At 47.9% G+C, this 57,671-nt stretch carries 56 protein-coding genes and 6 pseudogenes (2 of these 62 running past the window's edge); 23 read left to right on the top strand and 39 right to left on the bottom strand.

From position 1 onward, the window contains the following. The 5 genes from E1963_RS04855 to E1963_RS04835 all read right to left on the bottom strand — a co-directional run. Positions 1 to 643, bottom strand: partial view of an ABC transporter permease subunit gene (locus E1963_RS04855; protein ID WP_132275888.1) — the 5' portion only. The gene continues 224 nt to the left of window position 1, outside the view; 643 of the gene's 867 nt are visible here — the first part of the coding sequence; it begins with the start codon at positions 641 to 643; the stop codon falls past the left edge of the window. Next, on the bottom strand, positions 627 to 1,589 hold the full coding sequence (locus tag E1963_RS04850) for an ABC transporter ATP-binding protein (RefSeq protein ID WP_132275886.1): 963 nt from the start codon (positions 1,587 to 1,589) through the stop codon (positions 627 to 629). Before E1963_RS04850 ends, E1963_RS04855 begins: the two co-directional genes overlap by 17 nt. A gap of 150 nt (positions 1,590 to 1,739) precedes the next feature. Continuing rightward, positions 1,740 to 2,081, bottom strand: coding sequence for a sporulation initiation factor Spo0A C-terminal domain-containing protein (locus E1963_RS04845; protein ID WP_132275884.1), 342 nt, complete (start codon positions 2,079 to 2,081; stop codon positions 1,740 to 1,742). 331 nt (positions 2,082 to 2,412) lie between these two features. Continuing rightward, complete coding sequence (locus E1963_RS04840; RefSeq protein ID WP_132275882.1) at positions 2,413 to 3,825, bottom strand: amidophosphoribosyltransferase; 1,413 nt, start codon at positions 3,823 to 3,825, stop codon at positions 2,413 to 2,415. A 109-nt stretch (positions 3,826 to 3,934) separates the two neighbouring features. Then, the gene (locus E1963_RS04835) at positions 3,935 to 5,059 is read right to left on the bottom strand and encodes a DUF362 domain-containing protein (protein WP_132275880.1); all 1,125 of its coding nucleotides are present in this window, start codon (positions 5,057 to 5,059) and stop codon (positions 3,935 to 3,937) included. A 169-nt stretch (positions 5,060 to 5,228) separates the two neighbouring features. On the opposite strand from E1963_RS04835, the gene E1963_RS04830 reads away from it, so the two are divergent. After that, positions 5,229 to 5,891 (top strand): hypothetical protein, encoded by a 663-nt coding sequence (locus E1963_RS04830; protein ID WP_167482113.1) that lies wholly within the window; start codon positions 5,229 to 5,231, stop codon positions 5,889 to 5,891. A gap of 245 nt (positions 5,892 to 6,136) precedes the next feature. On the opposite strand, the gene E1963_RS04825 is transcribed toward E1963_RS04830, so the two are convergent. The 6 genes from E1963_RS04825 to E1963_RS04805 form a co-directional block, all read right to left on the bottom strand. Next, complete coding sequence (locus E1963_RS04825; RefSeq protein WP_243117572.1) at positions 6,137 to 7,174, bottom strand: lysylphosphatidylglycerol synthase transmembrane domain-containing protein; 1,038 nt, start codon at positions 7,172 to 7,174, stop codon at positions 6,137 to 6,139. After that, positions 7,164 to 7,898 (bottom strand): polysaccharide deacetylase family protein, encoded by a 735-nt coding sequence (locus tag E1963_RS04820; RefSeq protein ID WP_243117571.1) that lies wholly within the window; start codon positions 7,896 to 7,898, stop codon positions 7,164 to 7,166. The genes E1963_RS04825 and E1963_RS04820 overlap by 11 nt, the downstream gene beginning before the upstream one ends. Continuing rightward, positions 7,847 to 8,929 (bottom strand): MGDG synthase family glycosyltransferase, encoded by a 1,083-nt coding sequence (locus E1963_RS04815; protein WP_132275876.1) that lies wholly within the window; start codon positions 8,927 to 8,929, stop codon positions 7,847 to 7,849. Before E1963_RS04815 ends, E1963_RS04820 begins: the two co-directional genes overlap by 52 nt. 691 nt (positions 8,930 to 9,620) lie before the next feature. After that, on the bottom strand, positions 9,621 to 9,824 hold the full coding sequence (locus E1963_RS19410; RefSeq protein WP_145964161.1) for a hypothetical protein: 204 nt from the start codon (positions 9,822 to 9,824) through the stop codon (positions 9,621 to 9,623). Positions 9,825 to 9,878: 54 nt separating this feature from the next. Continuing rightward, a complete protein-coding gene (gene galT, locus E1963_RS04810) occupies positions 9,879 to 11,366 on the bottom strand; it encodes a UDP-glucose--hexose-1-phosphate uridylyltransferase (protein WP_132275874.1) in 1,488 nt (495 codons plus the stop codon). A 49-nt stretch (positions 11,367 to 11,415) separates the two neighbouring features. Continuing rightward, positions 11,416 to 12,579, bottom strand: a complete 1,164-nt coding sequence (locus tag E1963_RS04805; RefSeq protein WP_132275872.1) for a galactokinase — start codon at positions 12,577 to 12,579, stop codon at positions 11,416 to 11,418. A gap of 144 nt (positions 12,580 to 12,723) precedes the next feature. On the opposite strand from E1963_RS04805, the gene E1963_RS04800 reads away from it, so the two are divergent. Then, positions 12,724 to 13,617, top strand: a complete 894-nt coding sequence (locus E1963_RS04800; protein WP_132275870.1) for a helix-turn-helix transcriptional regulator — start codon at positions 12,724 to 12,726, stop codon at positions 13,615 to 13,617. Here E1963_RS04800 and E1963_RS04795 read toward each other — a convergent pair. Then, positions 13,606 to 14,484, bottom strand: a complete 879-nt coding sequence (locus E1963_RS04795; protein WP_132275868.1) for a DegV family protein — start codon at positions 14,482 to 14,484, stop codon at positions 13,606 to 13,608. The genes E1963_RS04800 and E1963_RS04795 overlap by 12 nt on opposite strands. Positions 14,485 to 14,628: 144 nt before the next feature. Here E1963_RS04795 and E1963_RS04790 point away from each other — a divergent pair, with 144 nt between their 5' ends. After that, positions 14,629 to 15,246 (top strand): TetR/AcrR family transcriptional regulator, encoded by a 618-nt coding sequence (locus E1963_RS04790; protein WP_132275866.1) that lies wholly within the window; start codon positions 14,629 to 14,631, stop codon positions 15,244 to 15,246. Here the strand turns inward: E1963_RS04790 and E1963_RS04785 are convergent. The 10 genes from E1963_RS04785 to E1963_RS04740 form a co-directional block, all read right to left on the bottom strand. Then, the gene (locus E1963_RS04785; RefSeq protein WP_167482112.1) at positions 15,209 to 16,486 is read right to left on the bottom strand and encodes a bifunctional diguanylate cyclase/phosphodiesterase; all 1,278 of its coding nucleotides are present in this window, start codon (positions 16,484 to 16,486) and stop codon (positions 15,209 to 15,211) included. The genes E1963_RS04790 and E1963_RS04785 overlap by 38 nt on opposite strands. Before the next feature lie 208 nt (positions 16,487 to 16,694). Continuing rightward, a complete protein-coding gene (locus tag E1963_RS04780) occupies positions 16,695 to 17,072 on the bottom strand; it encodes a MerR family transcriptional regulator (protein WP_132275862.1) in 378 nt (125 codons plus the stop codon). After that, positions 17,062 to 17,907 (bottom strand): ATP-dependent sacrificial sulfur transferase LarE, encoded by an 846-nt coding sequence (gene larE, locus E1963_RS04775; RefSeq protein ID WP_132275860.1) that lies wholly within the window; start codon positions 17,905 to 17,907, stop codon positions 17,062 to 17,064. The genes E1963_RS04780 and larE overlap by 11 nt, the downstream gene beginning before the upstream one ends. Further along, positions 17,891 to 19,246, bottom strand: a complete 1,356-nt coding sequence (gene larC, locus E1963_RS04770; protein WP_132276114.1) for a nickel pincer cofactor biosynthesis protein LarC — start codon at positions 19,244 to 19,246, stop codon at positions 17,891 to 17,893. Before larC ends, larE begins: the two co-directional genes overlap by 17 nt. Beyond that, positions 19,227 to 19,991: a nickel pincer cofactor biosynthesis protein LarB gene (larB, locus tag E1963_RS04765; RefSeq protein WP_132275858.1), complete on the bottom strand. Its 765-nt coding sequence runs from the start codon at positions 19,989 to 19,991 to the stop codon at positions 19,227 to 19,229. The genes larC and larB overlap by 20 nt, the downstream gene beginning before the upstream one ends. 3 nt (positions 19,992 to 19,994) lie before the next feature. After that, positions 19,995 to 20,747: an energy-coupling factor ABC transporter ATP-binding protein gene (locus tag E1963_RS04760; protein WP_132275856.1), complete on the bottom strand. Its 753-nt coding sequence runs from the start codon at positions 20,745 to 20,747 to the stop codon at positions 19,995 to 19,997. A 20-nt stretch (positions 20,748 to 20,767) separates the two neighbouring features. Further along, complete coding sequence (cbiQ, locus tag E1963_RS04755) at positions 20,768 to 21,571, bottom strand: cobalt ECF transporter T component CbiQ (RefSeq protein WP_132275854.1); 804 nt, start codon at positions 21,569 to 21,571, stop codon at positions 20,768 to 20,770. Continuing rightward, on the bottom strand, positions 21,564 to 22,571 hold the full coding sequence (locus E1963_RS04750; protein WP_132275852.1) for an energy-coupling factor ABC transporter permease: 1,008 nt from the start codon (positions 22,569 to 22,571) through the stop codon (positions 21,564 to 21,566). Before E1963_RS04750 ends, cbiQ begins: the two co-directional genes overlap by 8 nt. Positions 22,572 to 22,778: 207 nt before the next feature. Beyond that, positions 22,779 to 23,204, bottom strand: a complete 426-nt coding sequence (locus tag E1963_RS04745; protein ID WP_132275850.1) for a DUF3842 family protein — start codon at positions 23,202 to 23,204, stop codon at positions 22,779 to 22,781. Between the two features lie 121 nt (positions 23,205 to 23,325). Beyond that, the gene (locus E1963_RS04740; RefSeq protein WP_132275848.1) at positions 23,326 to 24,465 is read right to left on the bottom strand and encodes an aldo/keto reductase; all 1,140 of its coding nucleotides are present in this window, start codon (positions 24,463 to 24,465) and stop codon (positions 23,326 to 23,328) included. 203 nt (positions 24,466 to 24,668) lie between these two features. Between E1963_RS04740 and E1963_RS04735 the strand changes: the two genes are divergently transcribed. Next, a complete protein-coding gene (locus tag E1963_RS04735; RefSeq protein ID WP_132275846.1) occupies positions 24,669 to 25,979 on the top strand; it encodes a M18 family aminopeptidase in 1,311 nt (436 codons plus the stop codon). A 152-nt stretch (positions 25,980 to 26,131) separates the two neighbouring features. On the opposite strand, the pseudogene E1963_RS23040 reads toward E1963_RS04735, so the two are convergent. The 3 pseudogenes from E1963_RS23040 to E1963_RS04720 all read right to left on the bottom strand — a co-directional run. Then, positions 26,132 to 26,359: pseudogene (locus E1963_RS23040) on the bottom strand (ABC transporter permease); the annotation flags it as partial. Continuing rightward, a pseudogene (locus E1963_RS04725) lies at positions 26,346 to 26,699 on the bottom strand (ATP-binding cassette domain-containing protein); the annotation flags it as partial. The pseudogenes E1963_RS04725 and E1963_RS23040, both read right to left, overlap by 14 nt. Continuing rightward, positions 26,699 to 27,344, bottom strand: a pseudogene (locus tag E1963_RS04720) (MerR family transcriptional regulator); the annotation flags it as partial. The pseudogenes E1963_RS04725 and E1963_RS04720, both read right to left, overlap by 1 nt. A gap of 152 nt (positions 27,345 to 27,496) precedes the next feature. Between E1963_RS04720 and E1963_RS04715 the strand changes: the two are divergent. Beyond that, on the top strand, positions 27,497 to 28,528 hold the full coding sequence (locus E1963_RS04715; protein ID WP_132275842.1) for an ArsR/SmtB family transcription factor: 1,032 nt from the start codon (positions 27,497 to 27,499) through the stop codon (positions 28,526 to 28,528). 305 nt (positions 28,529 to 28,833) lie between these two features. On the opposite strand, the gene E1963_RS04705 is transcribed toward E1963_RS04715, so the two are convergent. The 3 genes from E1963_RS04705 to E1963_RS04695 all read right to left on the bottom strand — a co-directional run bounded on the left by E1963_RS04705 (position 28,834) and on the right by E1963_RS04695 (position 31,370). Further along, positions 28,834 to 30,027, bottom strand: coding sequence for a site-specific integrase (locus tag E1963_RS04705; RefSeq protein WP_132275839.1), 1,194 nt, complete (start codon positions 30,025 to 30,027; stop codon positions 28,834 to 28,836). A gap of 78 nt (positions 30,028 to 30,105) precedes the next feature. Continuing rightward, positions 30,106 to 30,309, bottom strand: a complete 204-nt coding sequence (locus tag E1963_RS04700; RefSeq protein WP_002610247.1) for an excisionase — start codon at positions 30,307 to 30,309, stop codon at positions 30,106 to 30,108. After that, complete coding sequence (locus E1963_RS04695; protein WP_279230694.1) at positions 30,309 to 31,370, bottom strand: replication initiation factor domain-containing protein; 1,062 nt, start codon at positions 31,368 to 31,370, stop codon at positions 30,309 to 30,311. Before E1963_RS04695 ends, E1963_RS04700 begins: the two co-directional genes overlap by 1 nt. 556 nt (positions 31,371 to 31,926) lie before the next feature. Here E1963_RS04695 and E1963_RS23475 point away from each other — a divergent pair. From E1963_RS23475 to E1963_RS04670, 4 genes are all read left to right on the top strand, one after another. Then, complete coding sequence (locus E1963_RS23475; RefSeq protein ID WP_479686844.1) at positions 31,927 to 32,076, top strand: helix-turn-helix domain-containing protein; 150 nt, start codon at positions 31,927 to 31,929, stop codon at positions 32,074 to 32,076. Positions 32,077 to 32,751: 675 nt separating this feature from the next. After that, a complete protein-coding gene (locus tag E1963_RS04680; RefSeq protein WP_010776655.1) occupies positions 32,752 to 33,237 on the top strand; it encodes a hypothetical protein in 486 nt (161 codons plus the stop codon). A gap of 282 nt (positions 33,238 to 33,519) precedes the next feature. Then, positions 33,520 to 35,166 (top strand): ABC transporter ATP-binding protein, encoded by a 1,647-nt coding sequence (locus E1963_RS04675; protein WP_132275836.1) that lies wholly within the window; start codon positions 33,520 to 33,522, stop codon positions 35,164 to 35,166. A 41-nt stretch (positions 35,167 to 35,207) separates the two neighbouring features. Beyond that, positions 35,208 to 35,438 carry a hypothetical protein gene (locus E1963_RS04670; protein ID WP_132275833.1) on the top strand — a complete coding sequence of 77 codons (231 nt, stop codon included), beginning with the start codon at positions 35,208 to 35,210 and terminating at the stop codon, positions 35,436 to 35,438. 270 nt (positions 35,439 to 35,708) lie between these two features. On the opposite strand, the gene E1963_RS04665 is transcribed toward E1963_RS04670, so the two are convergent. Further along, complete coding sequence (locus E1963_RS04665) at positions 35,709 to 35,918, bottom strand: hypothetical protein (protein WP_132275830.1); 210 nt, start codon at positions 35,916 to 35,918, stop codon at positions 35,709 to 35,711. A gap of 73 nt (positions 35,919 to 35,991) precedes the next feature. On the opposite strand from E1963_RS04665, the gene E1963_RS04660 reads away from it, so the two are divergent. Continuing rightward, entirely contained in the window at positions 35,992 to 36,459 is a 468-nt protein-coding gene (locus E1963_RS04660) for an NADH-quinone oxidoreductase subunit NuoE family protein (protein WP_243117570.1), read from the top strand. Positions 36,460 to 36,485: 26 nt separating this feature from the next. Here the strand turns inward: E1963_RS04660 and E1963_RS04655 are convergent, their stop codons facing one another. The 5 genes from E1963_RS04655 to E1963_RS04635 all read right to left on the bottom strand — a co-directional run bounded on the left by E1963_RS04655 (position 36,486) and on the right by E1963_RS04635 (position 41,619). After that, on the bottom strand, positions 36,486 to 37,241 hold the full coding sequence (locus tag E1963_RS04655) for a glycyl-radical enzyme activating protein (protein ID WP_132275827.1): 756 nt from the start codon (positions 37,239 to 37,241) through the stop codon (positions 36,486 to 36,488). 14 nt (positions 37,242 to 37,255) lie between these two features. Further along, positions 37,256 to 39,625, bottom strand: coding sequence for a glycyl radical protein (locus E1963_RS04650; protein WP_132275824.1), 2,370 nt, complete (start codon positions 39,623 to 39,625; stop codon positions 37,256 to 37,258). A 31-nt stretch (positions 39,626 to 39,656) separates the two neighbouring features. Then, complete coding sequence (locus E1963_RS04645; RefSeq protein WP_132275821.1) at positions 39,657 to 40,337, bottom strand: HAD family hydrolase; 681 nt, start codon at positions 40,335 to 40,337, stop codon at positions 39,657 to 39,659. Between the two features lie 28 nt (positions 40,338 to 40,365). Beyond that, the gene (locus tag E1963_RS04640) at positions 40,366 to 40,881 is read right to left on the bottom strand and encodes a GNAT family N-acetyltransferase (protein WP_132275818.1); all 516 of its coding nucleotides are present in this window, start codon (positions 40,879 to 40,881) and stop codon (positions 40,366 to 40,368) included. A 105-nt stretch (positions 40,882 to 40,986) separates the two neighbouring features. Further along, positions 40,987 to 41,619 carry a MerR family transcriptional regulator gene (locus tag E1963_RS04635; RefSeq protein ID WP_132275815.1) on the bottom strand — a complete coding sequence of 211 codons (633 nt, stop codon included), beginning with the start codon at positions 41,617 to 41,619 and terminating at the stop codon, positions 40,987 to 40,989. 82 nt (positions 41,620 to 41,701) lie between these two features. On the opposite strand from E1963_RS04635, the gene E1963_RS20445 reads away from it, so the two are divergent. Together E1963_RS20445 and E1963_RS20440 are read left to right on the top strand one after the other, a co-directional pair. Then, a complete protein-coding gene (locus tag E1963_RS20445; protein WP_243117569.1) occupies positions 41,702 to 42,013 on the top strand; it encodes a hypothetical protein in 312 nt (103 codons plus the stop codon). Between the two features lie 8 nt (positions 42,014 to 42,021). Next, positions 42,022 to 42,306, top strand: coding sequence for a GNAT family N-acetyltransferase (locus E1963_RS20440; RefSeq protein WP_243117568.1), 285 nt, complete (start codon positions 42,022 to 42,024; stop codon positions 42,304 to 42,306). A gap of 262 nt (positions 42,307 to 42,568) precedes the next feature. On the opposite strand, the gene E1963_RS20435 is transcribed toward E1963_RS20440, so the two are convergent. From E1963_RS20435 to E1963_RS04610, 5 genes are all read right to left on the bottom strand, one after another. Beyond that, complete coding sequence (locus E1963_RS20435; protein ID WP_243117591.1) at positions 42,569 to 42,637, bottom strand: putative holin-like toxin; 69 nt, start codon at positions 42,635 to 42,637, stop codon at positions 42,569 to 42,571. A 23-nt stretch (positions 42,638 to 42,660) separates the two neighbouring features. Next, a complete protein-coding gene (locus E1963_RS19590; protein ID WP_167482111.1) occupies positions 42,661 to 42,831 on the bottom strand; it encodes a hypothetical protein in 171 nt (56 codons plus the stop codon). After that, positions 42,821 to 43,555: a LytR/AlgR family response regulator transcription factor gene (locus E1963_RS04620; protein WP_132275809.1), complete on the bottom strand. Its 735-nt coding sequence runs from the start codon at positions 43,553 to 43,555 to the stop codon at positions 42,821 to 42,823. The genes E1963_RS19590 and E1963_RS04620 overlap by 11 nt, the downstream gene beginning before the upstream one ends. A gap of 2 nt (positions 43,556 to 43,557) precedes the next feature. Next, positions 43,558 to 45,240 (bottom strand): LytS/YhcK type 5TM receptor domain-containing protein, encoded by a 1,683-nt coding sequence (locus E1963_RS04615; protein WP_243117567.1) that lies wholly within the window; start codon positions 45,238 to 45,240, stop codon positions 43,558 to 43,560. 170 nt (positions 45,241 to 45,410) lie between these two features. Beyond that, complete coding sequence (locus tag E1963_RS04610) at positions 45,411 to 46,664, bottom strand: dicarboxylate/amino acid:cation symporter (protein ID WP_414655367.1); 1,254 nt, start codon at positions 46,662 to 46,664, stop codon at positions 45,411 to 45,413. Positions 46,665 to 46,779: 115 nt separating this feature from the next. Here E1963_RS04610 and E1963_RS04600 point away from each other — a divergent pair, with 115 nt between their 5' ends. The 11 genes and pseudogenes from E1963_RS04600 to tnpC all read left to right on the top strand — a co-directional run. Then, positions 46,780 to 47,331 (top strand): NAD(P)-dependent oxidoreductase, encoded by a 552-nt coding sequence (locus E1963_RS04600; RefSeq protein WP_243117566.1) that lies wholly within the window; start codon positions 46,780 to 46,782, stop codon positions 47,329 to 47,331. A gap of 123 nt (positions 47,332 to 47,454) precedes the next feature. Further along, the gene (locus tag E1963_RS04595) at positions 47,455 to 48,336 is read left to right on the top strand and encodes a SpaA isopeptide-forming pilin-related protein (RefSeq protein ID WP_330570692.1); all 882 of its coding nucleotides are present in this window, start codon (positions 47,455 to 47,457) and stop codon (positions 48,334 to 48,336) included. A 227-nt stretch (positions 48,337 to 48,563) separates the two neighbouring features. Further along, positions 48,564 to 48,965 carry an HNH endonuclease gene (locus tag E1963_RS04590; RefSeq protein WP_243117592.1) on the top strand — a complete coding sequence of 134 codons (402 nt, stop codon included), beginning with the start codon at positions 48,564 to 48,566 and terminating at the stop codon, positions 48,963 to 48,965. A 279-nt stretch (positions 48,966 to 49,244) separates the two neighbouring features. Further along, a complete protein-coding gene (gene ltrA / locus E1963_RS04585; RefSeq protein ID WP_132275797.1) occupies positions 49,245 to 51,059 on the top strand; it encodes a group II intron reverse transcriptase/maturase in 1,815 nt (604 codons plus the stop codon). 79 nt (positions 51,060 to 51,138) lie between these two features. Further along, positions 51,139 to 51,928 (top strand): annotated as a pseudogene (locus E1963_RS04580) (conjugal transfer protein). A gap of 119 nt (positions 51,929 to 52,047) precedes the next feature. Next, positions 52,048 to 52,653, top strand: a complete 606-nt coding sequence (locus E1963_RS04575; protein WP_132275794.1) for a recombinase family protein — start codon at positions 52,048 to 52,050, stop codon at positions 52,651 to 52,653. A gap of 349 nt (positions 52,654 to 53,002) precedes the next feature. Continuing rightward, positions 53,003 to 55,252 (top strand): immunoglobulin-like domain-containing protein, encoded by a 2,250-nt coding sequence (locus tag E1963_RS20115; protein ID WP_201271990.1) that lies wholly within the window; start codon positions 53,003 to 53,005, stop codon positions 55,250 to 55,252. Between the two features lie 17 nt (positions 55,253 to 55,269). Next, positions 55,270 to 55,494, top strand: a complete 225-nt coding sequence (locus tag E1963_RS04565; protein WP_132275791.1) for a hypothetical protein — start codon at positions 55,270 to 55,272, stop codon at positions 55,492 to 55,494. A 278-nt stretch (positions 55,495 to 55,772) separates the two neighbouring features. After that, positions 55,773 to 56,069: an IS66 family insertion sequence element accessory protein TnpA gene (gene tnpA, locus E1963_RS04555; RefSeq protein WP_132275789.1), complete on the top strand. Its 297-nt coding sequence runs from the start codon at positions 55,773 to 55,775 to the stop codon at positions 56,067 to 56,069. A 108-nt stretch (positions 56,070 to 56,177) separates the two neighbouring features. Beyond that, positions 56,178 to 56,345 (top strand): annotated as a pseudogene (gene tnpB, locus E1963_RS21235) (IS66 family insertion sequence element accessory protein TnpB); the annotation flags it as partial. A 68-nt stretch (positions 56,346 to 56,413) separates the two neighbouring features. Then, a pseudogene (gene tnpC / locus E1963_RS04545) lies at positions 56,414 to 57,671 on the top strand (IS66 family transposase) (its annotated part continues 209 nt past the right edge of the window); the annotation flags it as partial.

The following is a 57,671-nucleotide window of genomic DNA, read 5'->3' as shown; positions in this document are numbered from 1 at the left end:
CAAGCATCGCTGCAATCAGCCAGTTCTTCGTCATCTGATAGATGCCGAGCACAAGGACGGCAGCCAGGATAATGATGCCGGCCGCATTGCCCGCCGCGCTGCCCGGCAGGAAATCTGCGATGCCGCTCCACAGATAGGAAAGCAGCAGTACGCCGAAGGTAGATATGGCCGCGATAATCGGACTTTCCGTCAGCGACGAAAGGAACATCCCGACCGCGATGTATACGCAGCCTATGAGGAAGAATGCAAGGATGGACAGATAATCCACCACAAGATATGCTGTTCCCTGTGTCATGATAATCAGAGGGAATATAAGATATATCACACATGGCACCGCAAAGATGGATACCATAGCCAGATATTTACCAAGCACAACCTTCCACAGGCTGACCGGAGCGGTGAGCAGCATCTGGTCCGTCTTATTCTTCCTGTCTTCCGCAAAGCTTCTCATCGTAAGAATCGGGACCGCGATCATGAATACGAAATGAATGCTGGACAGCACATATGAGAAATACGGATATCCGTAATTCAGGTTGAATGCCATGAAATAGACTCCCGTAAACGCTACCAAAAATGCAATGAACACATATCCCACCATCGTGTGGAAATAAGACTTAAGCTCTCTTCTATATATTGCTCTCATCCGTCTCGGCCTCCTTCCCTTCCTGTGTCAGTTCAAGGAACACTTCTTCAAGTGTGGATTTGACAAGCCTCAGTTCCTGAAGAGGGACCCTTTCTTCCGCAAATGCAAGAAACAGCTTTTCCCTGATGTCTTCCTTATCCCTGCCCTGGATCCGCACGGTGATGACACCTTCGCCTTCTGCGCTGTATTCTGCAGTCTCGATACACTCCAGGCTTCCGAGAATATTCCGTATCCGGTCTTCCGGTTTCCGTACCTGAATCTGGATGTACGCGGTCTTATTCATAAGATTTTCCAGATTATCCGGCGTATCGCTCGCCACGAGCCGCCCTTTCGATATGATCATGATATAATCGCACACCTCACGGATTTCGGCCAGGATATGTGAACTCAGGATTACCGTATGCCTTTTGGCAAGGCTCCGGATCAGCTCCCGTATCTCGATAATCTGCTTCGGGTCGAGCCCTACCGTCGGTTCATCCAGTATGATAATCTCCGGAAAGCCAAGTATCGCCTGGGCAAGCCCCACCCTCTGCCTGTAGCCCTTGGACAAGTTGTGGATAAGCCTGTTCTCTGATTCTTCGAGCTTTGTCAGCTCCATCACTTCCGCAATCTGCTCCTCCAATTTATCCTTCGGTATCTTCTTTAGTTCCCCTGCAAAGCAGAGATATTCCCGGACCGTCATCTCCATATAAAGCGGAGGCTGTTCCGGCAGATAGCCGATATGCTTCTTCGCCTCCTCTGGCTCTTTGAGGATGTCATGACCATTGATCAGCACCTCACCTTCCGTGGCACCTATGTAGCCTGTCATGATATTCATAGTGGTCGATTTCCCGGCCCCGTTCGGACCGAGGAACCCGTATATCTGCCCCTCCTCCACCTGGAAGCTCAGGCCGTCAACCGCCAGATGCCTTCCATATCTTTTCACAAGATTTTTCACTTCTATCAAAGTCTTCCCTCCCGGCAACAAAATTTTCTCTATCGTAAGATATCTTCTTGAAATCTATGTGGTAAATATATGATTTTTCTGTGAAAAAAACAGTACCGGCATGCTCTGGAAACGCATGAGCGCTCCACTGGCACACCGGTATCGCCGTACTTACTCGGATAACTGTTTTTTCACATACAATGCAAGACATGATATGAGCCTGGAGTTCTTCGGCCTGTTCTTGCCGTCGATGAATATCTCCGCCAGAAGCTGTGGACTCCCGTGCCTGAACATTACATCAGCAGCTGTCCGAATATTACGTTCCACACAGGAAATAGACGTATGATATTGTTCCGCTATTCTGGGATAGATGTTCTTAGATATGTATAATAGATTTTCCTCTTCCTCAATTGCTATCGCGATAGCAAGTGTCAGATAATAATATCCTAAATATGTACTGTTCACCCCCAACTGATATAAAATGTACTTGATTTTTTCCTGCAACTGCAACATTTACTACACCACCTTTACTTCCTAATATTATCACTGGTAAATATACCCATCAAGAAAATTGACACGACAAAATTTGTCACAAATTGTAATATTCAGGCCTCAGAATAAGTCACATTGTATTTATGTCCCTATATTCAAAAATCCCAAAAAAAGACAGGAAAATTTAATTATTTTCCTGTCTGTGCCACTTCTATAATTCTACCTTCTTTCAAGGAAACGTCTCTCAATATTTGACATCACGTTTACCTTATATAAAAGGGATTCTTTTTTCAACATCGTGTCTGCAAATGCATGGATGGTGTCTCTAAACAGCTTGTACTGCTGTTCCAGTTTACTCCTTGCCGTCAAAGCAGTAAGTGCAGAGCTTACATGGCTCTATACCGATAGATGCCGTCAGGTCGTCAAGCCTGTGGTAACGCAGCGTGGTAAAGTTCTGCTGCCTGCGGATCGCCTCTACCATCTCTGCATATTTACAGCTGCATGGATCGGCATATTCATCCAGCACTTCCTGCGGGCAGTCGTCTCCTTCCCTATCCTTGATCACACTTCTCGTAATCAGCTCCATCTCTGTCTTTGAACGAGAAAAGTTCAGATATTTACAGCCATATAACAGCGGCGGACATGCAGGACGTACGTGCACTTCCTTCGCTCCGCTGTGGTACAGGAACTCTGTCGTCTCGCGAAGCTGCGTTCCTCTCACTATCGAGTCATCAATGAGGAGCAGCTTCTTGTTCTCTATCAGAGCCTGGACCGGTATGAGCTTCATCCTCGCGATCAGATTGCGCTGGCTCTGGTTCTGCGGCATGAAAGACCTCGGCCACGTAGGCGTATATTTGATGAATGGCCTGGCGTACGGTATCCCTGATTCATTGGCATAGCCGATTGCGTGCGCGATGCCTGAATCCGGTACCCCTGCCACCACATCCGGATGGACAGACCCTCCGTCACGCTTCGCAAGCATGCTGCCGCATTTGTAACGCATTTCCTCGACATTGACCCCTTCGTAGGCTGAAGTCGGATATCCGTAGTATACCCAGAGGAACGAACAGATCTTCATCTCCTCCTGGGGCGCCCCTACCGTCTCCACCCCCTCGGGCGTGATAAATACGATTTCTGCCGGTCCCAGCTCTTTGTAATCTGTATACCCCAGGTTGATATATGCGAAGCTTTCAAACGACACACAGAACGCATCCGTCTTATGGCCTACCACGAGAGGCGTTCTTCCAAAACGGTCCCTGGCGGCATACAGGCCGTCCTTTGTCATCAGGAGCAGTGTCATGGAACCGTCTATAATCTCCTGCACATACCGGATGCCCTCCACGATGGAAGATTTTTTGCAGATCAGCGAAGCTATCAGCTCTGTTGCATTGACCTTTCCTCCGCTCATCTCCTGGAAATGCGTATGCCCGTCCTCGTACACCAGCTTAAGAAGCCTGTCCAGGTTGTTGATCTTACCTACCGTCGTAATCGCAAAACTGCCCAGATGAGACTGTATCAGGAGAGGCTGGGGTTCAAAATCAGAGATACAGCCGATTCCGAGGTTTCCCTCCATCTCATCCACATCCCGTTCAAACTTCGTACGGAATGGGGAATTCTCTATGTTATGTATCGCACGGTTGAATCCGTTCTCCCCATAAGTCGCCATCCCGCCTCTTCTCGTACCGAGATGGGAATGATAATCCACACCATAAAAAAGCTCCAATGTACAATCAGTCTTGGATGCCACGCCAAAAAAACCACCCATTATATAATTCTCCTTTTCTGTAAACGAAATCAGTAATCCTGTTCAACCTTCTATAGTGTAGCATGAACACTAAAAAAATAGCAACCGCCTTTCTTACATCTGTGAAAGCTTATATCTCGATCAGCTCGTATTCTTCCCGGCCGAGCCCGATCTTCACGGCATGGGCCACACCCGTCCTCCAGTTCGTATCCGGGTGCGTCATATGGAAATGGTCATGATGGCCTGGCGTATCCTGGCATCCTTTGCAGTTCTCATGCAGCAAACTGCCGTTCTGGAGCACAGGCTGGCTGTTGCACAAGTCGGCGCAGGCGACATCAAGAGCCACAGGGTCGTAGGAAGCCAGCATCCCCACGTTAGGGATGATAGGCACATCATTCTCCGAATGACAGTCGCAGTTTGGCGACACGTCACAGATAAGCGAGATATGGAAGCACGGCCTGCCCTGACAGACTGCCTTGCTGTACTCTGCAATCTTGCAGTTCAGGACATCATTGGAATTGCTCTCGGTAGGATGTACGGCATCCTTTGGGCAGGCGCCGATACAGCGTCCGCATCCTACGCACTTGTCCATGTCTATGTATGCCTTGCCATCCGTGATAACCGGGGCGTCGTGGGCACAGATCCTCTGGCAGGCCCTGCAGCCGATACAGTAGTCCTGATCCACGGCCGGCTTTCCCTGATTGTGCATCTCCATCTTCCCCGCACGTGAGCCGCAGCCCATGCCGATATTCTTCAGCGCTCCCCCGAACCCGGTGCTCTCATGCCCCTTGAAATGGGTGAGCGTGATAAAGATATCCGCATCCATGACTGCCTGACCTATCTTCGCCTCTTTGACATATTCGCCGTCTATCGGTACGAGTGCCTCGTCCGTGCCTTTCAGCCCATCCGCAATCATGACATGGCAGCCGGTGGAAAACGGCGAGAATCCGTTGGCATATGCCGTATCTATGTGATCCAGGGCATTCTTTCTGCTGCCGACATAGAGCGTATTGCAGTCGGTCAGGAAAGGCTTGCCCCCCTGCTCCTTCACAATATCCGCCACCACTTTCGCATAGTTCGGACGCAGGAATGCAAGATTGCCATATTCTCCAAAGTGTATCTTGATTGCCGCGTACTTATCTTCAAAATCAATCTCTTTCATTCCTGCGGAAATACAGAGGCGCCTAAGCTTCTGTAGCAGGTTTTCATTTGCCGTGGCTTTGAAGTCCGTAAAAAATACTTTTGATTTATCCATGTTCTCCTCCTTCTATATCCCATCTGACCTGTTGTTCCTGTCTGATATTTCCATTTTACATGAATCTGAATTATATGTAAAGAAGCGCTGATTCCCACCCCGGCTCCTATGGTATAATATTATTACTATACAAAAGGGGGATTATCAGAGATGAAAAAAATGATTCTGTATGTACTATGTATTGCCACATGTGTGTGCCTGTCAGGATGTAAGAGCAGCCAGCCGAAAGCGGAAAGCGATAAGCCGGACAAAGAGGAGAAGAAGACGGAAGAAGAGGCGCAGGAAGATGCTCCTCCTGTCACCAGACGCCTCCGAGTGCGAAGTTAACGCAGGTCAGACGAAGACTATTCCATTGCACGGTACATTAGACTATGCCGAACATAAGCTGATGTCAGTATACGGCAATGTGTTTGTAGATCATACCGGAGCGGAGACCATCGATATCTGCGATTATGATCTCGGAGGAAGTCCTAATGTCGAAGGAGACACTTCGTCATTCATACCTATGTACGCCAATGACAGCATCGATGTTAAGTATGCAGGAGCAGACGCGCAGGGGCTCGTATTTTCTGTTGAAAACAAGAGAGACCGGGCAATCCAAGTCTTCATGGACAGCCTTGTCATCGAGGGACAGCCGGATGATATTGTCCTGACTGCCTCAGCCGTACCCGCTCATGCAACCGGGGTGTATTTCCTGGACATCTACACTTATAATCCAGATTACCTTCCTGACGATATCACTGCTTTTGACGGAGTTATGTTCACACAGATCGCGACCGGCGGCAATGGCGACAGGTTCCAGGTAACGCTCTCACCGGGATCAGGTGAATAATGCACTCAAAAGCAACGGGGAAAGCTCATCCGCACATGAGCCTTTCCCCGTCTTATATTAAAAGATAATATGAATTTCATAATTGTGTTAGGCGAAGTCCGGCAGCCATACTGCTTCATAAGTACAACCGCCGTCTTCTTTAATTGATATGCTTATTATACTACATGATTGTGAATCGAATGTGTCGAAAGGTGGAAATGTTTATAAATTTTCTTAAGAAAGCAGGAAGCTCCTGTTCTATCCTATTATCTTCTCTTTTTCACAGCGTAGATCAGCATGAGCATCAGCCCGCTCCATGCAAGCAGGAAGTAGAAGCTGATGCCGCGGCTCAGCAGTACGGCTGCCGTCATAGAGTTGCCGCTGTATATGCTGCCGAAGAGATGGATGAAAGCAAACTCGCTTACCCCCATCGCTCCCGGAAGCGGAAGCAATGCTCCCGTCATGTAGACGAGCACCTGCAGGGCAAAGAGGTGGAGGAACGCAACGCCATGGTATCCAAGCGCCAGATATACCATATATGGGACACCAAACCAGCACACGATCTGAATCGTGCTGATGAGAAGCATCTTAACAATGACTTTTTTATGCCGTTTCATCATGTGGGCACACGCGTGGAACTCCTCAAATCCTGCTTCTGTCTTTACAATCCATTCCTGCTTTTTCTCTTCCTTTACAAACGGAAGCTTCGGTATGAGCCGCCCGGCCAGCCCTGACAGCTTCTTCCCCATTTTCTGTGAGAATATGACCGTGAGCAGGAACAGCACGAAGACTGCATTCATGAAAAGTCCGGCTGCGGCAAGAACCTTTACTGCTAACGGCATCTCAATTCCCATGGAGGGTACCAGTATGGCCGCCAGAATTTCAAATAGAAACACTACCGACTGGAACGCCGCCAGTTCCATAAGCAGCGCAAGTGAACCGTGGGACAGCTCTATGTTATCCTTCTTCATCATATACAGCTGCATCGGCTGCCCTCCCGTGGAGGATGGTGTAATCGAACTGAAAAAGAATCCGGTATAAGCGTACTTCATACCCTGGACGAAAGACACAGAGTGTCCCATCGCCCGAAGCAGGATCTTAAGATTCAGCCCCTCGGCAACGTGGAAGGTTCCGGCCATCAAAAGGCCCAGTACAATAGATGGGAATGAAGCTGACGCGGCTATCTCTACTATCTGTCCGACATCCTTCCCTCTCGTCAGGCAGAAGATAAGAAGAAAGAGACACAAAAGAAATACGAATATCTGCTTTCCTGTCTTCTGAATTGTCATCGTATTATTCATCATCGTCCACCCTCTTAAATCGATATCCCTTTTCCAGCAGCATCGGTATCGCCATCCTCAGTGCTTCTACTGTCCTCGCGGGAGCCCCTGCCTCCCCTCTTCCGTCATGCAGGCAGATGACCGCCCCTGGAAATACCCTGTGCATAAGCTTTGTACAGATTGTGTCCGGCGTCTCCTTATCCGACCAGTCATGTGCCATGACATCCCAGAAAAGAAGGCGAAGGTTCAGCCTCCTTATCCAGCCGAGCGTGAACAGGTTGAGATGTCCCCAAGGCGGACGGTAATATGCCACGTCACAGCCGAGCTTTTTCAATGTGAACATCGATTCCGCCAGATCCGAGTACGTAAACTTATTCCCCCGGAACAATGCATTATCATGGTGCACCGAATGTATCCCTATGAGATGCCCTTCCCCCCTCATCCGCACGATAAGTTCTGGATATTGCTCTGCGAACCCGGCCACAGTGAAGAAGGAAGCATTGATGCCATATTCATCCAGCAGGTCCAGAAGAGCTTCTGTGTCTTTGCCGCCCGGCCCGTCATCAAAAGTCAGGTAAAGGACCTTCCCTCTCCCTGCCTTCTTCCTCTTTGACGTCTGCAGATATCTAAGCGAAAAGGATGGAACCACGCTGTAACAGAGAACGATAAGCAAAGCTGCAGCCGCCAGTATCCACATCATGCAATCATCCTTTCTTTCACAGTCTGCAACGCTTCTTCCACGCTGCACTCTATAATCTCCTGCTTCACCTTGTGCATATTGCCTTTCATCTGCCGCCACTGCCGGCTGTCAGAGAGGAACTCTTTCAATACATTCGTAAAATCCGCAGACTTATCCCAGATGACCCTGGCAATTCCATGCTCCTCTGCGTATTTTGCATTGTTCACTTCCTGCTCCAGAAACGGGTGGATGACAAATAGCGGTACTTCACAGTGGATAAGTTCAAATAACGTAATCCCTCCTGCTTTCGTGATAACCAGGTCTGCCGCTTTTACATAGGCGCTGATATGTTCCGTATATCCGAGCACCTCTATGTCTTCGTATCTTCCGTGCCACTCTTCATAGGCTTTCCGGTTCTTTCCTGTTATGATTGCCGCTGATACGCCTGGGGCGTGATGCAGCATGTCGATAAGCTCATCCAGATTCGGTATGATGCCGAGCCCTCCTCCCATGATCAGCACCTTCCTCACCATATCGCTTTTGTTTTCTTTTGCTTTTAGAAACTGCTGCCTGACTGGTATCCCTGTCACAAACACATTGTCAGGTTCCGTACCTCTCTGTACGAGATTTGCCTTCACCTCCTGCGTCGGCACAAGATAGGCTTCTGTCTGCGCAGTGATCCACTCCGGATGTATGCTGATGTCAGTGATGCAGGTGACAAGCGGGATGTGGCATCCCGTCTTTTCAATATAGGAAGCAATGGACTTTGCACAGAGCGGAAGCGTACAAACAATCAAATCCGGTTCATACTCATCCATCAGCCTCTGCAGCTTTTTGTAGGCTGTGATTCCTGTCGGCTTGATGTCAACCTTTATCTTTCCAGAAAATTTATATACCATGTTATATATCCCATAACAGCGCTCAACAAGCATATTGAATAATTTAAATATATAGCGGCTTGCACAGGGATAAAAATAAGTGAGCAGATCCAGCTCCATAACCTTCGCATCCTTATCCTGCTTCTTAATCTCTTCACCGATTGCCTTCGCCGCCATCTGATGGCCCATTCCAAACTGGCCGCTTAATATCAATACGTTCATTTCTCCATCCCCTTTCCGATTACTTATATCTTAATCTGCAAATCTAAAGAACTCCTAAATAGAATTCTAAATATAAAGCAAAGAATGGATGTAGTTTCCCTTAAGTATCCGGCTGCACGCCGCGTCAGCAGGCTGCGACTAGTCCACGGCCTCCTAACTTTGCGGCAGAGTCGCTGATAGCAGCTCCTCTCCCACAAACCAAGGATTCCGGGACGGATTCTCCGCCTCTACCGCTTGCACCTGTGCATCTCCCACCCGGCTCCCCGCCCGCTATCTACTTCACTGACAAGGGCGAGAGCGGCTGTGTGGCATAATCACAAAATGGCAATTCAAAACTCTATGACCTCGTCCGAAGCTTTTGGCTTATTTGCAAGGAAACGGAATGAGGCGTACTGGACGTACGCCGATTGACGTTAACGCCGCAAATAAGCAAAAAACTACGGTGCGAGGCGTGTGTGCCCTTGTAAACTGACGCTATGTGCAGCATAGAGAACAAATTGGTCATTGTTAAGCATTTGCAGCGAGGCGTACACGCCGTTGCTGCAAGAAGAGCCGGAATCAGGCAGGGATTGTCATCTCATAAACATCCCCGTACCTGATTCCGGCTCTTCTTCATTAAGTTCACTTCCAATCAAAGAATTCCACTTGCTTAGCCTTATATCAATATATTAACACAACCAAAGCACTTCCATCAGCCAGCAACGCCACACAGCCACTCCCGCCCGTGGCAGTAAAATAGATAGCCGATGGGGAGGTATGGGGCAGATGCGAAGGTGTAAGCGGGAGGGACGTAAGAATCATCACCAGATTCCTTGGCTTGTGGGGTGAGAGCCGCTATCGGCGAACATTCCACAGGCTTAGGAATCTGTGTGATAGTCGCAGTTCCCGGACGCATCGCAGCAGATGCCCCATACCTCCCTAGCGGCGCCCTGCTTCACTAACACCACATTTATAACGCCTGGATGAACCTGAGGAACGCTTTTCGCCCTTCTTCCGTGCATTTATATACGCCTGCATCTTCAAGTACCTTAGTGAAGGTTATCCCGACTTCTTTCTTCAGGATATCCATCACATTCTCTTTCGTGATGTCATACTTGCCTTTGAAGGCCGCCGCCCAGGCCGCATGTTTGGCTATCTTCTCGTTGCTGGAGATGTCCCTGCCTTCTGTGATGTATTCTGCCAGAAGCTCCATCTCGTCTTTCAGCCTGGAAGGAAGGACGGCAAGGCCCATCACTTCGATAAGCCCGATATTTTCTTTCTTAATATTGTGGTACTGGGCATGGGGGTGATATACGCCAAGGGTGTGCTCTTCTGTCGTAATGTTATTGCGCAGGGCAAGATCAAGCTCAAACACCTCTCCTGTCTTTCTGGCAATCGGTGTAATCGTATTGTGCGGCTCTCCGTCTGACTCTGCAAGGATAAATGCCTCTTCGTCAGTATAACCCCTCCAGACCTTAAGCACATGGTCCGCCAGCTCGATAAGACGCATTTCGTCTCTGCTTCTGATACGCAGTACGGACAGCGGCCATTTGACGATGCCGGCCTCCACGTCCTCAAATTCCGGAATCTCCACTGGTATCTCCACCGGGGCCTTGGCCATCGCAAATGTATAATTTCCTCCCTGGAAATGGTCATGGCTTAAGATAGAGCCTCCTACGATTGGAAGGTCTGCATTGGAACCGAGAAAGTAATGTGGAAACAGTTTCACAAAATCAAACAGCTTCACAAAAGTATCCTTTTCTATCTTCATCGGCGTATGCTCGCCGTTCAGCACGATACAGTGCTCATTGTAATAGACGTACGGTGAATATTGGAACCCCCATCTGCTGCCATTGACCGTGACCGGAATGATCCGGTGGTTCTCCCTTGCCGGATGGTCCAGGCGGCCTGCATATCCTTCATTCTCCATGCAGAGCAGGCACTTCGGATAGCCGGACGCTCCTGCATTTCTCGCCGCCGCGATGGCCTTCGGGTCCTTTTCCGGTTTGGACAGGTTTATCGTTATGTCCATCTCGCCGTATGGGGAGTCCACTTTCCATTTCATGTCCTTTTTCACCCTGTACGTGCGTATATAGTCGCTGTCCTGGCTGAGCCTGTAGAAATAGTCCGTAGCTTCCCGCGGGCAATCGGCATACTTCTTCCAGAACGTCTCCTGCACCTGCGCGGGCCGCGGAAGCAGGCAATTCATCAGTTTCGTGTCAAACAGGTCACGGCACGTGATACTGTCTTCAATGATACCTCGGGCAAACGCCTCATCGAGAAGTTCCTTCAGCACATCTTCGAGGACAATACCCGACAGGCTGCAATCTACGTCCTCATAATTATCTTCACGGAACAAGTCAAGCAGCAGATTCGTCGCATAGCTGCGCTCGCACTCCGGTGTCAGCCCTGTCTCTATCCCATATTCCACGAGCTTCTTAATATTTTCATATAACATCTTTCCGTCTCCTTTTCCCAATATGTACAGCTTCTTTCTTGCATGGCGGTTATAAGCGGTGTGCTCCGTCGCCAATGTCTACCACATAGAATTCTGCCTCGTGTCCTGTCTTTTCCCTGTATGCCTTTCCAATCGTCTGTATGAACGTATCCACCGTGTCCTTTCTTACGATGCTGACCGTACAGCCTCCGAAGCCGCCTCCGGTGATGCGTGAGCCTATGACGCCCGGCAGTTCCCAGGCCAGCTCCACGAGGAGGTCGATCTCCTCACAGGACACCTCATAATCGTCCCGCTGCGATATATGTGACGCGTTCATCAGACGGCCGAACAATTCTATGTCATTGTTCCTAAGGGCCTCTACCGCCCGTATCGTCCTGCGGTTTTCATATACGGCATGCTTTGCCCGTCTCCTGCAGACTTCGTTTCCTATCGCGGACTTATGTTCCTCAAATTCATGTTCTGTCAGATCCCCGAGCGTCTTGATGTCAATGACTCTGCGAAGCTCCATGAGCGCTTCTTCACTTTCTCTCCTTCTGTCGTTATAGGCAGAATCTACAAGGCTGTGCTTCACCTTGCTGTTCGTGATGACAATATGTGCGTCCGCCAGCGCCACCGGCGCATACTCATATTCGAGCGTCTCCGTATCCAGGAATACTGCATTATCCTTTTTCCCCATGGCACTTGCAAACTGATCCATGATACCGCAGTTGCAGCCGTTAAAATTATTTTCCGAATACTGTCCTATGAGCGCCACTTCGGTCATGGACACATCAATTCCATAGATGTCCTTCAGCATCAGGCCCGTAAGCACTTCCAGAGATGCGGAAGAAGAAAGGCCTGAACCGTTCGGAATATCCCCGTAGATGAGTATGTCAAGTCCATGCGGCAGCTTATAGCCGCGCTTTTCAAATGCCCACATGACGCCTTTCGGATAGTTCGTCCAGCCCGCAACTTCATTCGGGATTAGCTCATCCAGCCCTGTCTCAACAATTCCCATCTGGTCAAAATTCAAGGAATAAAACCGAAGCTTCCTGTCTTCTCTCGTTCTTGCGATGCCATAGGTCCCGATTGTAAGCGCACACGGAAATACGTGGCCCCCGTTATAATCCGTGTGCTCTCCTATGAGATTCACGCGCCCCGGGGCAAAATACGCCCGGATATCCCCTCCGCTCCCGTACAGTTCTCTGAATTTTTCTGTCAGTCTTTCTTTCATATACATCCCTGTCCTCTCTCATCGGCATATCTCTGCCTGCACAAATTGCCCGTTGCCATATCCTGGCCTTTATTATATAATTTTAATGAGTAATGATAGAGAAAACAACAACTATAATCGAAAAAACTATAAGGATATTGAGATATGCAGTTAAAGACCAGACCTGATCAGATGGAGATAAAAGAACACGGCGACTACGGATTCCCTGTACATGTAAGCGAGGAAGCCATCAACCGGTTTGATTCGAATTCTTTTTTGTGGCACTGGCACCCTGAAATCGAACTGACATGGATCATGAAAGGACAGATAGAGTATCACGTTAACGACACGTGCTATATTCTTACGGAAGGGAACGGGCTCTTTGCAAACAGCAACGTGCTCCACTCCGGTTACATGAAGGACGGGCAGGACTGCGAATACCTCTCCGTCACTTTCAGCCCGAGATTCATCTATGGCTATGAAAACAGCTCCCTGCATACGAAATATGTAGACTTTATCACCGCCAACCCGGACTGGCCTTCCCTTGAGCTCAGCAGCGAGACTGGCTGGCAGCGAAGGATACTCCGGCAGGTCCAGCATATCTATGACATGTCAAAAATGCCGCCGGCAGATTATGAGCTGCAGGTCCACATCGCGCTCTGTTCCATCTGGCAGCATATTTACAGCTATTACAGCACCGTGCCTGCAGACATACGCCAGACATCCGAAGCGCTTGAACGGCTGAAAGATATCCTTTCTTACATACACGGACACTATAATGAGAATATCTCGCTTGAAGACATTGCCCACAGCGTCGGCATATGCAAAAGCGAATGCTGCCGATTCTTCAAGAAGCACATGCATATGACATTGTTTGAATATGTGCTGTACTATCGCATACAGCAGAGCCTCCCCCTGTTGAAGATGGGGGAGAGCGTCACCAGGTCCGCAAGTGCATGCGGCTTCGCGAACCCTTGCTATTACGGGAAGATATTCCGCAGATACATGCATTGTTCACCTAGACAGTACAGGAAAGCCCGGCTGGATTCAACGGTCTGAGCGGTGCTTCCTGTAGACGCCGACTCCGAGCCCTCCTGGCCCTATATGGCAGCCGATGCTCAGAGTCAGCGGTATATGCATCACTTCCAGCTCAGGAAATGCCCTGGCAAGTTCCTCTTTCCAGTTCTCCAGGTCCTCCCGTTCCATGTAAGTATCTGCGATGCCCGCACAGAGGCAGCCGTCTTCATACAGGTCATGGAACCGTCCTGATATCTCGCTTTTCAGCGCTCTGCACATCGTCTTGAACGCAGATTTCATTCCCCTCGTCTTGGCATATGCATCCAGCTTCCCTCCCTGTATCGTAAGTACCGGCTTTATATTCAGCACCGTACCTATCGCCGCTCCTGCCGGCGTCACCCTTCCGCCTTTCCGCAGATATTCAAGGGTATCTACTGCTATATAGATGCTTGCATCCAGAGCTTCCTTCTCAAGGATGCCCTTAATTTCCGCACCGCTTTTCCCCTGCTCTGCAAGGATGCGGGCATCAAGGGCCGCCTGTGCCTGGGTAATCGATATCCGATGGTTGTCCACGACATGGACACGTCCGCCATATTCTCCGGCAAAGGCCGCCGCACATGCATAAGAATGGCTGAGCCCGCTGGACATCGGGATGTATACGATCTCATCATATCCTTCCAGCAGCCTGTCCCACCTGTCCATCACATCCCCTGGCGAGGGCTGGGAAGATGTAACAGCCGCTCCCTGGGACAGCTTCTCATAAAACTGCTCCTGTGTTATATCGACCCCTTCATAATATGTATTCCCATCTATAACAACCGGCATCGGAATGATCGAGATGCCGTACCTTTTTTCATCTTCCTGCAACAACCCGCAGTTACTGTCTGTCATTACTGCAACGCCTGGCATATGTTCTCCTTTCTGACTAACTAACACGTTGACCGTTATTATTACACGTGTTAAGATTATAGCAAACTGAGGAATGAAGGACAATTTACAGATATATGCTTCTGTCAGTTATTTATACAGATTGGAGAAATTGTAAAAAAGATTATGGAAGACAGACGTGTACGGAAAACAAAGAAAAACCTAAAAGGAACCTTGATAAATATGCTGGCAGACATGCCGTTCGAGCAGGTATCCATCACCGAACTGTGCCGCAGGGCGGATACGAGCAGAATTACCTTCTACTCCCATTATAACGACAAGTATGCGCTGGTAGATGACATCTTCCAGGATATGATCCGTATCGGAACCGGCACCTATATACGCAGGCAGGCGGAAAACAATCCCCGCAGGGATCTTGTAATCGGATACTGCAATGTGCTGGACGTCATACTGGAGCTTTACTACGCCAATTATGACTTTTTCCGGCATACCCTCCCGGAAGAGAACCCTTATCTCGCGTTCTCCTTCTACAACTATGTGCTGGAGACCGTGGAGATGCACACAGACAAAGAGGCACGCATCCTGAACTTCCGGCTGAAGTACACTGCAAAAAAAATCGCAGGATTCCTCTGCTACGGAATCCTGGGATTCATCAACGAATGTCATTCAGAAAAAGAGACTGTGGAAGAGATACGGGCCGAGGCCAAAGAAATACTAAAAGGGATACTCAGATCGGACGTGCTTGTCAGCCGCGAAAGTGCTTCAGTTCCGCCCCCGGCATAGGATGCGCATAGCAGAAGCCCTGAATCTTGTCCACTCCCATTCCGATAAGCATTCCGGACTGCTCTGCCGTCTCAACCCCCTCCGCGGTCACTTTCATCCCCATCTCATGGAAAAGCCTGATAAGACCGTGTACGATATCATAGCCCTTATCTGCTTTCTCCATAATGCTTACAAGGCTTTTGTCCAGCTTGATGGACTCAAAACGATATTCGGCCACGGAAGCGAAATTCGAGTACCCGATGCCGAAGTCGTCCAGATAAAAATGGAATCCGTATTCTTCCAGCTGATGTATCATCTTCTTTGCATGCTCCGCATCCTCCGATATTACCCTCTCTGTAATCTCAAATTTAATCGTATCAGGCCTTATCTCCCACGCTTCCAGAAGCCTCTGGATCCGAATGGGGAGGTCTGGCTCTTCAAACTGTTCCATCGACATGTTCACGGAGAATGTTCCTATCGGAAGATCTGGATTCTGTTTTATAAAGCGGCACACCTCGCCAAGCACCTGCCAGAAGATATTGCTCACGATACCGATTCCTTCCGCCACAGGGATAAACTCATCCGGAGAAAGAAATCCCCCCGCCCCGTCCCGGAGCCTGACGAGCGCTTCCGCGGAATGGCAGCAGCCCTTATCCGGGCAGTATACCGGGTAAGCCTCTTCCAGCCATGATGCCATGGCATAGAGGTATTCATTGCCGGTCTGGTGCCCGTAACGCTGGTTGATGACGCCGAAGTCCCTCGGGACTATGAGCAGTATCTGAAATTTCTGCTTCCCTGCGATACGATGCGCAATCTCAGCAAAAAAGGCGTCCCTGTTCCCGGCCCCGGTCACGCTGTCAATCTCCCTTCTCTGGCTGAAAAAGCTGATAAAGAGAACCACGTCGACAAAAGCGACGATAATACCATTCAGCAGGAGCCTCTGATCCATCAGCTGCATCACGACAAGCATAATGACCACGGGAGGCAGCACCTTAAGCGCATGCTTCATCTCCTTGCCCACGCTGGAGCGGTGTTTGAAATAACAGACATACACAAAAAACATCTCTATCAGCATGACGGCGTAGCCCGCACCATTCAAAGCGCCCCGGTGATAGCCGCCCCGTCCGTCAAACCAGAACAATACGCCGTCCTCCAGATTCAGAAAGATAAGGACAGTATAGAGGCAGACAAGGGCAGTAAGCATCCTCCTGGCTCGCACGATGCAGTACTGGTCGTATACATGCTCCAACATATTTAGCATGATAGAACATCCGGACAGGATTAGACATGCGCCGAACATCTTCAGCGAACGGGTAATCCCCTTCTTATATATCGCAAGGCTTAATAACAGGATGAGAACAAGCAGCAGGCGATGAATTCCGTGAGCAGCGACCAGTATGAACTAATGAATGGCAGTTCAACCAATATATGTCATGTTCTGCCGGAATCTGACGGCTGCATCAGACGGACTATGCTTCTGGCAGGTCTGCCTCCTTCATCAGCCCCTGGTCATACCGCTCGATCTTGCCGTTCAGCCGTTCCAGAGCTGCCCGCATATCATCCATCCTCTCGATCAGACGGTTCCTCTGCTCGGCAAGGATCTCTCTTCGGGCGTCTATCGTTTCATCCCCCTGCCGGAACAACGCTACATATTCGATAAGCGCCTCTATCTGGACCCCTGCTTTGCGCATGCACTTGATGAGCTGTATCCATTGGCACGAAGCATCGTCATAGTCCCTCACGCCGCTTTTATTGCGGGGCACCTTCGGTATAAGCCCGATTCGTTCGTAATAGCGCAGCGTATCTGCCGACAGGCCGTAACGTTCGCTTACCTCTTTAATCGTCATAATGCTCTCCTCCCTGTTTCTGCAGCCCTTCGTCCATGCTGCCTGAACGGAATCCCTCAAGATCCACTGTGATATATCTGAAGCCAAGATGCCTGAGCCGCACTGCGGCTTCTTCCCTGCGCCTTGCAAGCTCAGGTATATCTGCTGCATCGACTTCGATTCTGGCAATACTGCCGTGAAGCCGAAGACGTACATTATAAAAGCCCATCTTCCGGATCAGCGCTTCCCCTTCTTCTATCATCCGAAGCCGATCGTAGGTAATATGCGTACCATAAGGGAACCTTGTCGCCAGGCACGGGCTCGACGGGCGTTCTGCCACGGATACGCCGTAATGCGCGGCTAGTTCCCTGACCTCCCGCTTCGTTATGCCGCATTGCGCCAGCGGGCTTAAGATGCCCAGCTCCTTCAGCGCCTTGAGCCCGGGACGGTATTCATGGAGATCGTCCTCATTCGTACCCTCCAGGATGTGGCGGATACCCAGCTCCTCTGCAAGTACGGTTATCTTATGGAAGATGCTCTTTTTGCAGCGGTAGCACCTGTCAACCGGATTGTTGCTGATTCCCGCCTCGTCAAGTTCGTCAATCTCCAGCACGTGGTGGATTGCTCCCGTCTCCTGCGCCACCTCTTTGGCCGCCGCAAGGTCGCTTCTTGGATGCAGCCTTGTCATCACGGTTACGGCGTGTACGTCTGTGCCTCGCCCTGCGGCTGCATCGCACGCCACTTTTAGCAGAAGGCCGGAATCCACGCCGCCGGAAAATGCGACGATGACGTCTTCATCCGCCCACTCCTCCAGCAGCTTTTCAAGCCGGATATATTTTTCATTCTCCACTGTCATTACACTCCCTCGCAATCAGCGCATACACGTCCTGGTATGACCTGCCGGACGCTCTGCTTAGCGCCGCCACGCTCTCGTACTCCGGATACTTCCTGACGCCGGAGCCGACCGCGCACACTTTGACCCTGGCTTCGCCCATGCTCGTCCGGACGGTCTCCACTGTTCTGGTAAGCACGCTGCGCTCCATTCTCTGTCTGCGTATTCCGATGGTTGTCGTCTCTTCAAACACAATCTGTTCCAGCTTTGTGATATCTTCTTCCGTGCATAGGATATTGAGCTGGTATGCCGGGCGGTTCTTCTTCATATAGACCGGCGTATAGTTCACGTCTCTGGCTCCTTCTTCCATGAGCCGCTCCATCACATATCCGAGCGCTTCTCCGGTGCAGTCGTCTATGTTCGTCTCCAGTTTCCAGATACAGTCCGCATCATTGGATGTGCCTGCTTCCTCTATCAGCATCGCCCTCAGGATGCCCGGGCGGTCATACTCACGTTTACCCGCGCCCATCCCGATCTTCTTGACCGTAAAGGAGGCCGGTAGCCTCTCCGATGTCCGTACGGCAGCGGCTATGGCTGCTCCCGTGGGGGTCACGAACTCTCCCTGGCTCTGTGTCAGGCAAAGCTTCAGGCCGTATGCCTCCACGATATTGGCCACCGCCGGGACCGGTACGGGGAGCACACCGTGCTGGCAGCGGATCGTGCCGCATCCTTCGTAAAGCACCGGCACGATGCACTCCTGGACGCCAAGATCATCCAGGCATACGGCAGCAGATATGATATCTACGATAGAGTCTACAGCCCCGACCTCATGAAAATGTACCTGATCTGCTGGCACTCCGTGTGCCTTCGCCTCTGCATCCGCCAGAATCCGGAATATCTTTTCCGCCAGCGCTTTTGCACCGTCCGTCATATGGGCATGGCCGATGATATGCAAGATCTCTTCAAGCCCCCGGCGGACATGTGCATGGCTTAGTCCGGCACCGGGGCCATGCGCCTGCGGGTGCAGATGTCCGTGGCCTTCCCCGCGTGCATGTCCGCGTGCATGTCCGTGTGCATGTCCGTGTGTTTCTTCATGTACATGTTCATGACCGTGCAGATAGCACATGTCGTGGTCGTGATTCTCATATGCATCCTCCAGGATGACATCAAAGTCGCAGACGTCAAGCCCCGCTTTCTCTACTCTGCTGACCTTCGACCGGAAGCCTCCGACCGGCAGGCTTTCCAGCACCTGTTCCAACACTTCCTCATCTGCTCCGAGATCAAGCAGCGCAGCCACCGTCATGTCGCCGCTGATGCCTGAACAGCATTCCAGATATAATGTCTTACTCGTTTGGCTGCTCATCATGCCGTACCCCCAGTCTGTTGATCTGCGCCGCAATATAACCGGCGCCGTAACCATTGTCTATATTTACCACCGCGATTCCGTTCGCACAGGAATTGATCATCGTCAACAGGGCTGACAGCCCCTTGAAATTGGCCCCGTAGCCGACGGAAGTCGGCACTGCTATTACCGGCTTATCTACAAGCCCTCCTATGACGCTTGCCAGCGCACCTTCCATCCCCGCTGCCGCTACGATACAGTTCGCACTCTGTATCGCCTCCAGGCTGGCAAGCAGACGGTGAAGCCCGCTGACGCCTACATCATAGATGCGCTCTACCCTTCCCCCGAAATATTCGGCCGCCTGTGCCGCCTCTTCCGCCACCGGAATATCCGCGGTCCCGGCCGTACAGACTGCAATCTTCCCTCTTCGCCGCTTCCCTTCCTTCTCTGCTTTCAGGATATGGGAGACCGGATCATACGTAATTTCCGGTATACGCCCTCTTACAAGCTCGTATTGCGCTTCGGAAGCTCTCGTCCCGAATACCTCTCCGTTTTCTTTATACAGCGTTTCATAAATATCGAGCAGATGTTCATCTGCCTTGCCGCTGCAGAACACGACTTCCGGGAATCCGGACCGTATTTCCCTGTGCGTGTCAAGTCTGGCATAGCCCATATCTACAAACGGCTTGCGGCGGAAATAGCCTTCCGCCTCCTCCACCGTCATGTCTTTCGCCCTGACCTTCTCCAGTATCTCATGCGTATCCATCAATCAGACTCCTTTCATAAAGCGGAAAGAAAGAGGCAGTTCCAGCCCGTGTGCCACAAGCAGCTCCTCATCTCTCAGTATCTCTTCTGTCTTTCCGTCCCGGATGACCGCTCCTTCGGTCAGAAGGACAGTCCGCTTGCACGTGTCATAGATGAAGTCCAGATCGTGGGAGGCGGTCAGCCTCGTTCCGGGCAGACGGTTCAATATATGTATCAGATTCCTCCGGTTCCCCGGGTCAAGTGCAGCCGACGGCTCATCCATAAGCAGCAGCTCTGCCCCCATAGAAAGTACCGAAGCGATGGCGGCCAGCTTCTTCTGCCCGCCGGACAGACGGTAGATATGCCGGTCCTTCAGCTCCTCGATGCCGGTCTGCCTGAGTGCACCAAGCGTCCGCTCTTCCACTTCTGTCTCGCTCATCCCATAATTCCTCGGGGCAAAGGCCACGTCCTCGTATACCGTGTTCATGAACAGCTGGCTGTCCGAATCCTGGAACACATATCCAGCCTTCCTGCGTATAGAGGACAGGTTCTCCTTAGTCACATCCATGCCGCACACCTGTACCGTTCCGCCGTAGCCGGGCAGCAGCCCTACGAGTATCTTCAGCAGCGTAGACTTCCCTGCTCCGTTCGCGCCGATGATACCGACAGATTCACCGTCTTCCACAGAAAAGGAGGCATCTTTCAGGACAGGCGCCGACTGGCCCCTGTCCCTGCTCCCATACCGGAAGGTAAGCCCATCTATCACAATCTTATTCACATCTCTTCCTTCTTTCCTATTTACATTCCAAGCATGCGGCCCACAGCCTCAAATAACGGGAATATGCGCAGGCCGGTCAGGGCTGCGCACCAGCATACGGCATACCGTATGCTCTTCCCACAGTCTCTGTCCATCCGCTTAAGACTGTATTCTCCTGTAAAACCTCTCAGCGCCATACTCTCATACACGGCCTGCGCCCTGTCCATGCTCCTCAGAAGCATCTGGCCGGCCAGCGTCCCCCATACTTTATAGCGGATTCCCTTCTCGTGCGGCGCCCGCAGAGAATACGCCTCCGTAACCCTCTGCGCCTCCTTCAGCATCAGAATGATGTACCGATAAATCAGCATGACAAGTGTCACGAGGATCTTCGGCACATGCAGCATACGAAGTGCACAGCATATATTATCTATCGACGTGGTGGCAATGAGCAGATAAGAAGCGGACACGGCGAACATCGCTTTGAGCACGAGTGTCAGCATCGAGACGGCTCCCCCCGTCACCGGAATTCCTGCTATATGGAACAGCACATTCCGATCAAAAAACGGATTCGAGATTCCAACAAGGCATACGACAAGGAGCACTGGCCGAAGCTGTACGAGCGCGCGCCGGACCGGCAGTTCTCCGTGAATCATAAGAACGACCGGGTAGAGGCACATTCCGGCCAGGCCCGTCAGGTCATACTTGTCAAAGGACACGGTAAGCGCTACATACCAGAGGGTCACGATGACCTTGGCAAGCGGATGAAGGCGGCACAGTCCCGTATCCCGTTCCGCCATCTCATCCAGATAATGTATGTCATGTATCGCCTGATTTATCTTACTCATGCTTCTCTTTCTTTCTGAAGAACCGGAACGCATAGCACGCCAGCACACATATCAGTATGACGGCAGCCCCGCCGACGATACCTGACACAGATGTACCCGCCGCAGAGTCCGTATGGCGGAACATATAATCGGGCAGAAAGGCAGTGGCGCTCTGTATCTTTTCCGCCAGTACATGCACCTGCCCGGATGCCGCTAATTCCGTGGAGCCCGTTATTTTCTCAATGGACCATTCCAGGCCGTCTGGATATGCAGAAGCAAGCAGCGATATGCCACCGGCGGTAACTGCCGCGGCAGCCGTAAGCGCAAGCATGGTCTTCTTGAAGCTGAGCCTCCCTTCCCGGCCTGCCCTTAAGCCCCTCTCACCTGTCCAGATAAGTTCCGGCCTTGCCTCATACACAAATATAAGAACTGCAGCCGTGATCGCCCCTTCCGCAAGCCCGATGGCAAGATGAATCGGCTGCATGGCTGCCGCAAACACAGAAAAAGGAAGTTCGGTAACACCGGACGCCAGTGTCTCAAGCGTCACGGAAAATGCACCGAGCTGGAGGGTCACGACACACGCTGCCACAGAAGCGAAGATAATCTTCCCCCGGCTGATCCCGTTCTTCATCATCTGCTTCCATATGAGGAAGCCCCCTATGAAGCAGCCGTAAAACGCCATGTTCCATATGTTGCATCCAAGCGCCAGAAGCCCGCCGTCCGCAAACAGCAGGCACTGTATGAGCAGGACTCCTATCATAGTCAGAAATCCGGCATAGGGCCCAAGTATAGCGGTCAGAAGAACACCTCCGCACAGATGACCTGAGGAACCTGTACCCGGAATTGTAAAGTTGATCATCTGGGCGGCGAATACGAAGGCTCCCATCACGCCCATTGCCGGTATTTTCTTCGGGTCATCCTCCAGCCTCACCTTTTTGACGGAAAAGCCCGCCGCCGCTGCGGAACAGGCATACATCGTACCTGCTGCCGCAGGTCCTATCAATGCATCTGCCATATGCATAATCTGTTTCCTCCTTATTATAAGTCTAAAAAAAGCCATGCAAATATAAGCTTCCTTGGGAAGCGTCATACCTTCATGGCATTTTTCTCCATTATGTAATCTTTCTCCTGCGGAATCTTTGTTCCGCCTTCTTACCTGGCCAGCGCCCTGACCGTACAGATGCTGTCCGGCCTGGCCGGACGCCGCGGACACTTGGTGTCCGCCTCCCTATATGCTCTGTCCAATCATATCGACGGCGGCGTCCACGAGTTCGCTGAGCGTATGGCCGCCGGCGCCTGCCACATAGAACCCGCACGAATTAACCGGAATCAGCAGCTTACTGGCATCGCTCCTGGCCACCGACTCCGCCATCACTGCCGTCACTTCTCCGAGAAGCGCGTCTGCCGCCAGTATCCCGATAGGCCCTACTATGTAATCCGCTTTCCTTGCATTCACCACGACCGGGTTCTCGCCTGTGGCAGCCTTATCCGCGCCTGCTTTCAGCATGGCTGAGGTCGCGGCGCTGTTCGTGCCCACGGCAACAATCTCCGCCTGCACCTTCCCCTGCTTCTTCCAACGCTCTATGAACAGGCTGCCCATGCGTCCGCCTTGTCCGTCTATGACTACGATAACCGTCCCTTTGTCATTCTCCATATCGTTACTTCCTTAATATCTTCCCAGACTTGCTCTAACTGGCAAGGCTGCTACTCTGAGTATACTAAAGTTCCGGTTCAGATGTCAATTTATACGTTGCCATTCATGCTTAGTCTTCCACTTATAATCCGGCGGGTTCATTCAGCCTTCTCGTAAAGTCGCTCATCGCACCCGCAATCTCAAGCTGCTGCGGACAGACTGCCTCGCAGCTTTTGCACCCGATACAGGCGGAAGGGCGCTTTTCCTCCGGTATGGCATCCACCGCCATATGAGTGATCAGTCCGTTCACAAAACGTGTCTCATTGTAGAGCGACAGCAGCGTAGGAATATCCAGCCCCTTCGGGCAGTGGGCGGTGCAGTAGCGGCAGGCTGTGCATGGCAGGATGTCCAGCATGCTGTCTGTCACTTCCATCAACACCTTCCACTCTTCATCACTCAGCGGCTTTTCTTCTGCATATGTAGCAATATTGGCTTTCAGCTGTGCCATATTGGACATGCCGGAGAGGACCATCGTCACTCCCGGCACGGACTGCAGGAACCGGAACGCCCAGGCCGGCACTCCCTCATCCGGACGGAGCGTATTCAGCCTTCCGGCATTTTCCTGCGGAAGTTCTGCCAGCTTCCCGCCGCGCAGCGGTTCCATCACCCAGATTGGAATATCATATTCATTCAGCAGGTCCACTTTGGCCTTGGCGTCCTGAAGCTTCCAGTCCAGATAATTGAGCTGTATCTGGCAGAATTCCATCTCGCCTCCGTATGCGTCCAGGAAACGCTTCATCGTGTCATAACGTCCATGAGCAGAAAAGCCTAGATGCCGGATTCTTCCGGCTTCCTTCTGTTTTAAAAGATAGTCCATGATGCCGTATTTCTCATCGAGATACGGATCGATATTCTTCTCATACACATTGTGGAACAGATAAAAGTCAAAATATTCCACCCCGCATTTCTCAAGCTGTTCTTCAAATATCGCCTCCACCTTATCCATATTTGCCAGATCATATCCCGGAAACTTCGTAGCGAGATAGTAGCTGTCACGCGGGTACTTAGACAGAATCCTGCCCGTGACCGTCTCCGACTCTCCGTCATGGTATCCATAAGCCGTGTCAAAGTAGTTCACTCCCTTTTCTATGGCATATGAGAACATCTCGGCTGCCCGTTCTTCATCTATCCGCGCATCCGGGGCGTCTCCCATGACCGGTAGGCGCATCGTGCCAAGCCCGAGGGCCGAAAGCTTCAGATTCTGAAATTCCTTATATATCATGGTGATTCCTCCTTTATTTATCTGTTACGTTAAGCATACTCCCTGGAGTGCGCTCCAAGTCAACTATTTTTTCACTATCCGCCGTAAAATGAAATAGTAAATTCATGTTTCACCATCGGCCTTTTTTCTCCCCTTGCCCATATCCTTCCTTTATTATAAAATGGTTGTAGCTCTAGAATCATCGATAAAATGGAGGATTTTATATGGATATGCAGATAACAGAGGAACTGTTTACATTTATAGAGAAAAGCCCGAGCCCTTACCATGCCGTACGAACTGCCGTGGAAATGCTCACGGCCATAGGGTATAAGCGGCTCGAGGAACATCAGGCATGGGAATTGGATAGAGGAGGACGCTACTATGTCACACGAAACCTGTCTTCTGTCATCGCGTTCCGGATTCCGGAAGAGATACGCGGGGGATTCCATATCGTAGCCAGCCACAGCGACTCGCCCTCTTTCAAGATCAAGGAGAACCCGGAAATCGCATCCGAGCAGAAATATATCCGGCTTAACGTAGAGAAATACGGCGGCATGCTGATGTCCGCCTGGCTTGACCGCCCTCTGTCAGCTGCCGGGCGCCTGCTCGTGCGGAATGGCGGCGGCGTTGCGACCCGTCTGGTCAATGTGGACCGGGACCTTCTTCTTATACCGAATCTCGCAATCCACATGAACCGCGAAGCGAACGAAGGCTACAAGTATAATCCGCAGACAGATCTGCTGCCCTTGTATGACGACTTTTCATCAAAAGATTCTTTTATGCAGCTTATGGCAGAGACGGCAGGTGTCCAGGCAGCCGATATCCTTGGCAGCGACCTGTTCCTGTACAACCGTATGCCGGGTACTGTCTGGGGTGCCGCAAACGCATTCATCTCCTGCGGAAGGCTTGACGACCTGCAGTGCGCATTTGCCACGCTGAAAGGTTTTACAGCCTCCAAAGAGACTTCGTCCGTCCCTGTCTTCTGTATGCTCGATAACGAAGAAGTCGGTAGCACGAGCAAGCAGGGGGCCGCCTCCACATTTATCAGAGATACGCTCAGACGTATCTGCATAGCTCTAGGCAATAGCGAGGAGACCTATCATACGATGATGGCTTCCAGCTTCATGGTATCGGCGGACAATGCCCATGCGGTGCACCCGAACCAGCCGGGCAGGACCGACGAGACGAACCGGCCTTATATGAACGAGGGCATCGTCATAAAGTACAGCGCCAACCAGAAATATACGACAGACGCCGTGTCTGCCGCTATATTCAAGTCTGTCTGCCAAAAGGCGGGGGTCCCGTACCAGACCTTCCTGAACCGATCCGATATGGCAGGAGGCTCCACCCTCGGCAATATCGCCAACACGCAGACGGCTATGAACACCGTGGATATCGGGCTGGCACAGCTGGCGATGCATTCTCCATATGAGACAGCCGGTGCCAGAGACACCGGTTATCTGCTCCGCGCATCCAGGACTTTTTATGAAAGCCTGATACGATGTAAGGAAGACGGCAGCTACCATATTGGCTGATCATCCACACGTAAGCACTATACCCATTGAAAGCATTTCACGGAAATGGTAATGCATACAAGGGCAAAAACCGACATTATGACAGCCGGGGCGAGTACACGATCGACCTCTAATCCCAAAGTTGCAGCTTTCAACAGCTTTATCCCCTGTGTCAGCTGCAGTCCCATCACTCCTCCCGCACATATGGAGATGGTGGCAAGCGCACCAAAGGACTGTTCCGTGAACGTATATTCCGCCCCGTCAAAGGCCGGCTTGTCCCCATATATAATCCCAAGGATAATGAGCACTGCCAGCGGAACGCAGATAGCAAATATGAACATATCCATACCCCGAAGCGACAATTTCAACTCTGTTTTTAACATTGTCCTAAAAGTTTTCATCTGCCTGCACCTCCTCTTCCGTGTACCAAAGGTAAGCGTCCTCGAATTTTTCATAAGGGCTTCCTTCTATTGCTTCTGAAACCGTGCCATAAAACACGATACTTCCCTTCTTTAGTATACAGATCTGATCGCACAAGGCTTCTACTTCGTCCATGAAATGGGAGGTCAGAAAAATAGTCATCCCCTTTCCCTTCAATCCTTCCAGGATCTTCCAGACTTCCCTGCGCGCTTTTGCGTCCAGTCCGGTTGTCAGTTCATCCAGAAATACGACTTCCGGATCCGGCATAAGTGCAAGGACAATAAACAGACGCTGCCGCTGCCCTCCGGGCAAGTCACGGACACCGTGATGATGTCCGCATCCTCTTTCGGCGTATCCAGAGCTTCTTTGATATCGATATCCGGGTCAGCAGATACTTGCTGCAGCATATTCCGGATTGCCTCCAGCGAATAATTCGCGCACCGTAAGAATCGGCTGATCTTCAGGCGGCTGATATCTTGATCCGTATACACCCGGTACCCATTCTGCCTGCGCTTGACCGTCAGCAGGCCGTTCATCTCCCAGTTCCGTAACGTATCCATTGAAACATGTAAGTATTCGGATACTTCTTTTCAAGCAGCGGCTGCCTGCTTCATTTCCGCCGGACAGGAGCTGCTTTACGATTTCTATCGCCTCTTCTGCGTTAGCCCGCTCTTGTCTCACTTGTATGATATATTCGTGGGACAGTGCAAGCGCCCTATCAAAGTCCCCGTCCGCGGATATCTTTATCATCTGAATGATTTTCTTGCGCAGGCCATTCTGCAGCACCTCTATCTGAAAAGCGAGCTGGGCAAGCCTGAGCTGTTCGATATGAAAATCTGTAAAAATCCGGTACCCTTTTGGCTGGCGCTCCGGCCTTGGAATGAGATGTAATTCCTCATACAGCCTGACCGTGTTCGGATGTATTCCTATGATTGATGCAACCTCAGCAGTCCTGTAAGTCTTCATTGTCAGACACCTCCTGTTGAAACATTACCACAAAACAGAAGTCTGGTGTTATATTGGAGGGTATACGTGTGTTTTCCCTTGTTGTAATAATGGGTCTGCGGTATAATATAAAATGACTATTATAATAATAAGAAATCGGATGGTGAAGCCTTATGAAGCTAACGATAAAGAATCAACTTGACCCGCTGTTTGAGATACTTTCTCTCCTTTTCCTCTGCCACTCGGACACTTGGAAAGAAAAGATGATATATGCGCTTGATGACTATGGCGTCAGCGGTGAGCTCTTTTACAGAGAACATCTGAAGACATTTGATAAGTATGTGGAAACTTTTCAAAAGCACAAAGTGCAGAAACCGGAAGAAGACGCTTTGTTTGAAAGCTTTTCCGAGGATACATTTATGATTATCTTTGTGCTCGCAATCGAAAAGCGCTCCTGCATAGATCATCCCGAGAATCTGGATCTTCTGGAACTGCGCAGCCTTCTGGCTTACTTTATCACAGATTCCGGAGAGCATCCCCGCCTTCCGGATATAAAGGAGCTCCCGCAGCTGCCCGATGAAACATCGCTCATAGACTTCATAGACGGGGCTGATCTCGAGAGCGAAGAGAAATGGTACATGCTTAATCTTCTGAGAAAGGCTGACTACTGGCTTACCAGTCTGTACAAAGCTGTGGAAAGCAATAAAGACGCATACGCAAAAGCGCTGGCAGCCGTGGAAGAACCTCTGCGTCTACAGTTGGAACAGCTGGCTTCTTACCATGCGCCCGATTTCTTCAAGATTGCAGATGCCTGTGCAGACAAGCCGGCCCTGTATCCCTCTCTCGCAATGCCGCTGATTCAGATGGTTCTCTACACGTATGGTTACTTCGGGCTTTCCATCGAAACGCTTATCGCAGACGAAGCATCCGGACGTCTGACAAAGGACGCTGTCATCCGGCAGGTGAAATCCATCAGCGATAAAAGCAAGCTGGATATACTGTGCGCCCTTAAAGAGTCGCCCATGTACAACCTGAAGCTGTCAGAGCACCTCGGGCTCTCTCCGTCCACGGTATCTCATCATACGAACACGCTTCTCTCCTGCGGTTTCGTGACAGTCGAGAAAAAGGAAGGCAAAGTATACTATTGCCTGCATAGAGAAAATATCTCCCGGTTTATCTCAAGTCTGGAGCAGATGCTTTTATAATCTTACAGCATATCTTCCCTGTCCTCAAGGATACCCTTAAAGGATTGCAAATCACGCAGTCCTTTTTTATATTTACCAAACTTATTTGACATATATAGAATTATATGATATTTTATATATATAGAATATATTTTATATAAATTATATATATCTTTTTGACTATCTTTTTATATCTTCTTAAATGTCCGCAAAGCCTTATTTTATCGGCTCTACGGGCATTTTGCTTTTGTGGTAAACCTCACATATCTAGGCTTATCTTCTTATATTTTCTCTATCAAACGTGGTTAAAATCGTGGTAAATACTTCTATGCAATTAGACGCTGAACCTCTGATTTTGCGGTATCTATGGACGCATGAGCGTACCAGTTCATTGTGATACTGATGTTTGAATGCCCCATGATATACTGTAAATCTTTCGGGTTCATGTTTTTGCTTGCCAGCCTTGTGCAGAACGTATGACGTAGCGTATGCGGTGTGATATGTGGCAAGGGGTTATCCATGTGGTGCTTGTTGTATTTCTTTACCATACGGACAAATAAAGTGCTGTAATCAATCGCAACTTTCGGCTTGCCTTTGGGATTGACAAATAGGAAATTGCTTCGTCCGTCTATCACAAATGGTTCTGCCTTTGGGCGTTTCTTCATAACCCGTTGAAATGCCTGTATCGTTTCTTTGCTTAATGGCACTTGTCTTGTTCCGCTCTTTGTCTTAGGCGTTTCAATGTAATAACCCGGTTCCTTGCTCTTTAATAACTGGTGGTCGATAACCACAACCTCATGGATAAAATCAACGTCCATGATTGTCAGTCCGCACAGTTCCGAGATACGAAGTCCTGTCTTTAACAGTATCAGTACATCATCGTAATACTTATGATACACGTTGTCCGTCTTGATGAATGACAGTAGTGCTTGTTCCTGTTCCTCTGTCAATGCGACTTTCTCTTTGGTATCATTTTCTAAGACTTCACTCAACTTGAAATCAAAAGGGTTCTTCCTCACACAATCGTCTTGTATGGCGATATAGAATGACGCTTTTAACGAGCGTTTATGGTTGTTAATGGTATTGTAGGAAAAGCCTTTGTCTTTCATGCGTAACGCCCATTCCTTAGCGTCAGAGAGCTTGATTGTGTCAATACTCCTAGCACCTAACTTGTCCTCTTTTAATAACCGCATGAGCTGTTCCCGTTGTTTCTGTGTGCTTTTCTTCACATTTGTCCTCTGTGCGTTCTGTTTGGCGTAGAGTTGGCAAAGCGTCATTTTCTTGCCTGTGCTGTCGATACCGTCCTCTATATCCCGTCTTATCTGCTGTTCCAGTTCACGAAGTGAGGGTTTTTCCCGTTTTCCCTTTGGTGTCGGGTCTGTGGGTGTCAATCTCCAAGCATACACATATTTTGTGTTTCCAAATGCGTCCACATATTTATATAAGTATTTTCCGTCTGTTCGTTGGCTCTCTCCAGTATGCAGGATACGTCCTTTGCTATCCCGTCTTTTTTCTTTCATGGTGTCTGCTCCTTTCCTTGTTGGAAAGAGCCTTGATATGACTTGTGTTCATCATAACACATACAAGGCTCATTTGCATTAGATTGCGTCCAATTTATCAATAACCTTTTCAAACTGTCGGCGTTTAATCTGTATGCGGTTGCCATTCATAATGAGCCAGCCAGCGTCCTTGTTTTCCTCTGCCAATCGTCTTAACTTGTTTTCTCCGATACGGAAATACTTTGACGCTTCTTCAATGGTAAGGGTGTATTTTTCCCATACGGGAATATCGTTGTTATTCATCAGATACCCCCTTTCCCTTGTTTCGTGTCATACTGGATATAGGGGATAAGGTCGGTGCGGTTTATCCTCTGTAAGTGAGCGGTCAGTTTACTGGAAAGGGAAGTGCTGTATCTTGCCTTATCAAGCATAGTTCCCACTTTTTCCAGTCCACCTAATGCGTCATGTTCTTCCAAGAAATAGAAACTTTTGACAGCAGAAATCACGCCACCCTCTGTGAGCCATTGCTGTGTTTCTTCAAGGGAATTATGTGGTTTGGGTACTTGCAGTTTCAAGACTTCCACAGCCCCTAAAAAGCGTTCCCAAAACCGACACGTTTTCCACCTGCTCTTATTACTTTCATTTCTGTTCGCTACGACAAAGCGTAGGTTGTTTGCCAATAGCCCGAAAGCCAATTCTCCAAGTTCCAGCGGTCTGTCCTTGAATGTCATGGCAAAGGCATGAGCCTTATCATCACGCAGTTGCATTTCTGTCCGTTTCCAACTGCCGACTTCATCAAGCGTCTTATTATATTTTGAACAGACTTCCTTATCCTTGTCATAAAAGCGGTAGGACAATCCCGATTTTCCAGCACCGATATAAACCGTTTTTGCGGTGTCGAAATCGTCAAACTTGCTTTCATCAAAGTGGTAGCCCTCACTATTGGAAATAAATTCCTCTTTTTCGCATTTCTTCTTTATCTGCTCTATGGTAAAGAATGGCTTTTCGTTCTTATCATCAATGGCAATATCAAGTCTTGTGAAGTGGAAATTATCCAGTCCGTATCTTCTTTCACAATGTTTGAACATATCCCCAAAGGTATAGTTTCTGCTGTTGAGAATACGGAAAATATCATCACAACCTCTGCCAGTCATAACAAGATAACAGCCTAACCCTTGTGGGTTGTCCTCTGTCTTTCTTGCGTCCCCCGATACATAAATATCTCCAATCTCCCAGCGTATCTGATAGGTCTTGAATTTAACGGTTGCCGGATAGACATTGAAAATGTCAGTCGGTAACTCTAAAATGTGTGTGATTACATCTTCTGCGGTTGCGGTTTCAAATACAATGCTGATGTAATCAATCTTAACGGATAAATTTTCGTGTGTTGCGATACTTCATTACTCCTTTCGTATGCCCCGATTTTTTGCGGGGTATAAATTGCATTTTTTCCTTTATTTATCACAGTTTCTAGGTACTATGACATGTATACGCAGGGCGGTGTTACATATACGCCCTCTGCGAACGCCGAAAGGCGTTCCCTTTCCAAAAGGAACTGTCTGTCCGCTCCACGTCTGGGGGACGTGTCCCGTCCAGCCAGCCCCTTTTGGAAACCATGATTTTCGGTCTGATAGTCCATGCCTGTTCATGCTATCAAAGTGAAAATATATCTTTTATATGCTTACTCAAGCGTGTGATTGACCCTAGCGTGCTTAATCACTTCATCTGATACGATAATAACACCATTAGAATTACTTGCCAAGAAGTTTTAATTGACTTTTCAATATAGATTAAGTATGATATGCTTATAAACACCAAGAAAAGCAACGAAAGGAGCGGTTATACTAAGTTATGGAGGGTTATATAAAGAAAATCAGTTTCTTAGGAGAGAACATACAGACCATAAGAAAACACAGAGGAATGAAACAACAGGAACTTGCAGACAAAATCGGTATCAATATGCAGAGCCTTTCCAAAATTGAACGAGGTGTGAATTATCCTACCTTTGATACGCTGGAAAAGATAATGGACGTGCTGGGTGTAACGCCCAATGAATTATTATCAGGATAATGGAAGTATGTTAATCAAGCCGAAAAGGAAGTCTGCCAGTTTTTAAGAATTGAAGAACGACTAAATGCAGAACTAAAACATGGGCATTATGACAACTTCTTTGACAGCGAGGAAGAATGGCTGGAATATGAGCTAGAAAAGTTACGGAAATATATTACCGATTACATCAACGGGAAAAGCATTGTAGCGTCCGACCTTTATCCAATCAAAGAATTTATCCAGCATTTGAAGTTTCAAAAACTGTTAAACCGCTATGATGATTTATACAGTATGGATATGTTCGGGGAAAGCATAGAGGGACATAAATATAGGACACCTTATCAAGTCGTGAAAATGATAAACCCCAATTCAAAAGAAGATATGGAACTGTTACGGAAAGTATTGAGAAATAACCATTTTGATGATGAGGACGAGTAATCTTTTTCCTCTTGCGAGAAGATACAGCAAACAAAAAGCCCGATCAAGAGTGCAAGCACCACCAATGGTGGCAAGGCTCTTGACAGGGCTTTTTCTTTTCTGTGTTGGGTAATCAAGAGGAAGAAAGAAAACGTATGCATTTTTAAAGATTAGAAAAATGATAAGGCTATAATGATTTTTATTGTGGCGGATATATGGAACTGTTATAATATGGGTATGAAGAAACGGATAAATTGAAATTTGTGGAGGAAAAAGATAATGGCAAAAGAAAAAGGTTCATTCAAAGAATTTCTATCGGCAATCGCGCCAGAACACCAAGCGTTTGTCGAGAAACTTAATACCAAACTTATTGAGCAGGGCTGTGACCTTGTAATAAAGGAAGCAAAAAGCGGTTACACCGCTTCATACCAACTAGAGAAGAAAACAGTAATGAATTGGGTGTTTCGCAAGACAGGTGTTTTTGCACGGATTTACGGAGACAACGCTGGAAAGTATGAGGATATAATCGCTTCGCTTCCTGCTGATATGCAAAAGAAAATGACTACTTCTCGTGACTGCAAGAGACTGATTGACCCTAATGCCTGTAGTGATACCTGTGTGAAAGGTTTTGTTTATGCCTTGAATGGCGACACACATAAAAAATGCCGTAATGACGGAATGCTCTTTGTACTGACAAATGAAACAGCGGAGCATATAGCTGGGCTGGTCTGTGCAGAGGTTAATGTGCGTAAGTCAGCTTTATAACGACAGAAAAGTTAAGAACAATAAATCCCAGTTTGACAACTTCATATCCATACACCAAGCAGTTAGTCTTAGGATTGACTGCTTTTTTAACAAAAAACACCAATTTAGGTGTTTTTTAGTGTAATTTTTAATGTCATATCAAGGCTCATTCAATCGTGGTAAATTCGTGGTAAAATGAGTGTTTTTCTATACTTCAAAATGCTTGAAAGTGTAGTATTTTTGCGGATAATCAAAAATTAGATATAAAATTTAAAATAAATAGAATATCAAGGAGGATTATGCATGAACCTTTATGATAAGAGGGGACGTCTCTTGATTGTCTTTACTTTGCTTCTCGGAGGAATATCGGCTGTCCTTTCGGCTTTTATCTCTATTATTCTTCAGAAAGTCATTGACAGCGCCGCCAGAAATGATATGGATTCCTTCTCGAAGCTCATCCTGGCCACCCTCATATACCTCGCCATTCTAGGAACGATGGGCTTCCTGGAGGCCTACTGCGGGAAGCTCATGATAAAGAATGTGACGAAGGCCCTGCGGGATAAGGTCTTCCTCGGTGTCATGAAGCGGTCTCCACGGGAATTCTCTTCTCAAAATACTGCAGATTACCTGTCTGCACTCATTAATGACGTGAAGCTTGTGGAGGAAAACCATCTCATACCGCTCCTGCTCTGCACACAGATGGGTGTCCTCTTTCTCACGACACTCGGAATCCTGCTATACCTAAGCCCTCTCGTCACGGCCGTCCTCTTCCTCTTTCTTATGCTCATGTTCATGCTCCCGGCATTGCTCGGCAAGAAGATCCAAAAGAAGCAGGATGCTTATTCGGAAAAGCTGGCCGAATTTACAGCCAAGTCCAAGGACTTCTTCAATGGATTTGAAGTAATTCGCGGCTATTCGATGCGTCCATACATATTAAAAAAATTCACCCGTATCAACCGGGACACGGCCGACCGGAAGATGGCCGCAGATACGCTTCTGGCCGTCAATGAGTGTTTCTCGGACATATTATCTGCGGTCAGCGTACTCGTCATCGTATTCGTATCCTCTTACCTTATGATGAAAGGACGGATAACGGCAGGAACACTTCTGGCACTTATCCAGCTGAGCGGCACATTTGTCACCCCTGTCGTAATGCTTATGCAGAACATCCCGAAGATAACAGGAATCAGACCGGTGCTAAAGCATCTGGAAGCCTATTCCCATACGCAGGAGGATGTCCCGGACGAAGAAGAGCCCTCTTGCGGCCCCGCCCTTCTTAAAGCAGGCATCACCTGCACAGACGTAACGTTCGGCTATGTGCCGGAGCAGAACGTGCTGCAAGATATCAGCCTCACCATCGCCCCCGGGACAAAGTGTGCTCTGCTGGGTGAAAGTGGAGGCGGCAAGACAACGCTTATTAAGCTGTTAACCGGGTATTACGACGATTTTGCCGGGGATATCCGCTACGACGGCATACCAATCGGTAAACTGTCTCAGGATAAGCTGAACAGAATGGCAGCGGTAATCCACCAGAATATCTTCCTGTTTGATACTGATATCTACAATAATATCTGCCTCGGCGAGACCTTTTCCAAAGAGCAGCTTGACGATGCCGTTAAAGCCAGTGGTATCTCACGGTTCCTGCCAGGATTAGAAAAAGGGCTCCATACCGCCGTGGGTGAAAACGGTCAGAACCTGTCGGGCGGGCAGCGCCAGCGCATTGCCGTCGCCAGGGCTCTCATACGCTCCACACCGCTACTGATTATGGACGAAGGCACTTCTGCCATAGACCGCCAGACCGCCCACGAGATAGAGGAAGACCTTCTCAGGCAGGAAAACCTTACGGTTCTCACGATAACGCATCACATGGACGAAACTTTGATGGACTGTTACGATAGGATATATTATCTGAAAGATGGCCGGATTTCCTGTACCCAAATGGGGGTTTAGTAATGTAGACGCCGCTGGGGAGGTATGGGGCAGATGCTTCGATGCGTCCGGGAACTGCGACTATCACACAGATTCCTAAGTTTGTGGAATGTTCGCCGATTGCGGCTCTCATCCCACAAACCAAGGAATCTGGTGAGGATTCTCCGTCCCTCCCGCTTACACCTGCGCATCTGTCCCATACCTCCCCATCGGCTATCTACTTTACTGGCACGGGCGGGGGTGGCAGTGTGGCGTTGCTGGCTGATGGAAAGGGCTTTGGTGTATCAGCATAGTGATATAGGGCTTAGCAAGCTAAAGCCCTTTGCCGAAAAGAAATCCTAATATAAGAAGAGCCGGAATCAGGTACGGGGATGTTGAGATGACATCCCCTGCCTGGTTCTGGCTCTTCTTGCAGCAACGGCGTGCACGCCTCGCTGCAATCACTTAACAACGACATATTCACCAGTCTGATTCATCTGGATTAACAAAACTCTTATCATTCAACTGACGCAGCCAGCGTTCATTCGCTGGCCAGTAACGCCACACAGCCGGCCTTGCCCTTGTTAAGTAAAGTAGATAGCGGGCGGGGAGCCGGGTGGGAGATGCGCAGGTGCAAGCGGAAGAGGCGGAGAATCCTTTCCGTAGCCCTTATCCTGCGGGATGTAAGCCGCTGTCGGCGCACATTCCGCAGGGTTAGGGATACGTGAAATAGTCGAAGCCTCGGACGCATCGGAGCAGATGCCACCCGGCTCCCAGTCCGCGTCCTGCTTCACTAAACTCCTATTATACTCATGAAATCGGCAATATGGGAAATACTATACATTTATATAGGAAGGAGGCGTTGTCTTGAAAAAAGAATGGAACGACATATTCGACTATTACAGAGAGGAAAAAAGCATGAACCAATCTGAGCTTGTGATTGCCATGCTGACTGAGCTGCAGGCAGCCGAGGGCTGCATACCGCGGGAGGCCCGGGAAACGGTAGCGGAAATAGCAGGTGTCAATCCGGGCTATATCAGCGCGGTCATCAAAAGCCTTCCCCATCTGCATGAGCAATCTTTCCGGTATGAAATAAAAGTATGTATCTCCGACCGGTGCAAGAACAAAGGGGGAACGGATGTGCTGAAGGAATTCCAGCGGATCCTGAAAATCCGCCCCGGACAGGTGACCCGGGACGGACTCTTTCTTCTGACAACCGTATATTGCATGCACTACTGCACCAAAGCCCCTAATGTACAGATTGGGGACAAGCTGTTCCATAATGTATCGGTATCGGATGTCCCATCCATAATAAAGAAATATTCCGCTTCTTAACAAGATATTCTGGACTTGCCTTCCGCCTACCGATAGGATATCGTCTCGATTCCAACCTTGCGGGCCGCTTCATTCCACGCTTCAATCTCTCCCTGGGACGGTGTCTGGAACGAGGCCGGCGGCAGCGGCATGCCAAGCTCTGCATATTTCCCCTCGCCGAACGTGTGATAGGGAAGCAGTTCCAGCTTTGCCAAGGGCGCTTCCTTTTTCACGAACGCAAACGTCCTTTCCAGATTGCCGCCATCCGTATTCACTCCATGGATGACCGGCACCCTTATGATGAGCGGGATGCCAAGCCTGGCCGTCTTTGATACGTTAGAAAGTATCTTCTCGTTGGATATTCCCGTAAAGGTCCTGTGCTTCCCGGCATCCATATGCTTGATATCATAAAAAATCAAATCCATCTTCCCAAGAATATCCCTCACTTCTTCAAATGCAAACTGCCCGCATGTCTCTATGGCAAGGGAGATTCCCATGTCATACAGCCGGCCGGCAAGACAGCGCAGGAACTCCTGCTGCACGGTGGCCTCCCCTCCTGAAAAGGTCACGCCGCCACCGGACATGCGGTAGAATAACATCTGCTTCTTCACCTTATCTGTCACTTCTTCCACTGTCATATAGGACGTCATGGCATTCTGAAGCGTCTGGCCCTCCGGGTTGGAGCACCAGGCGCACGTAAGAGGACAGCCCGCCAGAAATATGTTCGTCCGGATCCCTTCTCCGTCATTGACAGAGAAGTCCTGTATATTCATTACATAACCTCCGGCCATATCAACCTCCATACCAACAGGCATTTCTAGAATTCAGCATGTTCCGTCCTCGCAATGATGGCGTCCTGCATCGATTTGGACAGATTGACAAACTGTGTGCTGTATCCTGCCACCCTGACCAGCAGGTCCTTGTATTCTTCCGGCCTGGCCTGTGCTTCTCTCAATAGCTTCGACGAGAGGGTGTTAAACTGCACGTGGAATGCGCCAAGTGCAAAGAAGGACTGAATCATCGCTCCCAGGTTGGCCTGCCCTCTCTTCGTAGCCACCAGGTCGTGGTTCAGCCTGAGGTTCAGTAGCGTACCTCCGGAATGAATCTCCTGGTTCACCTTTGCCGCGGAGCGCATGGCTGCCAGCGGTGTAGACGTATCACTCCCCGCATAAGGCGACACCCCTTCGCTGGACGGCTCCCCGTTCTTTCTTCCGCACGGGGTCGCGCCGAGCACGCGGCCCATCGGGATATAGTTGGAGATTCCCATGAATGCAGTATTGAACGGGGATCCAAATACGTCTTTATATTGATGGATTTCCCGGTAATACCAGTTTGCTATCTCTATGGCGATCTTGTCTACATAGTCATCATCGTTCCCGTACTTCGGAACCGCCTGCGCTTTCTTCCTGAGCTCTTCGTATCCTTCCCAGTCGGCGGCCAGCGCCGCATCGAGTTCCTCCATCGTCGTCACCTTATCCTCATATACGAGCCTCTTTATAACCGCCAGGGAATTTGCCACAACAGCCAGGCCGATCCCTGTGATAACCGGACCTACGTTATATTTGGCCCCGCCATTGCTCAAGTCCTTCCCGTCTTCCAGGCACGCCTCGATGCAGGAGGAGAGAAACGGTCTCGGCACCATCTCCTGATGCAGCTTCTGGGCTGTTACCGTAGCAATGATGGAATGCCTGCATAGGTTCTCAAACTGCTTATAGAACGCATCCTTTACCTCTTCATAAGAGGCGAAGTCTCTGCAAGGCTTCTCTGGAAGCCCCATCTTCTCCCCGGTCATCCGGCTCTTTCCTTCGTTCAGCGCATATTCCAGCGCGCAGCCGAAGTTCACATTTACAGCAGCCGTCCACTCGCCGGTCTTACGGTAATGAGGAACGACACATCCACAATTATTCCAGTCCCTGGCATCCTCCGGTTCATATCCGGCATTCAGGAGCATCTGGTAGCCGACGCTGTCGTTGTGGATAGCCGGGAAACCAGTCCCCTTGCTCACAAGATGCGTCACCGCACCAAGGAACTCCTCCGGGCAGTCCGCATGTATCCGGACGCTTAACCCAGGCTGGTGCGTCTTCACTTCTTCCGTCGCCTTCAAAGCCATATATGTAATGTCATTCGTGGCATCCAGCCCTTCCCTCGTCCTCCCGCCTACGGTAAGATTCTGGAACTGGTTATATCCTGCAAAGTAATCCGCCGTATTGGCCGATATGGTCCACACCCATTCCGAATACTTCAGCCAGAGCGCCTCTATAAGCTCCTGGGCCAGATCCTCGGTTATAATCCCCCCGGCCCTGTCTGCTTCATAATATGGATTCATATACTGGTCAAAGCGTCCCGGATTCAGGGACAGCGGATTCTCTGACAAGATGCCGCCGATCTGGGTAAACCATACGAACTGTATGGCCTCATAAAATGTCTCCGGCGGAGATTCGGGCACTTTCCGGCAGTTGGCGGCTATGCGCAGCAATTCCTCTTTTCTCTTGCCATCTTCCTGCTCAGCCGCCATACGTTCTGCCTCGTCGGCATATCGGTTTGCAAAACGTATGATACCTTTGGACGTAAGAATGACAGAGCGGTAGAATATAATCTTATCCATCTCGTCAGGTACCGTCTCGTCAAGCTCTGCTATCTTCTCTTCTGCTTCCCTTATAATCCCGCCGAACCCCTTTACGAAGAGTACATCCTGATAATCCGGCGTTACCTCTCCGACAGCCTGCCGCCATTTGGAATCATTGTCGATCACCCCTGTATCTACACCAATCTTATATGTCTCCTCCGGCACTCTTGCCAGAAAAGCCTCCTCAAGCGACTTATCCTTCCAGTAGGGAAAGATATTCTCGCGTACGAACGCTCTCTGCTCATCGGTCATAACATACGGGTCCTGGGGCCTCTTGTCGAATCCGTCCATCTCCTTATCCACCCAGAGCCAGGAGAACTCCGGCGTCAGGATTCCACACTTTCGGAACTCGCCGACTGCCCCTACGATAAGTTCCCCGTCAAAAATATGCACTGCGAGCTTATCGCAGGTGTCATAAAAAGCCTGCGCCCTGCGAATGGCGACTTGCCGGCCTTCTGTCTTTTTGTGGGACTCCGTCCACAAGTAAGCCCGCTCGCACGAGATGGCCGGCCGGGCATTGACATAGTTCTGTCTGATCTTCTCAATTCTGTCTGTAATCATAACGCTTCCCTCCCTGCTTATCAGAATATGGTTATTTTGCTTGTCTGCTTTGGCTGTCCAATAACGGCAATACTTCGGTCAGGGACTTCACCGCCAGGACCCCTTCCGCCGCTTTCGTACCTTCGCGGTCTATGAGAACCGGCCTTATGCCCGCGGCTATGGCCCCCTCTACGTCAGAAGATACGGAATCCCCGATGTGTATTACTTCGTCCGCCCTGCATCCGCTTACTTCCAGTGCCTTTTCAAACACTGCCCTGTGAGGCTTATACGCCCTTGCCATATCACTGCTTATGATGCCCGCCGGATGCAGCCCCTTGTCTTTCATGCTCTCTTCAATATATTTCCCCGCATTGTTGCTTATGATATAGACAGGCAGCGGGCAGTTCTCAAAAAATTCTTTCGTATCCTCATATGCAGGCGCGTACATCCAGAACCGCTGGAAGGCTGCATGCAGCTCTTCCAGATTCTCTTCCAGGTGAAGCTCTCGTTCGCATATGTTCAGAAGCTCGTCCACTATATCATCCTCTGATATATAGCTGCTGCCACAGCTCTTCTCCTCATATTCATTCAATAACTTCCACCAATAGGATACCATGGCCTGGGGACTTTCTATGTCGCTGTTCCTGTACGTCCTGCTGATCACTTCCTGGATATCCGGACCCTCTTCTTTGACGATCGTGCCCGTGTAATCGACAAATACTGCTTTTAACATCTATTCTGCTTCCTCCTTTCAGCACCTGCTATTCCAGTATCCGTTCAAATGCTATCCTTTTATCCCCTGCCTCGCACCCTTCTGCCAGGACGATTTCTCCGCACCTCACGAACCCGGACTTCTCAAGCGCCCTCTGCATCGGCATATTACCTGGATGGGTATCGATCCGTACGGACGGGAACCCGGCTTCCCTGGCAAGCCTGAAGCCATGTTCAAACATCTTGCCCGCCACGCCTCTTCCTTTACACGCGTCAGATACGCATACCCTGTGCATGGACGCATACCTGCCATCCGTCAGCCACTCGCCGTCGATGACGGCATAGGACGGGTCAGGCTCTTTCTGAAAGGCGAAGATGCCAAGGATCTCATCCCCTTCCACGGCAAGATAAGTGCAGCCTGTCCTCGCATCTTCCATCCATACTTCTCTGGACGGATAACCTTTCTGCCACTGGTCCAGCCCAAGATTCTTAAGCTGCCGCTTTGCCATGTCCGTAATCTCGCACATCCTGTCTACTTGCTCATAAGAAGCTATTATAAATTCCATACCTGTTCACCTCATATCTTTTCATATTTCCAGTATGTCAGCCATACGCAGGCCTGTCAATCTACTTTTCATCCAGAAATGGATAAGCCTGCCGTTGCCCCTCTGTCAGGACTCTGTGACACGCATGGCAATCTGCGTAATATATTCGTCCATATCCGATATGACAAAATCATTAAGCCCTATCTCATAGGCATATCCCAAGGGCTCCAGATTATTTTGATCCGCATAATGCAGCAGCTCTTCATAAAATTCGGGCAGATGCTCCCATGTCCCTTTTATAAGGCCACACAGATATGTCCCTTTTGGCCTTACCATAACGCCCTTCTCTGTCCGTTTCTGCGCATAAGTGAACAGCCCTTCGTATCTGTCGAATGCTTTCTGCTTAATGTTGTCAACGGAAATGTAGCTGCCGATTCCCATACTGTACTGCCTGGTGCTCCACACATCCTTAATGTGGGCATAGATTCCTTCTAAGCCATCATCACTATGGGAAAACGGTGTGATACAATAGTATTCCTCTTCACATCGCTGCACCCTGATGTCCCTGTCGATCTCGGCAAGCTTGTTATCTGCAATCTGAAGAAAAGCCTCTTCATCCGGGTGGTCCACATAGGCCTTTATCTCCTCGATGCTCATGTTCAGGTCTTTCAGCATGTCATAATAATGCAGCGTCCTCTTATTGATTCCGTGCAATTTCGCAAACTGGGCTGTCGTAATCTTCCCCGCGTCAGGCTGCATGTGATTTCCTCCTTGACTTTACACTTACTGTATACTTTAAGATAATTATAAATCAAATAAAGAGAAATAAAAAGGAGATAAGATGAATACGCAGATTATACTGAGGAAATATCAAAAAGATGACGAGGCCAGCCTCACCGGCATTATCCGGGAAGCGTGGCACTACGATGAACTCTGCACGCCAAAGACAGCGGCAAAGCTTGCAAAAGTATTCCTGCACAGCTGCCTGGTCAATCAGACATACACACAGGTAGCAGAGATAGAGGGGAAAGCTGCCGGAGCCACCGTTGTCCGTTCGCCTGCCGCATTCGGCAGATCCTCTCTGTCCTCTCCCTCTTCCTGTCCCGGGAGGGCAGGCAGACAGCCCGGATCTTCCGGAATGTCAGCAGCATAGACAAGGCATTGTCTGAGCGAAGCCGCAAAGACTATGAAGGCGAGGTCGCCTTCTTCGCAGCTGCTTCCGAGTACAGGGGCAGGCACATCGGAACGCTGCTGTTTGAACAGATGCTCTCATACATGAAAAGAAATGATATCAGGCGTTTTTACCTGTACACGGACACGAGCTGCAATTACGGCTTCTATGAGAGCCATGGCATGAAGCGGGCCGCGGAAGAAAAAGAGACATTCACAATTAAGGGGAAGCAGGAAGAGATGACCTTCTTTCTGTACGATTGCCTTTGCGCCTGACGGCGTCGGTTTTTATGATATCCAGCCTGTCTGATCTAATACATAAAAAGGAAACGCATTCAGATATGTCTTTATGCGTTTCCGATATCGTCAGCTTCTTCTGTTCCATGCACTGCGTTTGTCGTGTACCGGAAACACAGTTTCCTTTACAAATAAAGAAAGTATGTTATAATGAAAATAGAAATAGGAGTAACCGCCCACAAAGTGGTTAGCCTGTCAAAGTAATAAACTACCCTGAACCGGCAAAGTCACAGGGTAGTTTTTATTTACACTTGTTATTCCTATCTATATAGGCAAGCAGTGCTAAGATTAACATTCCAAACGATATCATTAATGATATTGCTTCATATGTACTCATTTGCACCACCTCCCTTCTTCTGCAAGCTGGGAGGCCACCACCCTGTACACGATTACTCCATGAATGAAGAATAGCATATCTTCCTCGTTGATACAACGATCCAGGAAGCTTAAAGCAATATTTGTACCATATATATGTAAATACATTTCTGCAATCTTACCACCCAAGCAGCTGGCGCAGCACCTTCGTCTTCTCACGGCCGACCGGCAGAACCTCCTGTTCACCCCCCTGCATCTTAAGCCCGAAGCTGTTGTTCCCCCACGGAAACACTTCCCGTACTTTATCCAGATTGATCAGATAGCTTTTATGGCAGCGGAAGAATCGGTCCCCTTCCAGACGCTTTTCAAATTCCCCGATACTTTTCCCATCATAGTATCCATTTTCAGCTGTATGTATCATGCATCCTCTGTTATGTGTCTCGATATAGATGATGTCATCTATATCTTCAAATATCGTCTTTCCCTCATTGCTGATTGCAATCTTGCCGGGACGTGGCTTTACTGCCTGTCCCTGATGGCCGGCGGACGGACGCTGTACCTGTATCCTCTCCAGCACTTTTTTGAGCCTTCCTTTGTCGTAGGGCTTCAGGATATAATCCTCCACACCGAGTTCAAATGCGGTCACCGCATATTCGGAATAAGCCGTGACAAAGATTATCTTTGCATCCTGCTGCATGTTTTTCAGAGCATTGACGAGAACCGTCCCGTTTATATCCCCAAGGTTGATATCGAGAAAAAACATGTCGTACTTCCCGGCACCCGCAAGTTCCAGTGCCGCAGCGCCGGAATCGCCTTCTTCTATCACCGCGTCCGGCACGAGTTCCCTGAGCTGGTGCCTCAGCTCGCTTCTAGCAGGCCTCTCGTCATCTATCACCGCTATCCTTACCGCCATACTTATCTTCCTTTCTTGAAACAGAGCTGCACGCAGCTTCCGTCACCGGAGCTTGTTATATGGATTCCGCAATCTTCTCCATACGTGCTCTTCATCCTTTTGTATACGTTGCTGAGGCCGATGCTGCTGCCGACGGTTCCGCCTTCTTCCAGCTTTTCCACGACTTCGGCAGGAAACCCTTTTCCTTTGTCGCTGATTTCCACGGCATACCCCTCTTCCGCCTCCCGCACACTTATATTTACAATCCGTTTTCCTTCCCGGTTTATCCCATATTTTACAGCGTTTTCAACAACCGGCTGCAGTATTAGCGTCGGAATCATGATATCCATCTGCTCGGGCACGTCATACGTCACAGTCAGCTTGTCCTCAAACCTGCCCTTTTCCAGTTCAAGGTAATCTTTCACATGGTTGATTTCTTCCTCCATGGGCACCATGTCAGCGCCCCCGGCAAGATTATAACGGAAGTAGTTGGCAAGAATCACGAGAAGTTCCCTGGCACGTCCGGCATTCTCCCTGCACACGCACGATATCGTATTCAACGCATTGAAGAGGAAATGGGGATTGACCTGGAACTGAAGCGCCTTGAGCTCCGCCTGCTGCCGCATGATTTCCTGGTGCTCCAGCTCGGCCATGGCAATCTGGAATGAACCAAGCGTGACAAGATGCTGCAGAAGTTCCAGCTCACTTTTACGGAAGACCCATCTCTTCTTCATCCATACGATCAGACACCCGACAGATTTCCCTTTTATGACAAAGGGCGCCGCAGCCATGGAATACTCCTTCATCCACTCGTACCATGAGCTGCTTCTTGGCACATTGTACATCGTGGACAGGCCGCCGGTCTGCAGGGCATATTTGCCGACTCTTGGTATGCTTGTCAGGTCCGGCTGATACTCGATTCCCTCCTGCTGCCATTCCAGGATGTCCGTCCTGTCCGTAATCATGACCCCCATCCAGTCCGTCTCCCTCAATATCGCGGATGCCAGCTCATGCATATTGTCCCCCTTGCTTATCCCGTAACGCAGCAGCGGCAGGCACTTCTGCGTCAGTTCCGACGCCTGCTGGAGCTGGCGGCTGCTTTCGATGTCCTGCTGGATAAATACATTGTTAAAGCTGGATATGAATATGAGGATACCGATGGAGTTCAATACGATCATTGGGACCGCTATCTCCAGAACCGTACTCAATGCATCTTCAAAAGGGCTTGCCAGCCGCAGAAGGGCTATCATGTCACAGAATTCCGCAAAGCAGGCGAGAAGGAAGAGATCCCTGTATTTCCATTTTCCTCTCTGGAAATAAGGGTAGAATCCTCCCCCGAGCAGCCCGAACAGTACCGTGGAAAATGCGGATGCCATGGCAAACATCTGAGGTTCTGAGAAAAAGTAGACGTACACCGCCCCGATAAGAGAAGCATACAAGCCTACAATCGGCCCCCCTAGAATGCCGGAAGTCATGGCACCAATCACACGCGTATTCAGGTTATATGAACCGATATCTATGCTCGTATATGTAGACAGGATGATGATGCCGCCGAACACGAGGGCCAGGAGTACCTGGCTTTTGAAGCTGCGGCGTTCCTGCTGGATAATATTCTGGATGATTTTAAGTTTGGAAAGCAGATTTGCCACGAGAACCAGAAGGCCAATATTCAGTATGAGCTGGAATATCAAATTATCTGACTGCATATACGACGCTCTCTTTCCGGCCCTCAGGACCTATATCGGATGCCTTCTCCGGCATCCCTTCCTGTATCCCATCATAACACAGGCCCCCGGCACATCGCAAGGATATGCCGAGGGCCTGCTAAAGCTTTGTATGATTTTTCTGCGTACGTCGTATATGAGATAAACAAATTTTAATATGTAACTTCCTTAACACCGTTGTATACGTCCCGGTCGAGCTCACCGAGCTTGCTGGCAACGAGCATCCCGACCATGACATCCACGTCTACGTTCATCAGCGTCCGGAACATGCCTGAGAACCAGTCGATTCCTATCAATATGGCAATGCTCTCAAGCGGCAGTCCCAGTGATGACGCGAGGAACGTATAGACGATGACCGAGCCTCCGGGAACGACTATCGTACCCATGCACATGAGGCAGGATAGCAGTATCGCCATGCCCAACTGATAGACGGTAAGGTCCACGCCCGTGGACTGGGCCATGAAGAAGATGGCGACTACATAGCACATGGCAGCGCCGCAGCTGTTCATGGACATCGTAATCGGTCCCGTAAAGTCTGCAACCTTGCGGCTGACTCCAAACTTAGTCACCGCGTCTTCCATCTTGGTCGGAAGACAGATGGCGCCGGACGTGGTCGTCACGGCCATCATAGACATCTTGGCGAACTTCTTCGGCATCTTCGCCGGATTCACCTTGCACAGCGTGGCGGTCAGCGGTCCATAGATAAGGAACTGAATCACATCTCCTATAAACAGCACACCGAGGAACTTGAGCATCGGTATGATGACCTTGAAGCCGGTAGAGCCTGCTACATCTGCCAGCAGACAGAAGATACCTATCGGGGCGATATGCATGACTGTCTTGATGATATTGGTGATAATCGCATTCAGGCCGGTCACCCAGTCTGCCATATTGCGGTTACCGCTCTGGCGTGTATAGGCTCCCATGGCCACACCGAAGAACAGTGCAAATACGATACACGGTACCATGGCGCTGTCCGCCATGGAGCCGATGATATTGGTAGACACGAACCCTAACACCGTATCCTGGAGGGATGTCGATTCGACGGTGGCATTCGCTATCTCTTCCGCATTTGCTATCTGTATACCCACGCCGGGCTGGATCAGCATGGACAATGCCATGCCCAATCCGGCTGAAATGACTGTAAACAATATGATCCACTTGAATGTATGGAATCCCATCTTCCCTACATCCTGTCCATCACCACTTCCTACGGCTGCCGCTACGGCAGACATGACAAGCAGGATGACGGACATCTGGATAAGACGTATGAATATGTCGCCTATGAACTTTATATTGGAGGCCCACGGCCCGACCAGCGCACCGAATATGATGCCACCGATCGTGGCAATCAATATCTGTGTCGTGAGTGATATTGAAAATCTTTTCTTCTTTTCCACTTTCATTCCTCTTTTCTCATTTTCTCATACTCTCGTCTTCCGGCCGGACAGCTTTTATATATACTTATATCATATAAGAAAAAAGGAATACATCAATAGCTTTTGCCTGAAATGTCAGATTTTGTGCTTTAAACGGCAGTTTCTCTGTATAAACCGGAGGGAACTGTATGCAAAAGCAGACAGCCCTCTACCGGTTCGTGCAGTATTCTGGTTCCTTGCCTTCCAGTACGTCAATCACTCCCTTTGCCGTGCACATGCTGACATTCTTGTATGCTTCATATGTTTCCGCCCCGGTGTCGGGCATGAGATAAAGGGCAAGACGCTCGGACTGCTTGGATTTGGAGCAATTGCAAGGCTGGTAGCAGAGAAGCTGATGCAGTTTGATGCAGAAGTGATTGCGTGCGATTTATATCCGGATGAAATGGAAGCAGAGGCATTCGACAGGATGAAAGATGACGCATACATAATCAACTGTGCCAGAGGTTCCATCATAGATACGGATGCATTGTGCCGGGCATTGAAAAACGGCACGATTGCGGGTGCGGCTCTGGACGCTTTCGAGGCGGAGCCTCTGACGAAGGATGCGGAGATACTCGCGTGCAAAAATGTAATCTGCACGCCCCACATGGCGGTTGTTGATAGTGCAAGTAAGAAACTACATTTACTAAATTAAGAAAGGCAACTGTTGTACCTATTTAAAAATTAAATATGTGTGAAAGGACAAGCCTTTCAAATTGTAGACGTTCAAAAATGAGCGTCTATTTTTTTACCCAAAATGAAAGGAGCGTTAAAAATTATGAAAAAGATATTGAAACGATTATGCACAGGCGTACTTGCCGTATTGAGTGGAAGCAATCGGTTTTCCGTATCAGATAAGGTTATCCGTGGCGGTGTCAAAATCCAAAAACGTGATTTAGAAACCAAAGATACTAAAGCACAAGGCGGAGCAGCCTTGAAAGATACAGCCTTTGAAATCATTTCCTTAAATGATAATGCCGTATTGGTTGAGGACAAGCTATACAAGAAAAATGAAGTCGTAAAGACAATCCATACCAACATAGAGGGTGTGGCTTCTACTTCGGCTGACTTGTTACCACACGGGAAATACCGTCTTGAAGAAAGCGAAGCACCAGAGGGCTATCTGATTGACGGTGCGAAAGCGATTGAGTTTTCAATCACAGAGAATGGAAAAATCGTTGATTTAACTGATGAAGCTCACTCTATCTATAACCAGATTAAACGTGGCGACTTAGAGGGTGTGAAGATTGGAGCAGGTGCGCACAAGCGTCTTGCTGATGTTCCGTTCAGGATCACAAGCAAGACGACGGGCGAAAGCCACATTGTCGTAACCGACGACAACGGACAGTTTTCTACATCTTCTAACTGGGCTTCCCACAAGCACAACACCAACGAGGGCAAGACCAGCAAGGACGGCGAAAAAGTGATTGTCGCAGGTAAGGACATAACAATCATTGATACGGTCAAGTTAGACGGACTTGTGAAAGGCACAAAGTATCAGTTAAAGGGCTGGCAGATGTTACAAGAAGAAAATGCAGAGCTTATCATCAATGACAAGCGTGTAGAAAATGACTATACCTTTACCGCTGACAGTGAAAACATGGAAGTACAGATTGCCTTTACTTTGACGCTTCCGAGCTTGGCGGTAAACAGCTTGTAACCTTTGAAGAATTATACGATTTATCCAACCCAGACGAACCAAAAAAAGGTTACGGAGCATAAGGATACCACGGACGAGGGACAGACGGTAACAATCAAGGAAATACCAGAAGTTCCCGAAGAACCAGAGAAACCAAAAACATCAGAAACACCAGAAACACCGACTACACCCGATACGGCAACTTCAATAAACTGATTTACTTCAATTATCTAATGGAGTATAGCTGTTTGAAAACATTAGCCAACAAACACCGTTCTAAAATTTCCAAAGTAAGAGGAAAGTATAAAGACGGTACAGGCGAATGGGGAATCCCTTACCAAACAAAAAAAGGGCAGAAAAGAATGTATTTCGCAAAATACAGTGACTGTAAAGGGAAAAGATTTACTGACATTATCCCCCAGCAGGCAAAGAACCATTCTCATAATACTACAACATTTGAAAGCCGTCTAAAGGCAAAGATTTGTGAAGTATGTGGATGTATCGACAGTGATAAATATGAAATCCATCATGTCAATAAAGGTAAAAATTTGAAAGGTAAAACAAAGTGGGAACAAGTAATGATAGCCAAACGGCGCAAAACCATAGTTGTCTGTCACAAGTGTCATATGGCAATACATCATGTTACCTAAAAGTATATATGTAAGGATAAGATTATCGGAACGTCGTAAGCTGAAAACACGGATACCCTTATCGGTAAATGAAGTGTTCACAAGGAAAATTTCTAAAGAAATATAACTTGGGTTAATTTCAGTGAAAGTGGTGGCACAGTACCTATGAAGCGATGATAACAAATCGTGGAGGGATAGCCACTAGTCAATGGCAGTTAAAAAAATCAATTCATTAAAAATAATTAGGTTCGAGTATGACTAAAATAGGCAGTTACTCCAAAGGAGGTACAACGCCGACTAATGACAACCAAAACGCAGAAGAAAAAGGCTTTAAGGTTCAATGAATACTACGATACACAAGACATTCAAGACAAACTGTATCAACTAGGAAAAGAAAACTGTAAGTTTACTAACCTTGTTGAACTAATAACAGATAAGCGAAATGTAATGCTTGCATATCGAACAATCAAAACAAACAAAGGAAGCAAAACGGCTGGTACTAATAGTAATACCATATCTAAATTAGCGGAAACCAGTCCAGAGTTATTGACAGAGTATGTAAAAATAAGGCTTAAAAATTATATTCCCCATGCAGTTAAACGAGTAGAAATTCCAAAACCAAATGGAAAAACACGACCTCTCGGAATACCAACCATTGAGGATAGACTAATACAGCAATGTATCAGACAAATATTAGAGCCGATATTAGAAGCTAAATTCTATGAACACTCATACGGATTTCGCCCAGATAAAAGTACATCTCATGCTATTGCTCGCTTCTATCACCTTGCACATAGTGGATTTCATTATGTTGTGGATATAGATATAAAAGGATTTTTCGATAATGTTAATCATGGAAAACTGTTAAAGCAATTATGGACGTTAGGCATTAGAGATAAAAAACTGATTTCCATAATATCGAGAATGTTAAAAGCTCAAATTAAAAATGTCGGAGTTCCCAGTAAAGGTACTCCGCAAGGGGGAATACTGTCTCCCCTGCTGGCAAATGTGGTATTAAATGAACTTGACTGGTGGATAGCAAGCCAATGGGACAACCACCCTACGAACTATCCATACAAACATCAAAGAAGCAAGTTACTTGCGTTAAAGGAAACACAGCTAAAGGAAATTAAAATTGTTCGTTACGCTGATGATTTCAAAATCATGTGTAAAGATTGTGATACAGCACAGAAAATCTTCATGGCTACCAAAAAGTGGCTGAATGAACGATTACATTTAGAAATCAGCCCAGAAAAATCAAAAATCACGAATATTCGTAAGAATTATTCAGAATTTCTAGGACTAAAGCTAAAGGTTAAAAAGGGTAAAGCTGGAAAGTACACAAACAGAAGCCACATGAGGGACAAGGCTAAGAAACTTGCGACAGAAAAACTCAAAGAACAAATCAAAACAATTCAGAAAAAACCAACGAGAGAAGCTGTAAACAAGTACAATTCTATGGTATTAGGATTACAGAACTATTACAGTATGTCAACTATGGTAAATTATGATTTCGTAGAGATTGCCTATATAGTCAACAAGAGCCTGCTTTGTCGAACCAAACACATTCGCAGTAAGAATGGAACTATAACACAAACATATCAGAAATTTTATAAGGAATATGGATATAAAAAGATATTCATAGCAGGTACTGTCCTATTTCCTATTGCAGGAATTAAATTCAGAGAGCCAAAAATGATTTCAAAAGAGTGTACCAGATATACGGTTGAGGGAAGAAATGCAATACATAAAAGATTACAAATGAACATGAGAATTATTCATTATCTCATGGAGCAGACATCACCCCTACAAGGAACAACTGAACTTAATGACAATCGAATTTCTGTATATGTAGCACAAAGAGGAAAATGCAAGATTACGGGAAAGGAATTGAAAATCGGAAATATGGACTTGCACCATGTAAAACCTAAACTCAAAGGTGGTTCAGACGAGTATAAAAACCTGATATATGTAACAAATGAAATACATATTCTTATACATTCCTCTGCTAAGGAAACCACAGAAAAATATTTGAAAATAGTAAAACCAGACAAAGCACAACTAAACAAAATCAATCAGTATAGAGTTATGGTTGGAAATAATGAGTTAGATTAAAACGACTACCATTGAGGGAACGCCGTGTGATAGGAAACTATCATGCACGGTGTGAAGTGGGGGAAAACTTGGAGATAAAATCAAAAAGTTACCTATCACTATCGATATTACCGCTATTGATATGCACACGGTACATGAAACAGAAACCATTCAGCTAAGGCTTAACGACACCAACGGGATTGAAAATTTCGTCAAGAACTTCTGTAAGTCCTACTACACATGGGGCAACAGCAAAGAAGCTATCGAAGCAAGGACGCAGGCAATCAGTAACTATCTGACAAAAGAATTGCAGGACTTGAACCTTGATACCATAAGAACGGATATACCGACCAGCTCCACTGTTTCTAATGTGCTGATTTGGGATATAGAACAGTCTGGAACGGACGATTTTTTTCGCTACCTACGAAGTAGATCAACAGATAAAAGAGGGAGAACAGACAACGAATGTCAAGGCGACCTATACCGTCAAAGTCCATGTGGATAAGAACGGAAATATGGTAATCGTTCAGAACCCGACCCTTGCACCAGCGATTGAGAAATCTGATTATGAACCAAAGGCACAAGAAGCAGACACAAGCGTGGACGCTGATACCATGAATGACGCTACGGCTTTTTTGGAAACATTCTTTAAGCTGTACCCGACAGCGACAGAATAAGAACTTGCCTACTATGTAGCTGGCAATGTGCTTGAACCTATCGGCAGGGACTATCTCTATTCTGAATTAGTCAATCCCATATTTACGACTGACGGGGACAATGTGAAAGTCAAGGTTGCCGTGAAAATCATAGACAATCAGACAAAGGCAACGCAGGTATCACAGTTTGAATTAGTGTTACATAAAGATAGCAACTGGAAGATTATAGGATAGATTTATAACAGCGTGCATTTTTCTAAATCTGCACGCTGTCCTTTGCTATTCATTCATCTTCTATCCTACTACCTTGATTATAATCTCCTTTGTGGATAATAACAAAGGAGGAATTTATTATGGCGAAATACGCATATATCCGAGTTTCAAGCAAAGACCAGAATATTGCAAGGCAGGTCGAAGCCATGCAGGAAATTGGACTGACAAAGAAACAGATGTATATTGATAAACAATCAGGAAAGGATTTTATACGCAAGAATTATCAAAGGCTGGTAAAAAAGCTGAAAGCAGGCGACGAGCTTTATATTAAGTCCATAGACCGTCTGGGGCGTGATTATGATGAAATACTAGAACAATGGCGTTATCTAACAAGAGTAAAAGACATTGACCTAATTGTGTTGGATTTCCCTCTGCTTGATACCAGAAATCAAGTGAATGGCGTTACAGGAAAATTTATAGCAGATTTGGTATTGCAGATACTTTCCTATGTCGCCCAGATTGAAAGAGAAAATACGAAACAAAGACAGGCAGAAGGAATACGTATCGCAAAGGAAAAAGGCGTGCAATTTGGTCGACCCAAACATGATTTCCCAGAGAAATTTGAAGAAATCTATCAACTGTGGGAAACTGGGGAAATAAGTATGCGTGAGGGTGGACGACGACTAAATACCCATCACACAACATTTGCGAGGTGGATAGCCCGTTACCAACAACAAAAGGCATAAAAAGTAGACTTTCTACGCCACTTCTAAACTTAAGTTTTTTGTACTGATTTAAGTTTAAAACCGCTGTTTTTATCCAAATTTATCCTATACTAAATGATAGCACACACGGCACAAAAAGTCTGCTTTTTGTGCCGTGTATACTTCTACCATTCTATCCTTTTATCCTGATGTGAATATCATAATCTACAATGAGGGGAGGTTGAGAACGAGATAAAGGCAAAACGAAAATTTCTTGTAATGAGAAATCGGGAGAGAAAACCAGAAAAACAGTGGTTCATGAGAATGCAGGATTTACTTTGTCTGGTTCAAAATCTCCACAAAAATGAATAATCAAAAAAGGAGAAAAAAGATGAAGCGAAAAAAATATAAAAGCATTCTAGCCTGCATGCTTATCTTATGTATGGTCTTTGGTATTCAATCTAATCTTGCTTTCGTTTTCGCACAGGAAAATGATGATAGCATAGAGCAAGAAAATATAACCGACTATACGACAGACATGATAGACGGCACTGATACAACAGATGATACAACTGGTGCAATAAAGGACGACACCAAAGATACAGACATTACAGGCAAAGATGGTGTGAACACAAAATCAGAGAGTGAACCTATGAAACTGAACCGTGATATTGCTTCTGTTAATCTGGATAATAGTTTCGGCACAGAGATTGTGACACAGTCTGATAATAGTGATAATGTTACTGTAACAATTGACTCTGATAGTTTTAGCAAATATAGCGATATTATCAATGAGATTAAATTTACAAATACAGATAATGCCCAGCAAATAACTGTTTCCAAAGACGCAAAAGTTTCTTTAACAGTTACTTATGCTGACAATATTCAGAATACAGTTCTTGCATGCGCTGCTTTTGATGTTGATGGTAACTGGGTAGCGGATTGCCGTGCTGGAAATACTGATTTTACGGAATATTATATAAACAAGCCACAAGGCGATTACACCATTCGGGTAATCGGACTGACTGAATACAATATTGAGGGTGATACCTTGACTTTTTCTGGATTTGGGGAAATATCTACTTGCGGAGATGTGGTAGTAGGCAACCAACCATGGAATCAAAGCGATGTCAGCAAGGTAATTATTTCTGAGGGGATTACTAGTGTAGGAGACCAAACATTTAAGAATGTTAAAAATTGGAACACAAATACAAGCCTCTCCTTGCCCGACACGTTAACAGGAATCAAACAATTTGGCTTTAACGAATGTAATTTAGCAGGCTACATTAGACTACCTAAAACTTTAAACAGTATTGGAAAGTATGGGTTATCCAACTTTGGAAATAAAGTCATTTTTAACATGACCGAAAATATCCCAACAACCTTTGTTTCTAGCTCTTTCGCTACCCGCACAGGCAATAGTTCTGCTGTTGTATATGTCTCTAATAAAGAGCAAGTTGTTAACATTGGTGGCACCCCTAGTAATAAAAATACAAATAGTGGATATAGCCACATATTTCTTATTACAGATGGGGGGATTTTTCCAGAGGATACTGTATTTTCTCTTGATGAATATGCATCTCCTATAAAATCTGGATACACTTTTGATGGGTGGGAAGAAATTGACATACTATACAACCCAATAAATAAGTCGGATAATACTGGTCATACTTATCAGGCTAAATGGGTTGAAAAAGCTGACAGTAAAATTTCTTTCAAAGACGACTTGAATTTGAACAAACTCTATGATGGTATTGCTGTATCGTTATCAGAAAATGATTATATCGTAACAGAGGGTGCAGGGAATGTAGCATTTGCTTATCAAGCAAAAGGTGGAAATGACTGGAATGATATTACTTCTGCTCCAATAAATGCTGGCACATATCAAGTGAAAGCTATTGTTGCAGAAAATGATACTTATAAGAGTGCAGAAACTGACTGGAAAGAGTTTACAATCAGCAAGGCAATGCCGACTTATGAAGTACCAACCAACTTGACAGCAACCGTCGGACAGACCCTTGCAGACGTAATACTTCCAGAGGGCTTTGCATGGCAGGACGCTCAAACGACTTCTGTTGGTAGTGTTGGAACGAGGACATTCAAAGCGACATACACGCCAAAGGATACGATGAATTACAATATTGTAACAGATATTGAAGTTACATTGACGGTCAATCCAAAAATGGAAGAATTAAATTCAGTTCCTACAATCAAGGCAGAGGATAAGACTTTGTTCATAGGCGATAAATTCGACCCATTGAAAGATGTTACCGCTTCGGATAAAGAGGACGGCGATATTACAAAGAAAGTTGAAGTATTAAGTAATGATGTAGATACCTCAAGGGCAGGAACATATACAGTAACATACAAGGTTACAGATAGTAAAGGAGCTTCTTCTACAAAAATGATTACCGTTACTGTCAGAGAAAAAGATACACAAAAACCAACGACAGACGATAACGAGAAACCATCAGCAACGGATATAGATAAGAAACCAACAAGTACAGATAAGCAGATAACAGCTGATACTCCTAAGACTGGTGATCGAACGAATATGACAACATGGGCTATACTGATGTTTGTATCTCTTGGTCTGCTGGCTGGCGTATTCATAGTAAGAAAATCACGCAAGAACATATAAAGAATGTAGAGGATTTTATGGATAGAGATATTTTTGAGGATATGAAGATTGAAACGGGGTGTGCTTATATTTCAGATTTACCTTATATCAAAGAAATAGTAGAGAGAAAACTTTTTGAACTTCCATTTGACCTTTATCCTAAAGAACAGCTTCAGGAGTTCTGCAGCTTTGTGTTCCGTGACAACGGAGCTGTCTATCAATCTCTTATGATGAAATACCGCAGAGATAGCAGATACAATTAGGCTTGAAGGAAAAGATATACAATAAAATATCACTTTAATAGGCTCGTACAGACTATATGTTTTGTACGGGCTTTTTTGCACCCAAAATTTTTTCACTTTTTTCGGTTTCAACTTAACAAATCACACCTTGCTGTACAGATATGGTGCGGAAAGAGGGATAAGCACTTTTCAAAGGTAAGCGCCAAATATTCCTGCGGATTTCCTAATCCAAAGATTTCCCGTATAATTGTAGTCGAAAGATATTTAGACTATTTCACTACAATTACGGAGGATAGGTTATGGCTAGTACTCGCAAAGCCCGTGTTCCGATGAGGGAACAAACCCGGCTTATCAATGAATGCCGCCAGAGCGGCATGTCAGATGCTGACTGGTGCCGTGAGAACGACATTGCAGTAAGCACCTTTTATAACTGGGTCAGCCGATGCCGGAAAGCGGCAGCGAATCAGATTCCAGCAGCGAATTATGGTCATCCCCCGGTTCCCCGCCCGAAACAGGACGTGGTCCCTATTGACATTGTTCCGGATTACATTTCGGAACGACATACAGCATCACAGATGCAAAAAATCGTACCTTGACAATTCACATACGATTGAAGTTGCTATGAAGGATATCACAGTCCGCATCAGCAATGATGCAGACCCTGTCCTGCTGGCCAGGGCATTCCGCCTGCTCCAGGAGCTCTCATGTTAGGTGACATTTCCGGGCTCGAAAAGATCTACATCGTCTGCGGCTACACAGATATGCGGAAATCCATTGACGGGCTCTGCGCCGTTATCGAAGACCAGCTTAAGATGGATCCATCGTCCAGCGCTCTCTTCCTTTTCTGTGGAAGAAGACGGGACAGGATCAAAGCCTTGTTCCGGGAACCTGACGGCTTCGTTCTGATCTATAAGCGGTTGTCTGTCCGCGGCGGCTATCACAGGTGGACTATCTTACCAAAAAACTTTTCGCCTCTTCCAGCGAAAGAAGATCCGATGATATTCCGGGACAACAGAATCTCTTCGATGAAGCGGAAGTGGAACAGGATCCATCCCTGCTGGAAGAAGAAACGGTAATCCGGGAGCATACCCGCCAAAAGAAGGCAACGCATGAAGAGCTCTTCAAAGGCCTGAAGGTTGAAAAAGTAGTGATACCTCTCCCGGAAGAAGAGCAGATCTGCCCGGTCTGTGGTACGCAGATGGTCCTGGTCGGCGAGGAGTATGTCCGCCGGGAACTGGAATTCATTCCTGCCACCTGTAAAGTGATCGAATACTACAGACGGAGTTACGGATGCCCATCCTGCAAGGAAGGACTCGGTGATACGGAAAAACCCGTGATCGTAAAGTCCCAGGTCCCGGCGGCTCTGGTTGGGAAAGGCCCTGCCTCGGCTTCTGCCGTTGCATGGACCATGTATCAGAAGTATGCCAATGGGCTTCCCCTTTACCGGCAGGAGAAAGACTGGAAACAGTATGGTGCCCAGATCAGCCGCACCACTCTTGCCAACTGGATCATCTACTGTTCGCAGAACTATTTTCAGCCAATGTATGATTACTTTCATCGGGAGCTTCTGAAACGAGAGTTTGCGATGGCAGATGAGACAAGAGTCCAGGTGCTGAATGAGGAAGGACGCAGGGCCCAGACCCAGTCATTCATGTGGCTGTTCCGCAGCGGCGAGGGCGGGCTTCCGGCAATCATCCTGTATGGCTATTCCCCGACCAGAAGCGGCAGCCATGCAAAGGAGTTTCTGGAAGGCTACCATGGATATCTGGAAACTGACGGCTATCAGGGCTACAACAATCTCCCGGGGATCAGACGCTGTTCCTGCTGGGCGCATATCCGCCGATACTTTATCGACGCTGTCCCCAAAGGAAAGCAGTATGACTACAGCCAGCCGGCAGTACAGGGAGTCCAGTACTGCAACCGGTTATTCGCCATTGAGGACTCGATTAACAAAAAATATCCCGGTGATTATGAAAAGCGGACGCAGCTGCGTCTCGAGAAGGAAAAACCTGTTCTGGAGGCTTTCTGGTCGTGGCTTGAGCAGCAGAGGCCGGTCCGGAATACCCGGATGGATAAAGCGGTGAATTACGTTCTCAACCGGCGTGATACAGCAGAGACCTATCTGGAAGACGGGCGCTGCAGCTTTACCAACAATCTCAGCGAGAATGCGATCCGTCCATTCGCAGTGGGGCGGAAGA

The organism is Extibacter muris (assembly GCF_004345005.1).
Taxonomy (GTDB): Bacteria; Bacillota; Clostridia; order Lachnospirales; family Lachnospiraceae; genus Extibacter; species Extibacter muris.
The sequence above is the reverse complement of the archived record's forward strand: the minus strand, read 5'-3'. Positions and strand labels throughout refer to the sequence as shown.

Bases quoted from the DNA above. Each gene is read 5' to 3' on its own strand.
- E1963_RS04635 (WP_132275815.1), bottom strand. From the start codon at position 41,619: ATGCAGCCTGACGCGGGGAAGATTACGACAGCCCAGTTTGCGAAATTG.
- larC (WP_132276114.1), bottom strand. From the start codon at position 19,246: ATGAGCAGCCAAACGAGTAAGACATTATATCTGGAATGCTGTTCAGGC.
- E1963_RS04835 (WP_132275880.1), bottom strand. From the start codon at position 5,059: ATGGATAAATCAAAAGTATTTTTTACGGACTTCAAAGCCACGGCAAAT.
- E1963_RS04645 (WP_132275821.1), bottom strand. From the start codon at position 40,337: ATGTTAAAAGCAGTATTTGTCGATTACACGGGCACGATCGTCAAAGAA.
- E1963_RS20445 (WP_243117569.1), top strand. From the start codon at position 41,702: ATGAATACGCAGATTATACTGAGGAAATATCAAAAAGATGACGAGGCC.
- E1963_RS04800 (WP_132275870.1), top strand. From the start codon at position 12,724: ATGCAGTTAAAGACCAGACCTGATCAGATGGAGATAAAAGAACACGGC.
- E1963_RS04735 (WP_132275846.1), top strand. From the start codon at position 24,669: ATGGATATGCAGATAACAGAGGAACTGTTTACATTTATAGAGAAAAGC.
- E1963_RS04790 (WP_132275866.1), top strand. From the start codon at position 14,629: ATGGAAGACAGACGTGTACGGAAAACAAAGAAAAACCTAAAAGGAACC.
- E1963_RS04785 (WP_167482112.1), bottom strand. From the start codon at position 16,486: ATGCTAAATATGTTGGAGCATGTATACGACCAGTACTGCATCGTGCGA.
- E1963_RS04615 (WP_243117567.1), bottom strand. From the start codon at position 45,240: ATGCAGTCAGATAATTTGATATTCCAGCTCATACTGAATATTGGCCTT.
- cbiQ (WP_132275854.1), bottom strand. From the start codon at position 21,571: ATGAGTAAGATAAATCAGGCGATACATGACATACATTATCTGGATGAG.
- E1963_RS04675 (WP_132275836.1), top strand. From the start codon at position 33,520: ATGAACCTTTATGATAAGAGGGGACGTCTCTTGATTGTCTTTACTTTG.
- larB (WP_132275858.1), bottom strand. From the start codon at position 19,991: ATGGATACGCATGAGATACTGGAGAAGGTCAGGGCGAAAGACATGACG.
- E1963_RS04575 (WP_132275794.1), top strand. From the start codon at position 52,048: ATGGCGAAATACGCATATATCCGAGTTTCAAGCAAAGACCAGAATATT.
- E1963_RS04705 (WP_132275839.1), bottom strand. From the start codon at position 30,027: ATGAAAGAAAAAAGACGGGATAGCAAAGGACGTATCCTGCATACTGGA.
- E1963_RS04640 (WP_132275818.1), bottom strand. From the start codon at position 40,881: ATGGAATTTATAATAGCTTCTTATGAGCAAGTAGACAGGATGTGCGAG.
- E1963_RS04680 (WP_010776655.1), top strand. From the start codon at position 32,752: ATGGCAAAAGAAAAAGGTTCATTCAAAGAATTTCTATCGGCAATCGCG.
- tnpA (WP_132275789.1), top strand. From the start codon at position 55,773: ATGGCTAGTACTCGCAAAGCCCGTGTTCCGATGAGGGAACAAACCCGG.
- E1963_RS04780 (WP_132275862.1), bottom strand. From the start codon at position 17,072: ATGACGATTAAAGAGGTAAGCGAACGTTACGGCCTGTCGGCAGATACG.
- E1963_RS04740 (WP_132275848.1), bottom strand. From the start codon at position 24,465: ATGATATATAAGGAATTTCAGAATCTGAAGCTTTCGGCCCTCGGGCTT.
- E1963_RS04650 (WP_132275824.1), bottom strand. From the start codon at position 39,625: ATGATTACAGACAGAATTGAGAAGATCAGACAGAACTATGTCAATGCC.
- E1963_RS04815 (WP_132275876.1), bottom strand. From the start codon at position 8,929: ATGAACGTATTGATATTAAGCGGCCAGTTTGGAATGGGCCATCAGATG.
- E1963_RS04620 (WP_132275809.1), bottom strand. From the start codon at position 43,555: ATGGCGGTAAGGATAGCGGTGATAGATGACGAGAGGCCTGCTAGAAGC.
- E1963_RS04610 (WP_414655367.1), bottom strand. From the start codon at position 46,664: ATGAAAGTGGAAAAGAAGAAAAGATTTTCAATATCACTCACGACACAG.
- E1963_RS04825 (WP_243117572.1), bottom strand. From the start codon at position 7,174: ATGATGAATAATACGATGACAATTCAGAAGACAGGAAAGCAGATATTC.
- E1963_RS04745 (WP_132275850.1), bottom strand. From the start codon at position 23,204: ATGGAGAATGACAAAGGGACGGTTATCGTAGTCATAGACGGACAAGGC.
- E1963_RS04750 (WP_132275852.1), bottom strand. From the start codon at position 22,571: ATGCATATGGCAGATGCATTGATAGGACCTGCGGCAGCAGGTACGATG.
- galT (WP_132275874.1), bottom strand. From the start codon at position 11,366: ATGTTATATGAAAATATTAAGAAGCTCGTGGAATATGGGATAGAGACA.
- E1963_RS23475 (WP_479686844.1), top strand. From the start codon at position 31,927: ATGAAACAACAGGAACTTGCAGACAAAATCGGTATCAATATGCAGAGC.
- E1963_RS04830 (WP_167482113.1), top strand. From the start codon at position 5,229: ATGTACTATGTATTGCCACATGTGTGTGCCTGTCAGGATGTAAGAGCA.
- E1963_RS04845 (WP_132275884.1), bottom strand. From the start codon at position 2,081: ATGTTGCAGTTGCAGGAAAAAATCAAGTACATTTTATATCAGTTGGGG.
- E1963_RS19410 (WP_145964161.1), bottom strand. From the start codon at position 9,824: ATGCGTCCGGGAACTGCGACTATCACACAGATTCCTAAGCCTGTGGAA.
- E1963_RS04565 (WP_132275791.1), top strand. From the start codon at position 55,270: ATGGATAGAGATATTTTTGAGGATATGAAGATTGAAACGGGGTGTGCT.
- E1963_RS04655 (WP_132275827.1), bottom strand. From the start codon at position 37,241: ATGGAGGTTGATATGGCCGGAGGTTATGTAATGAATATACAGGACTTC.
- E1963_RS20115 (WP_201271990.1), top strand. From the start codon at position 53,003: ATGAAGCGAAAAAAATATAAAAGCATTCTAGCCTGCATGCTTATCTTA.
- E1963_RS04805 (WP_132275872.1), bottom strand. From the start codon at position 12,579: ATGAAAGAAAGACTGACAGAAAAATTCAGAGAACTGTACGGGAGCGGA.
- E1963_RS04715 (WP_132275842.1), top strand. From the start codon at position 27,497: ATGAAGCTAACGATAAAGAATCAACTTGACCCGCTGTTTGAGATACTT.
- E1963_RS04595 (WP_330570692.1), top strand. From the start codon at position 47,455: ATGAAAAAGATATTGAAACGATTATGCACAGGCGTACTTGCCGTATTG.
- larE (WP_132275860.1), bottom strand. From the start codon at position 17,907: ATGACAGTGGAGAATGAAAAATATATCCGGCTTGAAAAGCTGCTGGAG.
- E1963_RS04840 (WP_132275882.1), bottom strand. From the start codon at position 3,825: ATGGGTGGTTTTTTTGGCGTGGCATCCAAGACTGATTGTACATTGGAG.
- ltrA (WP_132275797.1), top strand. From the start codon at position 49,245: ATGACAACCAAAACGCAGAAGAAAAAGGCTTTAAGGTTCAATGAATAC.
- E1963_RS04670 (WP_132275833.1), top strand. From the start codon at position 35,208: ATGCGTCCGGGAACTGCGACTATCACACAGATTCCTAAGTTTGTGGAA.
- E1963_RS04795 (WP_132275868.1), bottom strand. From the start codon at position 14,484: ATGCCAGGCGTTGCAGTAATGACAGACAGTAACTGCGGGTTGTTGCAG.
- E1963_RS04700 (WP_002610247.1), bottom strand. From the start codon at position 30,309: ATGAATAACAACGATATTCCCGTATGGGAAAAATACACCCTTACCATT.